Annotated in this window: 28 protein-coding genes; 18 read left to right on the top strand and 10 right to left on the bottom strand. The window is 57.8% G+C overall.

Annotation, left to right across the window (positions count from 1 at the left end; genetic code table 11):
- Nucleotides 1–262 precede the first annotated feature (262 nt).
- Nucleotides 263–1,234 carry a DNA-3-methyladenine glycosylase gene (locus VFQ24_13720; protein HET9179410.1) on the top strand — a complete coding sequence of 324 codons (972 nt, stop codon included), beginning with the start codon at nt 263–265 and terminating at the stop codon, nt 1,232–1,234.
- Entirely contained in the window at nt 1,231–1,758 is a 528-nt protein-coding gene (locus VFQ24_13715) for a DUF1572 family protein (protein ID HET9179409.1), read from the top strand. Before VFQ24_13720 ends, VFQ24_13715 begins: the two co-directional genes overlap by 4 nt.
- A 76-nt stretch (nt 1,759–1,834) precedes the next feature.
- Here the strand turns inward: VFQ24_13715 and VFQ24_13710 are convergent, their stop codons facing one another.
- Nucleotides 1,835–3,316, bottom strand: coding sequence for a DUF4382 domain-containing protein (locus tag VFQ24_13710; GenBank protein HET9179408.1), 1,482 nt, complete (start codon nt 3,314–3,316; stop codon nt 1,835–1,837).
- A gap of 1,698 nt (nt 3,317–5,014) precedes the next feature.
- Here VFQ24_13710 and VFQ24_13705 point away from each other — a divergent pair.
- The 7 genes from VFQ24_13705 to VFQ24_13675 all read left to right on the top strand — a co-directional run bounded on the left by VFQ24_13705 (nt 5,015) and on the right by VFQ24_13675 (nt 18,103).
- The gene (locus VFQ24_13705; protein ID HET9179407.1) at nt 5,015–6,283 is read left to right on the top strand and encodes a hypothetical protein; all 1,269 of its coding nucleotides are present in this window, start codon (nt 5,015–5,017) and stop codon (nt 6,281–6,283) included.
- A gap of 78 nt (nt 6,284–6,361) precedes the next feature.
- A complete protein-coding gene (locus tag VFQ24_13700) occupies nt 6,362–9,277 on the top strand; it encodes a carboxypeptidase regulatory-like domain-containing protein (protein HET9179406.1) in 2,916 nt (971 codons plus the stop codon).
- Nucleotides 9,278–9,575: 298 nt separating this feature from the next.
- Nucleotides 9,576–12,371: a hypothetical protein gene (locus VFQ24_13695; GenBank protein HET9179405.1), complete on the top strand. Its 2,796-nt coding sequence runs from the start codon at nt 9,576–9,578 to the stop codon at nt 12,369–12,371.
- Entirely contained in the window at nt 12,371–13,315 is a 945-nt protein-coding gene (locus VFQ24_13690; GenBank protein HET9179404.1) for a VWA domain-containing protein, read from the top strand. The genes VFQ24_13695 and VFQ24_13690 overlap by 1 nt, the downstream gene beginning before the upstream one ends.
- Before the next feature lie 10 nt (nt 13,316–13,325).
- Nucleotides 13,326–14,129, top strand: a complete 804-nt coding sequence (locus VFQ24_13685) for a hypothetical protein (protein ID HET9179403.1) — start codon at nt 13,326–13,328, stop codon at nt 14,127–14,129.
- Nucleotides 14,130–14,347: 218 nt separating this feature from the next.
- A complete protein-coding gene (gene uvrA / locus VFQ24_13680; protein ID HET9179402.1) occupies nt 14,348–17,188 on the top strand; it encodes an excinuclease ABC subunit UvrA in 2,841 nt (946 codons plus the stop codon).
- Between the two features lie 78 nt (nt 17,189–17,266).
- Complete coding sequence (locus VFQ24_13675; GenBank protein HET9179401.1) at nt 17,267–18,103, top strand: type II CAAX endopeptidase family protein; 837 nt, start codon at nt 17,267–17,269, stop codon at nt 18,101–18,103.
- A 67-nt stretch (nt 18,104–18,170) separates the two neighbouring features.
- Here the strand turns inward: VFQ24_13675 and VFQ24_13670 are convergent, their stop codons facing one another.
- From VFQ24_13670 to VFQ24_13655, 4 genes are all read right to left on the bottom strand, one after another.
- A complete protein-coding gene (locus VFQ24_13670; protein HET9179400.1) occupies nt 18,171–19,568 on the bottom strand; it encodes a sigma-54 dependent transcriptional regulator in 1,398 nt (465 codons plus the stop codon).
- Nucleotides 19,558–22,392: an ATP-binding protein gene (locus VFQ24_13665; protein ID HET9179399.1), complete on the bottom strand. Its 2,835-nt coding sequence runs from the start codon at nt 22,390–22,392 to the stop codon at nt 19,558–19,560. The genes VFQ24_13670 and VFQ24_13665 overlap by 11 nt, the downstream gene beginning before the upstream one ends.
- A 246-nt stretch (nt 22,393–22,638) precedes the next feature.
- Entirely contained in the window at nt 22,639–24,438 is a 1,800-nt protein-coding gene (locus VFQ24_13660; protein ID HET9179398.1) for a carboxypeptidase-like regulatory domain-containing protein, read from the bottom strand.
- A gap of 68 nt (nt 24,439–24,506) precedes the next feature.
- Nucleotides 24,507–26,228 (bottom strand): GWxTD domain-containing protein, encoded by a 1,722-nt coding sequence (locus VFQ24_13655; protein ID HET9179397.1) that lies wholly within the window; start codon nt 26,226–26,228, stop codon nt 24,507–24,509.
- A 487-nt stretch (nt 26,229–26,715) separates the two neighbouring features.
- On the opposite strand from VFQ24_13655, the gene VFQ24_13650 reads away from it, so the two are divergent.
- The 4 genes from VFQ24_13650 to VFQ24_13635 all read left to right on the top strand — a co-directional run bounded on the left by VFQ24_13650 (nt 26,716) and on the right by VFQ24_13635 (nt 31,675).
- Nucleotides 26,716–28,275: an efflux RND transporter periplasmic adaptor subunit gene (locus VFQ24_13650; GenBank protein ID HET9179396.1), complete on the top strand. Its 1,560-nt coding sequence runs from the start codon at nt 26,716–26,718 to the stop codon at nt 28,273–28,275.
- Between the two features lie 102 nt (nt 28,276–28,377).
- Nucleotides 28,378–29,085, top strand: coding sequence for an ABC transporter ATP-binding protein (locus VFQ24_13645; protein HET9179395.1), 708 nt, complete (start codon nt 28,378–28,380; stop codon nt 29,083–29,085).
- Nucleotides 29,086–29,144: 59 nt separating this feature from the next.
- A complete protein-coding gene (locus VFQ24_13640) occupies nt 29,145–30,428 on the top strand; it encodes an ABC transporter permease (GenBank protein ID HET9179394.1) in 1,284 nt (427 codons plus the stop codon).
- 2 nt (nt 30,429–30,430) lie between these two features.
- Entirely contained in the window at nt 30,431–31,675 is a 1,245-nt protein-coding gene (locus VFQ24_13635) for an ABC transporter permease (GenBank protein ID HET9179393.1), read from the top strand.
- Between the two features lie 113 nt (nt 31,676–31,788).
- Here VFQ24_13635 and mtnA read toward each other — a convergent pair whose 3' ends face one another.
- Nucleotides 31,789–32,871, bottom strand: a complete 1,083-nt coding sequence (gene mtnA / locus VFQ24_13630; protein HET9179392.1) for an S-methyl-5-thioribose-1-phosphate isomerase — start codon at nt 32,869–32,871, stop codon at nt 31,789–31,791.
- Nucleotides 32,872–32,990: 119 nt separating this feature from the next.
- Between mtnA and VFQ24_13625 the strand changes: the two genes are divergently transcribed.
- Both VFQ24_13625 and msrB read left to right on the top strand, forming a co-directional pair.
- Nucleotides 32,991–33,335 carry a hypothetical protein gene (locus VFQ24_13625; GenBank protein ID HET9179391.1) on the top strand — a complete coding sequence of 115 codons (345 nt, stop codon included), beginning with the start codon at nt 32,991–32,993 and terminating at the stop codon, nt 33,333–33,335.
- Nucleotides 33,336–33,371: 36 nt separating this feature from the next.
- Entirely contained in the window at nt 33,372–33,785 is a 414-nt protein-coding gene (msrB, locus tag VFQ24_13620) for a peptide-methionine (R)-S-oxide reductase MsrB (GenBank protein HET9179390.1), read from the top strand.
- 193 nt (nt 33,786–33,978) lie between these two features.
- On the opposite strand, the gene purE is transcribed toward msrB, so the two are convergent.
- Both purE and purD read right to left on the bottom strand, forming a co-directional pair.
- On the bottom strand, nt 33,979–34,494 hold the full coding sequence (purE, locus tag VFQ24_13615) for a 5-(carboxyamino)imidazole ribonucleotide mutase (GenBank protein ID HET9179389.1): 516 nt from the start codon (nt 34,492–34,494) through the stop codon (nt 33,979–33,981).
- Between the two features lie 64 nt (nt 34,495–34,558).
- Complete coding sequence (gene purD, locus VFQ24_13610; GenBank protein ID HET9179388.1) at nt 34,559–35,890, bottom strand: phosphoribosylamine--glycine ligase; 1,332 nt, start codon at nt 35,888–35,890, stop codon at nt 34,559–34,561.
- Between the two features lie 393 nt (nt 35,891–36,283).
- On the opposite strand from purD, the gene VFQ24_13605 reads away from it, so the two are divergent.
- The 3 genes from VFQ24_13605 to VFQ24_13595 all read left to right on the top strand — a co-directional run bounded on the left by VFQ24_13605 (nt 36,284) and on the right by VFQ24_13595 (nt 42,329).
- A complete protein-coding gene (locus tag VFQ24_13605; GenBank protein HET9179387.1) occupies nt 36,284–39,085 on the top strand; it encodes an ABC transporter permease in 2,802 nt (933 codons plus the stop codon).
- 72 nt (nt 39,086–39,157) lie between these two features.
- A complete protein-coding gene (locus VFQ24_13600) occupies nt 39,158–39,487 on the top strand; it encodes a PadR family transcriptional regulator (protein ID HET9179386.1) in 330 nt (109 codons plus the stop codon).
- Nucleotides 39,488–39,686: 199 nt separating this feature from the next.
- Nucleotides 39,687–42,329 carry an ABC transporter permease gene (locus VFQ24_13595; GenBank protein HET9179385.1) on the top strand — a complete coding sequence of 881 codons (2,643 nt, stop codon included), beginning with the start codon at nt 39,687–39,689 and terminating at the stop codon, nt 42,327–42,329.
- 268 nt (nt 42,330–42,597) lie between these two features.
- Here VFQ24_13595 and VFQ24_13590 read toward each other — a convergent pair whose 3' ends face one another.
- Together VFQ24_13590 and VFQ24_13585 are read right to left on the bottom strand one after the other, a co-directional pair.
- A complete protein-coding gene (locus VFQ24_13590; GenBank protein HET9179384.1) occupies nt 42,598–43,017 on the bottom strand; it encodes a type II toxin-antitoxin system VapC family toxin in 420 nt (139 codons plus the stop codon).
- Complete coding sequence (locus VFQ24_13585; protein HET9179383.1) at nt 43,014–43,244, bottom strand: AbrB/MazE/SpoVT family DNA-binding domain-containing protein; 231 nt, start codon at nt 43,242–43,244, stop codon at nt 43,014–43,016. The genes VFQ24_13590 and VFQ24_13585 overlap by 4 nt, the downstream gene beginning before the upstream one ends.
- Between the last annotated feature and the right edge of the window lie 348 nt (nt 43,245–43,592).

Genomic DNA, 43,592 nt, shown 5'->3' with positions numbered 1-43,592 from the left:
TACTCCCGTCTCGAGTGACGACTCATGGCAACCCTCCTCCATCTCCCTGGATTCGGGTTACACCTAAAACGGCGCGACGGGTTACATCCTTAAATGTCTCGACAGCCTCTCATCAGTTACATTTAACATGTCTCCATACGCCCAGTTGAGAATTCCGCCGCACTCGGCCAGAATAGCAGAGCGCTGTGAGCGGCGCGACCCACGACGCCGAAGCGGGGGAGGTCCGGAGCCAAAGGACCCATAAGGAGCAAGTCCAGCAACCATGTTGATTGAACCACAACAGCCGTTCAACTTCGTTCGCACACTGAAGTTCATCCTGAGCCCGCCTTCCACTCTGAACGGTCGGCCCCATGAACCGCTGATGGACCACTACGAGGACGGCGAATACCGGCGCGCCATCTGGATTGACGGGCGGCCCGTGCTTTATGGCGTGGCGGAGGAACTCCACGCCACCGCACGCAGCCTGCGGGTCAGAGTGCTGAGAGGCCCGAATGGAAGGACAGTGCGTGGTCAGGTTCAGCAGGTGGTCTCACGCCAGTTCGCCGCTGCGCTGGATCTGGCGCCGTTTCACAGCCTGGCGAGCAATGACAAAGTCCTGAGCAGGCTTGTTGACCATTTCCAGGGCATGCGCATTCCGCAAGCCCCCTCCGTGTATGAGTGCGTAGTCTGCGCCATCCTTGAGCAGCAGGTGAATCTGGCGTTTGCGCACCAGGTGAAAAGGGCGCTGGTTGAAGCCTACGGCGAAAGCGTAGAGTTTAACGGAACGAGCTACCACGTCTTCCCGGAGCCTCCCGCGCTGGCCTCTGCAACTCCGGCAGACTTTCGGAAGCTCCAGATCTCAGGGCCCAAGGCGCGTTACATCACGGGCATTTCTCGTGCCATTGCCGACGGCAAACTTAACCTCGAGCGGCTAAGGTCCGCGCCACCCGATGAGGCACGTGCGGCACTATTGGAGCACAAAGGAGTCGGCCCGTGGACAGCCGAGTATGTCTGCCTTCGGGCGCTGGGAATGCTTGACCACCTGCCGTCAGGCGACGTGGGGCTGCAAAAAGCCGTACAAATTTTCTACCGGCTTCGCAAGGCGCCTACCTCGGCCCGCGTTGAGCAGATCGGGAGAAAATGGGCGGGGTGGCGAAGTTATGCCACTTTCTATCTTTGGCTCACCTACTGGGAACGGCCGGAGTGGAAGGAAAGCCTGCTGGCAGAAATATATTCCGGGACGAGGCGGAGATGAAGGAACTTGACCCAGACCTGACGGGCGCTTTGTTGAAAGAGGCATGTCACGCGCTGATGGAAGTTTATCCTCCGCGCATTGCCCGATGCCTGGAGCTCCTTGCCGAGGACGAAATCTGGTGGCGGCCGAACCCCGCATCGAACAGCGTGGGCAATATGGTTTTACACCTTCAGGGAAACGTTCGCCAATGGATTATCGCCGGCCTGGGAAGGCAGGCCGACCTGCGCGACCGGGACCGTGAATTTGCGGAGACGGGCCCGATTCCCCGCTGCAGACTCATCGACGGGATGCGGAGCACTGTAAAGGAGGCCCAGGCGGTGCTGACAAACCTCCGCCAGCCTGATCTTCTGCAATCCTATTCCATCCAGGGTTTCCGGGTCACCGGGTACCAGGCTGTATGCCGCGTAGCGGAGCATTTCGCCTTTCACGCAGGCCAGATTATCTACGTCACCAAGCTTAAGCGAGGGAAAGACTTGAAGTTCACCCGACTGCCCGCCCAAAGAAGAAAATCAAAAAGAAAATGACTGCCGGCGGTAAGGGAATGAGCTGCCAAGCTGAACCTCCGGAGACTCAAATAACATGGACTGAGGATGCCTCCGGTTAGAACTGGCGAACCCGGTTGGCCACCAGGACCGCTGTTCCCGCTGGAATTGGAACTCCGTTGATGGTGCTGCCACCAGTGCTAAAAAACATCTGTCCACGCGCCAGCACGGGTGTGGTAGGCGAAAGCGTGCTCAATCCACTGGTGTTCTCGAAAAGGGTCTGACCGTCTGTCACCACCATAAAAGGGTTGCTGCCGAGAAGGCCATTACATGGCGCCATTTGAAACGCTCCGGTCTTGTTATCAGAACCGGGACTGCCCGCCAGCAAAGAAAACATGCCCTGGACGGCCTGGAAACGTGGGTAAACCGAGTTGGCAGTGACAGTGGTGATGCCGCCAGATGCTTTTGAGAAAGCTCCGTGCACCACCACTTCCTGCCCAGGAACAAGGGAGTTGACGGCAAAGGAAAGATTGCCATTGGATGCCAGGTTCATGATGTCAGGCGAAATCAACAGAGGATTAAAAGTGGCGGATTGAGGAACATACACAGTGACAGCGGTACTGTTGGGAATGTCTGTGGCGTCAGGCGGTTCGGTCTCGCGCACCAGCATGTCAAATTGAATCGCATTGCCGTTGGCGTCCTTCGTCACGTCGAGAACAGGGCCGACATAGGCCAGGAGATTATCGCTTAGCGACTCCCGATCTTCCACCTGGACTCTATTGGCAACCACGTTGCCCGTCTCGTTGACGTACGCGTCAACTTCGACGTAACTGCCGGTGGTCAGTTGGTCGATGTCCGAGACCGGCACGCCGCAGGCTCCGTTCATGCACAGGTCTGTGCTGTCCGTCAGGTCTACGTTGAGCGCAGGGCCGTTTCCCGTCAGCGTCGCTGTATGGGTTTGTAATTGAAAACTGCTGGTAAACCCGGCGCCGGGACTCGAACTGTTCACCGTGCGCACAAACCCGTAGATACTGTCCATTTCGCCGAAGCCTGTAGCGCCGGATGGCACCATCGGAAAGCCGGAAAACACCCATGTGACGCTCCCCGTCAACTGACCTTGCGAATCCACGTTGAGGGACTGTGGCAGATCGAGATCAATCATGAGTGCGCTGATCTTGCCAGACGTAATGGTGAGGGCTGGCTGCAGGTTAATGGTTACCGTGTCCGAGCTAAGGCTTGGAGAAAACCTTTTGAAGGGCGGGTTCTGTGTGGGATCATACGTGGCAGCAGAGTTTACGACCACCTTCAAAATTGCCTGATCGTAGGTACCCGGCGGGATGGACGTCAGGTTCGCTATGGACATGATGTCGCGCAGGGTACTCATTTCAACTACAGGCGATGTCGGCGCAACGGCCGTCGGCCATACCGCCACCTGGGAGGTCGAGGGCTTGCCGGCCCTATGCAGATTCATGCTCGTGAAGAAAGTACCAAATGACAGGACGTCGCAGGACGGGGTGTCGGCGACGAAGGTGTAGAGCGCTCCGTTGGAGTTCGGCTTTTGCTGCAGGTTGTTGGACGACGAACCCCCACAGGCTACCATCAGCAAAGTTGCTGCCAGTGCCAACCACAGCCCGGCACTAACTCTCCGACGCCGAATTCCATCACCAGGTGTACCTCTACCGGAGGTCGGGGTATCAGTTCCACGCCGGTGAAAGCAGTTTTTCAAGGCCATCAGCCAATATCCTGTTGATTTTACGAACGAATAATTCAGATGACAAAAATAACCCTTCGGGTTATCCACCACACCACCGAGAAAAGGGGATGGTCGGAGCACCCTCGACGAGGCCTGCACCTCACCCACTGCTCCGCGGTTCAATTTCACGCCGGGCCGCGCTACGACCGCGCCATCCCTCTGCGATTACAACCTCTACCTGGGCCGAACCAGCTTTCAGTCGGCGGCGCACATTGCGCCTTGATGAACTCGGCTTTGGGATTAGGACCCCTGAAATTTTCGAAGGCAAACCTGCCCGCAGGCATCCAGTCACGCTCTACACCAGCAGCGTTTTGGGAAACGCCCATCACTCGAGCTGCGGCGAGCCAGTGCTGCTCGCCTGATGAAAACCGGCAGGCGAGCAGCATCCAAGATCATAGCACAGTCGATTGGCGCTGGCACAGAAGGCAAGGGAAAGCTGTTTCAGGACCAGCAAGAGTCGCCGGGTAAGTCTGGATCAGGAGGCGGGAAGTCTGCATTAGCGTCAGGTAACGGCTCTCTTGGCCCGGACGGGGCCATAGTATCGTACAATCCAACTTCGTAAGGAAAACCCTGGGCACTAAGATATACCGAGTTCCTCAAATGCAGCCTCGGAGATTGCTGAGAACGCGTTCCCGAGAATACCGGAAGGCTGATTTCCTCCTCGCAGGCAGACACATAAACTCCCGCAATAACGCCGAACGTCAGCGTAACTTTGGGCAAAAACCGGGCAAAAGAGGCGGGCAGATAAACATGCTGGGGGTAGGCGTATTGGGCTCTGTACCCCAGTTCGCACTCGACGACCTTGCCCCAAAGGCTCACAGTGCCAAGCGCAAACTCCACAGCCATGCTCAGCAGCCTGTCACGCAGTTTTATCAGATAGACAAACGCCTCCAGGGGGTCCTTAAACGCATAAATTCCACAGGAGCAGTCCCGAGCTAGAAATCCCCGGCACTTTGCCCCCAGATCAAAGCTATGCTCGGCCGAAAACCTTTTTCGGGGCGTCCAAGGCGTATCCTGGATGACGCTGCACAAGGCCGGACAAGAATTTGAATCGCGCGACGATGGCGTCCATACTCTCCACGCGCGCCATGCCACCAGGGGTTCAACAAAGTCAGGAATACCCTCGACAGCCGACTCAGGATGACTTCCCGGGTGGCGCGTCGACGGGCCGTTCCTCCGGTTCTTGAGCCGGTTGAGAAGGTTTTTCAGGCCCATGCGGTAACTCCCTCGGCACTGGATCCTTCAGCGGCTCGACAATCACAATTCTTTCGGGCTCACCCACGTTCGTCATACCAGCCCTCCTGCCGGACGGCAGTCATGCTGACTGTCGAGTGTCGGGCTGTTTACACAGCCGCTATAATTATATTGAACCAATATACCGTCAGGAAGAAAGCGAAGAGTTAGATCCTTTCGCCCCGGACTTAAACTGCGCCTCGGAGAGCGGTTTCAGGCCCATAATGAAAAAAAATGCAAAATCCGCGACAAGGGCGAAACCCATCCTAGGCCGCGTTCGTCTACAAATGGTTACGCCCGGAGTCATAAAAGATGAATAGTTGGAAAGCTCGCCTTGTATGGGTCGTTCCTTGCCTGGCCTTATTTCAAGCACTTGCGATGGCCCAGCCTTCGGCCCAAAATGCCACAGCTGCCCAGAAAGTCCGGCCGATAGGCGTGGTGACGGCGATCCAGGCCGGTCAACTGACGCTCCACACGGACGCGGGACCAAACCTCACCGTCAGACTGCCAGAGGATGTTTCCGTCCTGAAAGTCCCTCCCGGCGCGAAGAGCCTGAAGGAGGCAGACAAAATCGCCGTGACCGACGTCCAGGTGGGCGACCGAGTGCTGATTATCGGTCCCCTGTCAGAGGACCAGAAATCCGTCAGTGCCAAGTCTGTCGTCGTTATGAGTAAGGCGGCGCTCGAAACCGCCCGTGAGGCTGAGCGACTTCAATGGTTAAAAAATGGCATTTCTGGCGTGGTTAAAACCGTCGATCCGGCAACCAAGGAAATCACCCTGGCAGTACCCAACACGTCCCCCAAGCCCGGCGACCTGACCCATCCCGTTACGGTTACGCTGGCATCCAACGCAACTTTGCTACGCTACGCCCCGGACTCAATCAAATTCAGCGACGCCAAACCGGCCCCCTTGGACCAGATTCGCGTCGGCGATCAGGTGCGAGCGCTCGGCTCGAAAAGTCCCGACGGGACCCACTTCACCGCCCAAAAAGTGGTTTCGGGAACCTTCCGGAATATCGGGGCGACCGTGATATCCGTCGATGCGCCGGACGGAACCATCACCGTGAAAGACCTCGCTACAGGCAATCCCGTTCTGGTGCGGACAAACACAGAATCAAAGCTGCACGAACTGACTCCGGAAGTAGCCAATACGATTGCCGCATTTAACGCCGGATCTGCTCAAAACGGGGCCGCGGGCCAGCAGGCAGGAAACGAAGCCGGTGAACGACCCCGCCGGGCAAATTATCAAGGCAACGGCAGGCCAGGCGGGCCCGGTGAAGGACGCGGCACGCCGGGAGGTCACCCAGGAAATTTCGAGCAAATGTTGCAACGAATGCCGGCCTTTTCACTCACCGACCTCAAGTCAGGCGAGCCGCTTATCGTTGTGAGCACCGAGGGAGCCAAACCGGACCAGGTTACGGCCATCGCTGTGCTCAGCGGCGTTGAGCCCATACTCCGTGCCCGACCCAAGGGCAGCAAAGAAGTTGTGCTGGGTCCGTGGAATATGAGCGTGGGCGGTGGCGGCGGCGAGGAGGCAGGCGGTGGAGGCGACCAGGGGGGAGGAGGCGCGGGCGGCCCATAATTCTAGCCTCTCAAACAGACGGCCCACCGGAATCATGGTTAAGTTCCATCAGAATGCGAAGTTTTGGAGGATTTTGAGATGAACGAATTGCTAGGAAGGTTTAGACGTCCCCTCTGGGCATTGCTGGCGTCAATTTGCTTTTCTGCTGCGGTGTTCGCACAGACAGGCAACGGCACAGTGAGTGGTCAGGTTACGGACCCATCGGGCGCCGTAATTCCCGCGGCGACGGTTACATTAACCGGTCCCAACCGTCAAACCAAGGCTGCCCAAACGGACGCGCAGGGGCGCTACACCTTCCATCATCTCGCGCCCGGCCAATATTCGGTTCAAATCACCACACAGGGCTTTTCAACGTTCACGAAAGCAGGAATCAACGTTGCAGCCGGCCACGCGCAGGTTGTGGACGCCCAGTTGGCACTGACCATGCAGACGCAGCAGGTTACCGTGGAGAGCGAAGGCCAGCAGCTCAGCGTCAGCCCTGAAGAGAATGTGGGCGCAGTGGTTCTAAAGGGAGAAGCTTTGAAGTCACTTTCCGATGATCCCGATGAGCTGCAGGAGGAACTTCAACAACTGGCTGGCCCGGCAGCCGGGCCCAATGGAGGCGAGATTTACATCGATGGTTTTTCGGGCGGCGAACTTCCGCCAAAGGAAGCGATTCTGGAAGTCCGCGTCAACCAAAATCCGTTTTCCGCCCAGTATGAGAGGCTGGGCTACGGACGAATCGACATCACCACCAAGCCAGGCTTCTCAAAATATCATGGCAGTGTCTTTTCCTACGGCAACGACTCGTCTTTTAATTCGCGCAACCCCTTCGTGGCGACGCAGCCGGGCTACCACTCCCAGATGTACGCGGGGAGTTTCGGAGGGCCGCTCGGAAAGAAACTTTCATTCTTCCTCGGTATGTTCCACCGCAGCAGCGACAGCACGTCTATCATCACGCCTGTCGTTCCAACCCCGGCCTTTAACCCGAACGGAATGCAGATCAGCCAGGCTATTCCCAGCCCCTCGTCGCGGACGAACATCAGCCCGCGTGTGGACTTCCAGTTGACCAACACCAACGTAATGTCCGTCCGTTATCAACGATGGTCGCGCAATGACACGAACGACGGCCTCTCGGAGTTCTCTCTTCCCTCTCAAGCGTATGACTCCACCGCTGTCTCTCAGCGGGTCCAGGTTAGCGACACCCAGGTGATCAGTACCCGGACCGTCATGCAGAACCGTTTTGAATATCGCCACAGCACGGACGATCAGAACCCCTTCAGCACGGACCCGGAAATCCGTGTGCTTGGAGCTTTCACCGGCGGCGGAAACAGCAGCGGAACTTCCCGAGACACTGAAAATCGATACGAGTTCCAGAGCCTTACATCAACCAACTTTGGCAAGCACAGCCTGACTTACGGGGGACGTGTGCGGTTCGACGATGAGGCTATCAACTCGACCAGCGGCTACAACGGCACCTTTACGTTCACGGGCATCCAGAGCTATTCGAGTTTTCAACAGGGTCTTGCCCAGGGACTCACACCTGAGGAAATTGTAGCGGCAGGCGGAGGCGCGAATCAATTCTCGATAACCACCGGAAATCCAGTTGCCAAGGTCAACCGATTCGATTACGCCCTCTACACCGAGGACAACTGGCGGACGCTCCCCAATCTCTCTCTGACGCTTGGTTTGCGCTTTGAAGGTCAGACCGACATTCAGGACCACTTTGACATCGCACCGCGCTTCGGTCTTGCGTGGGGAATCGATGGACACGGGAAGGCCCCCAAAACCGTTCTGAGGGCGGGCGCTGGCATCTTCTACGACCGCTTGGACACAGAAAATATTCTCCAGGCAGAACAGTTGAACGGCATTAATCAGCAACGGTTCGTTGTGAATTCTCCAGACTTCCTGCCACCGGGCCTTCCGCCTGCCAGCTCGATAGCAGCTTCTGCCGCTTTCCCGACCATCTACCAGATCAGCCGGCAATTCCAGTCGCCTTACGTCATCGAGGGCGCCATTGGTCTGGAGAGGCAAATTAACAAGAACATCAAGACTTCAGTCACTTACATCACCACGCACGGAATCCATCAGCTTCTCACCCGCAATATCAACGCTCCACTGCCGGGGACTTTTGACCCCGCCGATCCAACGAGTGGCATCCGCCCCTTTGGCAACGTGGGGAACATTTACCAGTATGAAGATGCGGGGCTTTACAACGAGAACCAGTTGATCGCGAATTTTAACATACGCATGGGTGCTGCAGTTTCGCTTTTTGGCTACTACACGTTGAGCTATGCCAATGCCAACGCTGTTCAAGGCGAAAACGGAGCCAGCTCCTTTCCGATGAACCAGTATGATCTCTCTCAAAGTTACGGAAGCGCCCCTTGGGTAACACGCAACCGGTTTTTCGTGGGCGGCTCCACTAGCCTGCCTTACGGCTTAACGTTCAGCCCGTTCCTGGTCTTCACTTCCGGGCATCCCTATAGCGTCACCCTTGGGCAGGACTTAAACGGAGATTCGATTTTCAACGACAGGCCTGCCTTCGCTTCAGATGCCTGCATCACCTGTAGCCAGCCGGTCAAGTCCGACTTCATCAACCCCACGCTGGGCGGTCCCCTCATCCCTGTCAACTACTACTTTGGCCCCAGCCAATTCTCAATGAACGCTCGCCTTTCAAAGACCTTCGGATTCGGCAGAGAAGTTGAAGGCGGCGGGGGCCGCGGTGAGGGCGGAGGTGGCGGCGGGTATCATCGCGACCATGGAGGGCTTGGCGGCCGCGGGCTCAGCGGCGGCGGAGGCGGTCCCCGCTTCGGTGGTTCCAGCGACCGGCGGTTTACGCTTGAGGTGGGCGTTATGGCCCATAATGTCTTCAACAAGGTGAACCTTGGCACTCCGGTTGGCAGTTTGACGTCTCCTGACTATCTGTTTGGCCGCTCGAACTCACTGGCCGGTGGTTTTTTTAACAACCCCTCCGCGAACCGCAGGCTTGACCTGTTCGCGCGCTTTAACTTCTAGAAGGCTGTGGAAAAACTCCCTCTGCGGCGTCGTCCGGAGCTGGTTCACCCTCAAATTTGCGAACGGTTCTGATCGCCGCAATCGGGGAGCAGAGGCTCAGGGTAAATTTTGCCGATCTGACCAGATCCAGGTTGGCCAAACTTTCAATTGACCTTCATTTTCTGCACCCAATCGCATCGAACCACGGCGAACCTCACCGTAGGTCCGTTCGGCGCCCAAAAGCCCCTAAGTGAATGAATCCGAAGGGTTGTCATGGAAGCGCACGGGGTATATAATCTAAGCCTTGTACGAGCCCGAAATGAAGATTTTCGTCTACGCCCTCCTGGGGCTCATCATGAGCGTTCCGATTGCCTTTTCTGCCTCAGCCACTCGAAGAAACTCTGAATCTGCTGATAGTAAAGCAGTTCCTCTCACCCAAGCGACAGAAGAATTCAAGGTCCTGACGGGCAAATGGGGCATGCGGCCAGGAAGTCCGCCGTCGGCCCAAAGAAACTTTGGCCCCAAGATGCTCTGGCACGGTCGCGTATATGAGTATTTCCGTAATGATTCTCTCGATGCTATCCCGCACGAGGTCAATCAAAACGGCGGCACTAAATCCCCGCTTCACCGAAACCAGTTCGGATTCAACGTATCGGGCCCGGTTCTGATTCCGCATCTGGTGAACAACCCCCAGAGCACATTCTTCGCTTTGTCCTACGAAGGCGTGCGCGAAACCATCTCCCGGGCTTCACTTCATACCATTCCCACAGCAGCCCAACGCAACGGAGACTTTTCAAAGACGGTCGACCAGGCTGGTAACCCCCTCATCATCTATGACTTGGCAACAACCGCTTCCAATCCGGCCTTTGACCCTTCTCTGCCGGTTTCGACCACCAACTTGCAATATCTCCGATCGCCTTTCCCAGGAAACATTATCGCCCCTGACAAACTTTCGCCGGGGATCCAGCAAGCTCTATCGTTTTATCCCCTGCCTAACGCGAGCGTGGGGCCGTTCTTCGAAAATAACTATTTCGTCAATGCGCCACAGTATGACACTGCGGACGGAATCATCGCCAGAGTTGATCAGTCGGTGGGCACCCGCCACCGGCTGAGTTTCCAAACGGCCATCTCGAACGGCTTCGTCAGCGCTCCGAAATACTTTCCAAACTTCGCCAGTCCTACAGCCCCTGACCAGCACTACTCGCGGTGGCGCGCTGAAATCAGCTACAATTTTACCGCCACTTCAAGGACGGTCAATTCAGTCCATTTAACGGCGGAATCAGATGTGACAAAAGCCGGGAGCGGCGAACAGGCTCCTTTCCCCGTTTATGAGCTTGCCGACAGTTATCTGTCAATGGGCACCGGTTACCCGAATTCACAAAACGCCCGCAACGCCGTTGAAATCCGAGACTCGATATCCACACAGCAAGGCAAACACTCCCTTCAGTTGACCTTCCAGGCCGACCAGTACCAGATGAATTCCTACACGCCGCAATACCCAACTGGTTATTTCCAGTTTTCCACAGGCCTGACGGGCTTGCCAGGCATCGTCAACACAGGCGATCCGTTCGCCAGCTTTCTCCTAGGCCTGCCGCAGTATGCAGAACGTACCGTCATCACTTCACCATCGTATTTTCGTAATTCCTATCAGTCAATCTCGGGTGGCGACAGATACCAGTTGTCAAAAACAGTTGCAATTAGTCTCGACTTCAATTTCAAGCGGTATACACCACGGGTGGAAAAGTATGACCGTCAAAGCACCATCGATCCGATGGTGCTTGATCCTGCAACCCGCCGGCTTGGAGCTCTGGTTTTTGCCGGCCGCAACAGGATTTCGCGCGGTCTGCGGCCCTCCAGCGTTAATCTTGACTACACACTGGGACTGGCATGGAACCCTGGCGGTGATTCCAAGACTGGCGTGCGTGCCTCTTTCCACCACTGGCACGGGCACATGCCGATGTATAACGGACAGTGGGGCACACAAGGATTCAATGCCCGCCAGACGTTTACCTCCGCGAACAATCAGCTTAGCCCTGCGCTGGAACTGGCAAGCGGCATTCCACCGCTGTCTACGCCTTTGCCGGACCTGAGCCCCTCGGCGGCTGACAACACCGTCGCGGATTTTGTCGATATGACCAGCCGGGTGCCCGCTTATCGGGAGGCATCGTTGACAGTCGAGCGCCAGATACCTTTTTCAATGGTGCTGACGGTGGGAACAGACTACAGCGCCGGCAGAGATCTCCTGGTCGGCGATGGGGCCACCACCCCCAACGCGATCGATCCTGCTTACCTGCGCTACCGTGACAGGCTCAATGACGAGGCGTTTCGTCTCACGCTTCAGCCCTACCCCCAGTTCAAGGCATTCGAGCTCTATGGTCTTTATCCTGCGGGCCGCTACCAGCACAAGTCCGCATACGTCCAGGTGGAAAAGCGCGAGTCCTACGGCCTCTCGTTCTCCGCCACCTACGAGTTCTCAAGCGCGTTCGACAATTATTCGGGGCCTTACGGGAACCAGGACCTTATCAACCTCAGCAATGATTGGGCGCCAACTTCAGACAACACGCCGCAATACATCCAGTTCAGCTATATGTATAATCTGCCGTTCGGAGGCGGGAAACCGCTGCTCGACTTCGTCGGCTGGGGACAGCCGATTGTGAGCGGCTGGTCGATCAGCGGCATGGCCTACTGGAATGACGGACGGCCACTCGCGTTGCGACCGCAGTTCAACAACACCGGCGATGTGCTCTCCACCCTGTTTGTGGACGTTGTGCCGGGCGTAGATCCCCGCGTTGCGGAACCCGGTCCCTCAAAGTGGTTCAATCCCTCCGCCTTTGCCCAGCCCGCAGACTTCACCCTTGGAGATGGGCCAAGGACCCTTTCAGACCTGTTGGGCCCGGGCAGAAACAGGTTCGACATTAGTCTGGACAAGCGCATGCCGGTTGGTGGCACCTCTCTGGATTTCAACTTCACAGCCTTTAATATTCTTAACCATGCCAACTGGAACTACCCCGATACGACGATCGGTCCGGCAAGCGCCCCGAACATTGATGCTGGCAGGATAATCGGCTCGGAGGGAGGGCGGGTTATCCAGTTAGGGCTGATTTTGAGCTTCTGATGCTAAGAGGTGTTCCTGTCCTCTCAACCGTATTTTTTGTGCTGATCGGGACTGCTCTTGCCCGTGCGCAGGTAAAGGCTCCGGGGTTCTCCATTCCCGCCTGGATCGATCAGGAAAAGTGTGCGGAGACACCTACATTCGGCCCCACACTGAACGGTCACCCCGTAACAGTGGAAAAAGCGTTGGCTCCGACCAGCGATCAGGTCGTCCTGGTCGTGCTGGATCTCACCGGCGACCTTTCGCGGATCGACGACGCGAAGCAGGCCATGGCGACCAACATCTCCAAACTCCCCCAGAATTCGTGGGTTGGATTGCTCCGTGCGCAGGACGGACTACACGTCCTGGCTGACCCCACCGCTGACCGCCGGAAGGTGATTGGCACGATCCAGTCCCTCACAAGCAGCGGAACGCCGGGTTTGCTTGAAACTCTTCGCGCGACGTTGTCGCTGGCAGATGCCATGATTCGTAAGTCGCCGGTCCGCGTCTCTGTGCTTTACATTACAGACGGAAGCATCTATAACTACCGTGAAGATTATACGGATCCCGTCATCAATCCGAGTGATACGCACGATCTTAGCCGGCGCTTCCGGGACGTTCTGATTAATGAGAAGATATCCAAACTGGAGCGGCGTATCAGCTCCCTGGAAGCGCCATTGTTTGTGGTCCACCTTCATTACCGGCAAAATTCGCTCGATCTAGCGTACCAAAATGGCCTCGACGCCCTGGCAAAAGACACCGGCGGAGAAACAGTCATTTGTCGCTCCACCGCGGAAATTCCGCAGGCGATTTCCCACATATTCACACGCATATCGGATGTCTGGGGACTGACTCTATCGGTTCCACGCAAAAGTCACAGAGAATTGCAAGTCGGCCTGAAAGCCTCTTGCAACGGTCAGGAGGTCCAAATCTCATGGCGTCCATATTTTCGGCCCAGAGAGGAGTGAATTGTTGCGTATGAGAGGAGTGCAAATCGCCGTTGTATCGGGCTTGGCAGTCGCCCTGGTGGCTGCGGGTGGCTTCATTCTCCGCCAGTCCAACCAACTTGCGGAAGCACAGCGGCAACGAGACGCCGCGCTCCAATCTCTACGCGAAGGCCAGGAAGCTCTTCGCCAGAGCGAACTTCGCCTCGGCGCGTCCAGGCCAGGGAAACCGGCTCCGGAAAGAAATATCCAGGCGGTGATTGCGGAGCGCGACGCCACCATCAAGCAGCTTACGGACCAGTTGAATGCGGCAAATGCCAGCGTCACACATCTCCAGGACACTCTTTCCGCTTCCAAAACCGAGAACGCGAAGGCGCTTGATGCCTCCAATCAGCATTTTCAGGATATGCAGAATGAACTGCAGGGCCGATTGGACAAGATGCAGCAACAGCTTGAATCGGCGCAAACCGAGGCTGAAAATTCTCGCCGGCATGTTGCTGATTTGCAGAAAGCTAACGAGCAACTAAGTGCCTCGAACAACGAAGGCTACGCCCGTGTGGCTGAACGCGAGCACATCCTGCTAAGCCTGCAGGACCTCGACCGTCGCCGGGAAACCTATCTCACATCCATCGCGGCCCGTTATCGAAATCTCACCAACCAGTTCCGAACCATGAGTGGTATGCTGACATCCAACCGCGGGCAGGATTCCAACTCATTTGGAGGCCCAGCCCTGGACATGATCCAGAACGCCATTTCCCTCACCGACAATGACCTCCAACACCTCAGTGAGCTCAATTCCAAGGCCTATCGGCTTGAAAAGCAGCTATCGCAAAAGTGACCGGCTTGAGCCTTTTCGACCACTCCAGTGCCAGCCTCGAACCTGAATCGTTTTTGCAATCGCCGCTTTCCGCTAAATGGTTTCAACTGAAACGTTTACATTGTCAAAAGCAGACCGGCCCTGCATAACGCCCCGGCTTCCTTGACGGACAGTGAGCGAGGTTTTAAGATGGTAGATTGCCCTCAACTCGCGTTACGCGCCAGAGGGGCAGTGTCTGCATGCTCAAACAAATTACAGTCCGGGGAGCCCGCCAGCACAACCTTAGGAATATCGACGTCTCGATCCCGCGCAACAGGTTTACTGTGGTGACCGGGTTAAGCGGGTCAGGCAAATCGAGCCTGGCATTTGACATCATTTACGCCGAAGGGCAGCGCCGATATGCGCAGACTCTCTCCGCATATGCGCGGCAGTTCCTGGACCAGTTACAGCGCCCGGACGTTGACGCGGTTGAAGGGCTGAGCCCTGCAATTTCCATCGAGCAGAAAACCACCAGCCGCAGCCCTCGCTCGACAGTTGGCACCATCACAGAAATCTACGATTATCTCCGCCTCCTTTACGCCACGATTGGAGTACCCCACTGCCCAAAATGCGGGAGGCCCATCTCACGCCAGACGACGGAACAAATCGTGGGATCCATCATGGCGCTCCAGACTGGCAGGGCCGGAGACGATGGGAACCCGCGCATCATGATTCTCGCGCCCGTTGTGCGCGGGAGAAAAGGCGAGTTCCGCAACCTGTTTGATCAACTGGGGCGCGAGGGATTCGTCCGGGTACGTGTCGATGGGCAGTTGCTCCAACTCGACGAAGAGATTCGGCTGGACCGCAGGCGAAACCACACCATTGAAGTGCTGGTAGACCGGTTGCTGGTTAAGCCCGGAGTCGAAAGCCGGCTCTCGGCCTCAATCGAAACGGCCATGAAGCTGGCGAAGGGGATCGTCCAGGTCACGGTGGTGAACGGTGACGAGCACCTTTATTCCCAGGAGTGGGCCTGCGTCCATTGCGGCAGCAACATTCCAGCGCTTGAACCGCGGTCATTTTCATTCAACAGTCCCTATGGCGCCTGTGAAGCGTGCCGGGGACTGGGCAGCCGTTTTACCTTCGATCCTGCCAAAGTTGTCGTGGACTGGACGCGGCCACTGTTTGCCGGCGGTTTGGGTCCGGGGTCGGGCTCGCGCCATCTTCAGCGGAGCTTGGCTCGTCTGGCGGAACAGGTTGGCTTTGACCTTCGCACGCCCTTCGAGCAATTTCCCGCCAGGATTCAAAACCTGATCCTCTACGGGAATCGCCAACGGGGTTCGCAACGCCGTGCCGGATTCGCAGGAATCATTCCGCTCCTCGAGCGATGGTATACGGAGACGAATTCCGAGAGCTACCACGAATGGTTTGAGCGCTACACCTCCGCAATGCCTTGTCCGCAGTGCAGTGGCAAACGATTGAGGCAGGAAAGCCTGGCTGTCAAAGTTGCGGGCCTTTCGATTGCGGATTTCACTGCTCTGCCGGTGGGCGAAGCTCAGAAGGCCGTCGGTCGCATCAAGCTGGACGCGCGAGGGGAGCTGCTGGCGCGGCGCATCCTGAACGAGATTGCTGCCCGGCTGGAGTTTCTGAATACCGTTGGGCTGGGCTACCTCAGTCTGGACAGATCGGCCGCGACACTTTCAAACGGCGAAAGCCAGCGGGTCCGCCTGGCGACACAAATCGGCTCCAAGCTGCGCGACGTTCTTTACGTGCTGGATGAGCCGAGCATCGGCTTGCATCCTCGCGATAACCGGCGGCTGCTGGGGACCATCGAGCGGCTGCGAGACATGGGCAACACGATTCTGGTGGTCGAACACGACGAGGAAACCATTCGCCGCGCCGATTACGTCATTGATCTGGGCCCCGGCGCCGGCAAGCACGGCGGCGCGCTTGTCGCCTGTGGACCGCCGCAACAGGTGGCCGTCTGCGAAACTTCCTTGACGGGCCAATATCTTTCCGGCACCCGTCGCATTCCCGTCCCGGAAAAGAGGCGCTCGCCGAATGGGAAGTCTCTCGCCGTGCTGGGGGCTCGCGCGAATAACCTGAAGAACATTGATGTCAGGTTTCCGCTGGGTCTCCTTGTGGTGGTGACAGGGGTCTCCGGGTCGGGCAAATCAACACTGGTGAACGACATCCTTTACAGGGCGCTGGCCAGTAAGCTTTACCGGGCCATCGATGAGCCCGGCCAGCATCGCAAAATAGCCGGTGTTGAGCAAATTGACAAAGTGATCGTGATTGACCAGGCTCCGATCGGGCGCACGCCACGATCAAATCCCGCAACGTATTCCGGCGTCTTCACACCGATTCGGGAACTCTTCGCCATGCTGCCGGAATCCCGCGAGCGCGGATATCGAGCCGGCCGTTTCAGCTTCAACGTCAAGGGCGGGCGGTGCGAAGCCTGCCAGGGTGACGGCATGCGGCGCATCGTGATGAATTTCCTGCCCGACGTGTTTGTGACTTGCGAAGTCTGTAACGGGCGCCGCTACAATACGGAAACCCTTGCCGTCAAGTACAAAGGCTATTCGATCGCGGACCTGCTGGATACAACAGTCACTGACGCGCTGCCCGTTGTCGAAAACATACCGCAAATCCGGCAGAAGTTGCAGACCCTCGAGGATGTCGGGCTGGGTTACATTCATCTGGGTCAGGCCGCCACGACTCTCTCCGGCGGTGAAGCTCAGCGAATCAAACTCGCTCGCGAACTTAGCCGACGCCAGACCGGCCGCACGCTATACCTTCTGGACGAACCCACAACCGGCCTGCACTTTGACGACGTCAAGCAGTTGCTCGAAGTCCTTAACCGCTTGACAGATTTGGGCAACACCGTCATCATCATCGAGCACCACCTCGATGTCATCAAACAGGCTGACTGGATTGTCGATCTGGGTCCTGAGGGCGGCGAGGCAGGCGGTCGCATCGTAGCCCAGGGAACACCTGAAGAGGTGGCGTGTGTGGAAAAGTCGTTCACAGGTCAGGCTCTGGCCGCGCTCCTGGACCAGCAACCCGGACCGTCCGGCAGGGATGCTTCGGTGCCGGTGCTCTAGAGCGGCCCGGCCCGAAGCCAAAGTCTGGGAAGTGAAATGCATACCTGATGTGCTTCCGGGCCACCGCCGCAAAATCCTATGACCTTCCATTTCGAAACTGAACGCAGCAATGAATCGAGCAATCTGGCAGAAAAATCGACGGTCGAATTGGATGCCAGGCCGCTGCCGGAAACCTGGAGGATTCGTGATCTCCTGATTTTTATTGCGGTTGGTTTTTTCACCCTGGTGGCCGCAAATTTCCTGGTATTCATCGGATATGCTTTCCTCAGGCCCCTCTTGCATTGGAAGCTCCCCCTACAAGGTTTGCAGACCAATGTAATCTTCCTCCTGACGATCCAACTGGTCTGGTATCTGCTTCTGCTGGCGTACGTCTATTTTTTCATTACATGGTATTACAAGACTTCTTTCCTGGGTGCTCTGAAGTGGAAGGGGCTTTCAGCCCATCACACGATACGTTACCTGCTGGGAGGCGCCGCTCTCTCGCTGGTTGTGATGATCGTTCCTCCTTTACTGCCGGAACGGAAGGGTTTCCCGCTCGAAAAATTGTTCAATTCTCCCACGTCGGCATATGCAATAGCAGCCTTCGCCGTCATCGTAGCTCCGTTCATGGAGGAACTTCTGTTTCGTGGGCTGCTGTTTGCTTTCTTTGAGAAACACGGCGGCCTTACATTCGCCATTGTGGCCACAGCCATCCTGTTTGCGGGATTGCACATCCCGGAATACTGGGGGGCGTGGAACAATGTCGTCATGATTCTGATTGTGGGATTTACATTCTCGATCGTTCGAGGTCTGACAGGCTCTCTCACTCCCAGCTTTGTCCTCCACCTTGCCTACAACGGGACCCTGATGCTCCTGCTGTTTCTCCAGACACAGCATTTCCATCGAATGCCGTCTGGCTTCTTCATTTTCCGGTAGGAGCCTGAACATACTGCTTTTGTGGCGGGCAGGAGGCGCAGCCAACAAATCCCGGACGTGCGCTGGCCTAGGTTTTCCTTTGTTGCTTTACGTCAATTCTGAGACGCTTGATTTTCTGATTCAAAGTGGACAAGGGAATCTTGAAACGGTCGGCGGCATCGGTCTGGCTCCAGTTTGTCCGGGAGAGCATATCGAGAATAACTCTTTTTTCAAAGCCCTCCACAACTTCAAACAGCGAACGCCCGTCAACCTGCTCTTCTGCCAATGTCCGCAGCCCCTCCCGGCGCGGCTCGAACAACTGTTCGGGCAGCGCCTCCGGCCCAATCAGGGGACCAGAAACCAGAACCACGGCGCGCTCGACTGCATTTTCCAGTTCCCGCACGTTGCCCGGCCAGTCGTGGTCCATCAGGACCTTCATGGCCTCGGGAGAAAACTTCAGACCCTCGCGGCCGTTTTCATTGCAATGCTTCACCAGAAAATGGTCTACGAGGAGGGGAATGTCCTCTTTGCGCTCGCGCAGCGGCGGCAGATGGACGCTGATAACGTTCAGCCGGTAGTAAAGATCTTCGCGGAACCTGTTCGCCTGGACCATCTGCTTGAGGTCCGAGTTGGTGGCCGCCAAAATCCTCACATCCACCTTGATGCTTTCTGTGCCGCCAAGCCGCATGAACTCGCGTTCCTGAATCACGCGCAGCAGCTTCGCCTGCGTATCCACCCCGATGGTCCCGATCTCGTCAAAGAAAATGGTGCCCTGATCCGCAACCTCAAACAAGCCCCGCTTAGTGGCAATGGCCGAAGTAAAAGCTCCCTTAACGTGCCCAAACAGCGTGCTTTCAAGCAAGTCCACGGGCATCGAACCGGTATTGACTGGAACAAAAGGCTTGTCTGCCCGAGGGCTCGTGGCGTGGATCGTTTTGGCCACCAATTCCTTGCCGGTCCCGCTTTCCCCGGTAATCAGCACCGTCGCGCGGCTGGCCGCGACCTGGGTGATGAGGTCGTAAACTTTCTGCATGCGCTCGCTTTTTCCGACCACGTTGGGCAGGCCGAAACGCTTGAGGGCGCGCCGCAGCAAAACGTTTTCCACCTGCAACCGCGACCGGTCCAGCAGATTTCGAATCTCGAGCAGCAATTTGTCATTGTCCCAGGGTTTGGTGACGTAACTTTCGGCGCCCTCGCGAGAGGCCTGAAAGGCAACCTGACTGGAATCGTAAGCGGTGATCATGATCACCGGAAGCTCCGGCGAGTCCCGCTTGATGGTCCTCAGCACGTCAATTCCATTGGAATCCGGAAGACTGATGTCAAGCAAGACCAGGTCGTACGGAGCTTTCTCCAGTTGCTCCAGCCCTGTTGCCGCAGTGGAGGCCGTTGCAGTCTGGTAGCCCTCAGTCCGCATCAATTCATCGAGACTGGCGAGCACGTCCGCTTCGTCGTCAATGATAAGAATGGCGCCTGCTTTAGAGGACATTGACCGGTTTCCTGGAGGCGGGGAATTCCAGCCGGAACGATGCTCCGCGGCCGACTGTACTGTCGACATAGATCTTCCCGGAGTGTTCACGCATAATGCCGTAACTCACCGCCAAACCAAGTCCCGTACCGCGATTGGTTGCTTTCGTTGTAAAGAAGGGGTCGAAGATCTTGCGGAGATTTTCCGGGGCAATGCCTACACCGTTATCGACGATTTCGACTGAGACGGTGGAATCAACGGCGCTGGTCGTCACGGTCAGGTCTCCCCCATAAGGCATGGCGTCGCGGGCATTCATAATCAGGTTCATAAAAACCTGCTGCAGCTTGCCGGCATTTCCCTGAATGGTAGGAAGGTCCGAGTCCAGCCGCGACTCCAGGCTGATCTTGGCGGCCCGAAGCATGGGAGCCGCCAGGCTGAGCGTTTCCTGGATGGACTTGTTCAGTTCCAATTCGACGCGCTCGCTTCCGCTGACCCGCGAGAATTTCAGCAGATTGTTGATGATCTCTGAAGCCCGGAAACCCTGCTTGACGACCCTGTCCAGAACGGGCGAGTGGGGGTCATCCGAAGGGAGCTGTCGCATCATCATCTGCAGTTGGGAGGTAATCACTGCCAGCGGAGTATTCACCTCATGTGCAACTCCGGCCGCCAGCATGCCGATTGACGAAAGCTTTTCCGCCTGCACCAACTGGTCTTCCAGCTCAACCCGCGCGGTGAGGTCATTCATGATCAGCAGGCGGCCAATCACGTGGTCGTCTTTGCCCAGAAGCGGCACGGTCGAGAGGTTTACGATCAACGAACGTCCCACAGCATTCTTCAGGTGGAACTTGTAGAGATTCAACGAGCGATAGGGCTCAGAATGCCGGGGCAACTGGGAAATCAGGTCCGGCGGAAAAATGTCGGATAACCGCTTCCCTTCAGCCTCGGCGCTCGGGATTCCGTACAGCGTCTCCATGGAAGAATTCCAGGACTCGATAAACTGTTCGGGATTCCACGCCACGATTCCCGCATCGATCGATTCGATGATGTTCTCGCTGAAATCCTTGAGGGCCTGATTTTCCAGGGCCTTCCGCTCGAGAGATTCATAAAGCCTGGCACTCTCGACGGCGATGGCAATGTAGCCGGACACGGTCTGCAGCAGGTCAACATCTTCGCTGGAGAGAAAATCGTCGTCCTCAGTCTTGCCCAACGCCAGATAACCCAGAGTCTTCCCCTTCACCCTCAAAGGCAGATAATAGTGCAGACCCAGCCTTTCAATCGTCAAGCGGGTGGAAGGCGGCGTGTCAGATGGATGCTTCACGCTCTCAAAAAACAGGTAACCCTTCCCTTCCTGAATCCCAGGCATGTCGAGAAAGCTCAGGTCGAGGTCGCCCCCGAAGGTGAGGCCGCGGGACTTGGCCAGACGGAACTCCCCCGCTTCGGGCCTCAGGAAGGCGGCCACGCGATCAACCCCCAGCGTTTCCGCCAGGCGCTCTACCGTCTGATCCAGCAGCGAGTCGACGTGGACCTCGGACCCGATGTCGCGCGCAAAATCCAGAAGCGTCCTGCGGTAGTCATAGCGTTCCCGGTTGAAGAACCGGTCAAGCTTCGCCTGGATCCGCGTAACCACAGGCTGGAACAACAGAGCTGTAATCACAATGGCCAGCAGCCATCCGCCCTGGCTTGTAATCAGGGCATTGTTGCGGAAAAAATCCGCAAACAGGAACACCAGCCCAAAGTAGAAGCCGATAATCGCAGCGGTTGCCAGAGCATAAGCAATGCCGCGGCGGAAAATCATGTCAACGTCCATCAGGCGGTATCGAACAATGGCGTAGCCAAACGTCAAGGGAAGCAGCACGAGAGAGAAAACCGAAAGCTTCAACCATTCCGCCGGAATGAATCCCATACCCAGGAAATATGGAACGGCGTACAAAGCCGCGAAGGGAATCACGGCAACAGCGGCCCCACGTGTTACCCACTTAAGTTGCTGCCTGGCCAGTGGAGAGCTTGCGCGGCCATACGAGCGGAAGAGTAAGAAGACGCCAGCGGCCGAAAAAACCGCCAGGTAGCCCATCTCCAGACTGTCGATCAACCAGCGAACAGAAAGCATCGGCAGCGGCAAAGTCACAAATCCAGCCATCACCAGCGCGTGAAAGGCCAACAGAAGCGCGCCGGGAGCGTAAAGAGCCGGCAGTAAATAGGTGCGCCCCTCAACAAACCGGGGTTTTTCAGGAAACGTGAGACAAAAATGCAGAAACAGCGCTGGCTGCAGCAGGAGGGCCGTGACATTGAGCCAGTAAACCGAAGAATCAAAAAGGTTCAGTTTGCCTGTGTACGAGAAGCAGTAAAGGACAAAAGACACTAGGCAGAAGAGGTAGAAGTGCAGCGATTTTGCCGCCGACCAGCGGCGCAGAAATACAAACGCCCCAATCATCAGATAGATGATTCCGACAATTTCAAGGTAACCGTGGATACCCCTGGCATTGTTTTCAGGCGCGAGCACGACGCTGGCCTCATACGACTCGCCGCCGCGAACCAGGCCGTAGGTGGCGCGGGACCACACGCCACTATCGAAAATCGCGCGGCTTGCGTCAACTGTTGTCTTAACCGGGTGGCCGTCAATGGACGTAAGGAAGTCGCCGGCAACAATTCCCGCCTGCTTCCCGGGCGAGTTTGCACTGACGCTCCATGCCTTTAAACCCTGAGGCGTCGCTACCCAGGAAACGCCGTCTGTAGGAAGTTGATAGACCCTTCTTTGTTGAAAGTTGATGAAAGCAAAAATAACGAGCGCCACGCTCACGATCGCGAGCAGGAGGGTCAGGAAGCGGTATGGGGCCCGAACGCTCATAGAACCTGTACTATCCCGGAACAAAGCAAGAACTTGCTGCACCTTCCAGGCAAATGGGGTTCCTTCCCATCGTCACGGCCTTTCTCTTATTTCCAGCACAACTTGCATCACTCACCCAAGCGTTTCGGCCTGGCAGGACAGCGAGCATATGATGTTTGGAACTCCGTATGAAAGCGCGCAGCGCCCTCGTGCATAACTGCAATGTCCTGCATGGTCGATCTCCAAACGCCCGCCGTGGGACGGACCTCAAAACTGGACCGCAAATCCTCCCTGGATGCTGCGATAAGCGGGCGTCAGCAAAACAGATGTGCCGTCGGCCTGCCTGACCGACACGGAACCCTGGCCTAACAAATTCCTGAAATCAGCAATTGCAACGATCCGCAGCGGCAGCATGTCGATTTTTGGGAGCGGCTGGCGGATTTGCATGCCGAGGAAGGGCTGGAACTCCATCCTGCTTTGTCCGTACGGGTCAACGACTGTTACGCGCCCGGCAGGAAGCCAGCTATAAGTGCTGATGATCTGGGTATTCAGACCCGGAATACAGGTTGATAACCTGCCCGAAACCGTTTGCGTCAGTTGTGAGCGGACATAGGCGGGCAGATCCGCCGATTCCACAGGAACTCCGCGGCCGAATTGGATCGACGGGTCCACCGCCAGAGCGCCACCAAAGGCGTACATGACGCCAATTTCCCCGCGCTGGCCCAGTTTGCGGTCGTAGGCAACCTCCGCGCCGGAAGAACCATACTTTCCCGCATTGAGCACTGCCCTGCCGGTGGGGGTGATAAGAACGTTGCCTCCAGCAGGCGAATCCACCAGGTCCTGAGCTCCACCCAGGCCCCAGACGGCCACATCCTGGAAACCATCGTGGTAGGCTGCGAACTCCACTCGAGACCCGCCACGCAGTTTCCGCCGGATGCGAAACTCGGCGTGTCTGGCGGTCTCAAGACGCGGACGAAAATTTTGAAGGGTAATTTGGGGAAACGCGTTGAGATCGCCAACCCGCTTCAGCAAGGTGTCCGGCTGTTGCGGGCTGTCCGAGCCGTAACTCAAACTCAGGACCGTGGAAGAGTCAAGTGTGTACGCCAGGTCTATTTCCGGCTGGGTGGTGCCAGCGTCCCCCGCGGAATTCAGATACTTCATCTCAAATCCCGCCGTCAGGGTCAAATCTTTGGAGATCTGGCGGGTCTGTACATAGCGCAAGACCATGCCGCGCGACATGGGGACGCCCTCGTCCGTCGGTGAAATCGGGCCATTGATTCCCCCAAGGTCCAGCCGATGGACTGCCAGGCTGATCTCCTCGTGATTTTGATTGAGAAGGCCCCTGCGGTATTCAGTGATGATCGAAGAACCGTTGGCATCGCTTCGGTCGACCGAACCCGCCACCAGGACGTCCGAGTTTGCGTCCAGGGGACGAAGGTAGGCAACCACAGTCCCTGACCCTGTATCTCTTGAAAGACCGTTGCCGCCCCCAGCATTTGGGACCATGGCAATCACACGCTGAGCAGGAAGGGGGGTATGTTCAGCCGCCTTCTGGTGGTCGCGGTCATTCTTTCGATACCGCAGAATGGGGCGGGTTGAACCTGAGGTCCGCAGGATCCATTTCCATCCCTGTTCCCAGCCATGAGAATCATTTTCTGAGCGAGGCCAATGAAATCCGGAAAGGATGTCGCCCAGCGCAAAAGCTTCACGGGTCGTCACACCAGGCCGCACCTGGACCCTGTCGCGAAATCCCGGCAGCTTTGCCGGCGAGATTACCTGCAGGGAATACCAGCCAGGAGCCACACGGCGGATGGTGAAATTGCCTTGAGCGTCCGTAAAGACCCTGTCCAGCGAGCCTTCCAACAACCCGTTGGGCGCGCCGATGCCGGGTCCGCTTAATAAAACCGTCGCCCCCAAAATGGGGTTGCCGGCGCCGTCCGTCACCTTCCCCGAAACCCTGCCATAGTCCGCGCTGAAGCCCTGGCATGCCGCCAGCAGGACACACAGTATTACGCCACCCGCGGAGAGCAGCTCCGCTTTCCCCCTCGGTTTATTCACGCGTTGCATGGTGCCTTGACCTGACCTTTTTAAGGTTGTTTGTCCCGGCTATCGATTCGTCAGGTACCCCCAAACTTCTACTCGACCTGGAAGTTCGTCGTCTGGGTATCCGACTCGGCCTTAACCTTATCCGTGATCTTGATCTGCAAAGTGTACTTGCCAGGCTGGAGTAGTTTGGCCGGCATCGTCTTCTCCAAGGTTACCTGTTCCGATGCATCCTGAAGGGCGGCTGCTTGCTCTGTCTGGTTCAAGATTGTCTTTCCGTCTTTAGAAATCTCATATTCAATATTCGCAGATGGGAGGTGCGTTTTGGGATCAAGACCCAGGTTGTAGACCTGCATATAAATGCCGAAGTTCTGACTCTGGGTAAAAACCTGATTGACGCTCGGGCGCACTTTTGTTCCGCCGATAACGAAGCGGTTCGAGCCCACCTCGCTTGTAGGGAGCGGCTGGATCTGGTCTGCCAGAATCAGCGAACTGGTGGACAGCTTGTCGTCACTGAACTGTGGCACCACGATGCCCAGGTTCTCGGTCCCCATGTGCCCGCTTTTGTTGTCCTTGATCACCAGGCTCAGCTTATAGCGTCCGGGACGGAGATACACCGTCTTCTGGTACACCGACTTTTGGTTCACATAGGACTGGAAATCATGTTCCGGAACAGACACCGAAACACTGTCCTGGATCGTGTTCGCCACTCTTCCGCCAATCGTTGTGAGCTGCCCGTAAATGTCGATCACGGCGGTCATCACGCCCTCTTTGTTTTCAAACTGCATGTCCCGGTTCGGGATCTGAACGGTAATGGGAGTGAGGACCGTGTCCTCAGTGACCTTGATAAAATCGGTCCGGACGCTGAACGGCAGAAGCTGCGACGACACCGTGGAGGTCACCATGCTCTGCAGGTCCCTGAATTTGACCGACGGCGCCTGAAAGATTTTGGCATAGAGGTCCAGGCGGTTGAACTCATCATATTCGTGGCCCATGATGTTGGATGTCACCATGGCCCCAGACCCATTGCTCCCTCCGCTTAACTGGCTGGGGCTGATCACCAGATTGGGGTTCCAGATCGAACCGATGGATACGCCGCCCTGGCATCCCGTCATATCGCCCGGCACGTTTGCCATGGCGTCCTTCTCGCAAGGATTCATCGTCAGATGATATTCCCCGGTCAGAGTGGGATCAACAAACTCAAGCTCAACGTTTTCGCCGATCCCCGGGATGTAACGGTAAGTCCAATCCTCAAACGGATAGGTGGTCATGGTGTTGGAAGCGTCCGGTCCGGAATACGGGAGCTGGGTCGGGTTTGCTACGTAGGTCCCGCCGCTTGGATGAGTTTCAATGTCGTCCGCCGGGCCGTACATGATGTAGATGTGTCCGCGGTCCGTCTTCCAGCCAGGGATGCCGGAGGAAAAATGTTCATTGGTATAGGCGATACGGCGATAAACTTCCTCTTTAAAAGAGTTTTCGGGTGAACCTGGTTCAGGGTTGCGCCGCCGCCAGAATTCCTCGATAAACTGATCGCGTTCGTCGTCTGTGGTGAGCTTTTTGAATGCAGCCCGCTCTTCGGGAGTGATAAGATATCCGACTGGCCCGTTGATCCACTGCTTGTATGGGCTCTCCATTTCCTTCTGGATCGCCTTCTGCCGCTGGCGTTCCTGTTTGGTGAGCTTTTGTTCTTCCTGGCCTTTCCCGCTGCCTGCAAAAGCCGGTAACGCAACCATTCCCAGGGCGACTGTGGCAATTAGAACCACCACAATCCGCCGGGATCGAACTTCGATTTCCGGAGGTCTAAAGACTCCCATCGCAGCCACGCTCCTCGCTTCTCCACCACGGAGAGCCAACAGCCATAATTGTATTTTTCGAGAACCAGAAAGTCAACCAGTTCCACTGCTGCCGGAGACGCCCAAAACGGGCCGTTTCCCTGCTGGAATCAGTGATAATTTTCCGGCCAAATGGTAATCTGAGCGAGAATCCGGCGTCCTGACCCAGAATCCCTGCTTTTGAGACTGTCAGAGTCCTAGCGACCGGGGGTTCCGCTCCAGGCAAGTTCAGGCGGCTGTGATATAATTTGCAGAGATTTTCGCCCAGAAGAAGCAAGAGGTGTTTTTCAAAGGTATCTGGGTTTGCCGCCATGACAGCAGTGGAACCTTTCCCGCCTCCAAAACGTATAGAGTTTGTAAGGATGAATCATTTCGCCGTATCGCCCGGCCGTCACCAGGGATGGGCTTGCCTCTGCCATCGGACTGGGACCGGTTTCCTGCGCGGAAGACATTAACTGAGAAGGTTACGATGGGACAAACTACAGAACTCAAACTAGGCCAGATCACCGACACTCGCGGAGAAGATGCCGGACTGCCGCGTGGTCCGCAGGGCGGGCGCCCGAAGAAGGGCCTTTCCAAGACCAAAAAGCTCGCGTTGCTCATCCTGGCTTTCGTGGTCCTGGTGGGGCTTGTGCTCGGCGGAATCGCATGGAGCCATCGCGGCCTGATCACCGTCCAGACCGGCAAGGTCGTTCGCCAGGATTTGTCTTCGATCGTAACCGCCTCGGGTGAAATCAAGCCTCCGCCGGACAAGTTTGCTACGGTCAACGCCAATTCGTTTGGCAAGGTGACAGAGATCCTGGTGAAGGAGGGTGACCGTGTCAAGAAGGGCCAGCTCCTGCTTCGCACAGAAGACGTCCAGCAGCAGGCCGGCGTGCAGGCTCAGCAGGCGGCGCTGAGGTCAGCCCAGGCCAATTCGAGGGTGCAGCAGGCAACCGTCCAGTCCGCAACGGCCAATCTTCACACGGCGCAGGCAAACCTTGCCCAGGCGCAGGCAAAGCTCCAGCAGGCCAAGGACGACTACACGCGCTCCCAGCAGATGCTCAATCAACAACTGATTTCGCGACAGGCGTTCGACCAGGCCCTGAGCACCTATCAGGTCGCCGAGGCCACGGTGCAATCGTCCCAGGCCCAGGTTGCACAAGCCAGAGCCCAGCTCAACCAGGCCAATTACAATCGCGATATGTCCAACGCCAGTGTGCTTCAATCGCAGGCGCAGCTTGTCGGCATCGAGAATCAGCGCGACCAGACGATTTACAGGGCGCCCTTCGACGGGATCATTACCTATCTGCCCGTTCACGTCGGTGAAAACGTCGTGCCGGGCATTCAAAACCAGCCGGGAAGCGCGCTCTTCCAGGTTTCCAACCTGTCGGTGATCAACGCCGTGGTGAATGTGGATGAGACCGATATTCTGGGCATCGAGATGGACCAGCCTGCGGAAGTCACCATTGACGCACTTCCCGACAAGAAGTTCAAAGGCCGTGTCACCGAAATCGGGATGAGCGCTCTGAGTTCTACTTCGGGCCAGACTACCACCAACAGCAACCAGAGCACGGCAACAAATCAAGGGGAGGCCAAGGACTTTACGGTCTCCGTCACCCTGGATGATCCGCCTGCCGGTCTGCGGCCCGGCCTTTCGGCCACGGCCAAGGTCACGACCGCCACTCGGAAGGACGCGGTCACCATCCCCATTCAGGCCCTTACGGTGCGGAACCAAGGCGAGCTTGAGCGCGAGCAAAATGCCAAAACCAAGGTCAAGGCACTCGCTGCGGAACCTGCTCCAGCCGGCCAGAATGCCGCCAGCAAGAAGGAAATCCAGGGGGTCTTCACCGTCCAGGACGGGAAGGCCGCCTTCATTCCTGTCACAACCGGAATCATGGGCACAATGAATGTCGAAGTGCTCACTGGTCTGAAACCCGGGGAGGAAATCGTCACCGGAAGTTACCAGGTGCTCCGGACATTGAAGAACCATGCGAAGGTTAAGATTGACAACAGCATTAAGGCCGTGAATCAGGCCCCTTCATCGTAGCCGCGGGCGGCGCTGTGCCTGCATAAAAAACCTCGGGAGATACCAGACCAAGCTATGGAACCTTTTTCAACAACCGAATCTCAAGCCAGTGCGGCGGACGAGATGGCCAGGGCGCCTTCGCCCGAGAACATCGTGATCCTGGCGCAGGGCTTGTGGAAGACCTATGACATGGAAGCGATTCGGGTCAACGCGTTGTGCGGCGTTTCCTTTTCAATCGTGCGGGGGGAATACGTCGCCATTATGGGCCCATCCGGGTCCGGCAAATCGACCCTGATGAACCTCGTCGGCTGCCTTGACACACCCACCAGCGGGCAGTACTGGCTGAACGGCCGGCTGGTCAGCGAGCTGACGGACGATGAGCTTGCCTACATCCGCAACAAGGAAATCGGGTTTGTCTTCCAGACCTTCAACCTGCTGGCGCGCGCCTCGGCGCTCCACAACGTCGAGCTGCCGCTCATCTACAACGGGACTCCGCCCGAAGAAAGGCTGCGGCGCGCCCACGAGGTACTGCGCATGGTGGAACTGGGCGACCGCGCGGACCATCGCCCCAACGAGCTTTCCGGCGGCCAGCGGCAACGTGTCGCGATCGCCCGCGCCCTGATCAATAATCCCTCGATTATCCTCGCCGATGAGCCGACCGGGAACCTCGATTCCGCCACCGGCGAAGAAATCATGAATTTGTTTGGCCGCCTTCATGAGTCCGGCAACACCATCGTTCTGGTCACACATGAGCACGACATCGCCGCCCGCGCCCATCGCATCATTCACATTCGCGATGGAAGGATCGACAGGGACGAAAAGGTGGTTTAGGACGGCCGCGCAGACCTCCCGGCAGCGGGGTTGGAGCAGGGCTTTCCGTGAAAACTGCAATGACTGGACAACCGCCGACGAAGGACAGTGGCCGCAAATACGGAGAGCTGTATAGCTCCTGGGTAACGGCCCGCGAGGCTTTCTGGATTGCCCTCGAAGCCTTGAATTCGCACAAGCTTCGTTCCTTCCTCACTTTGCTTGGCGTGGTGATTGCCACCACCACCCTGATTGTGGTGATGTCCGTCATTAACGGTATGAACCTCTACATCGCCGAGCACGTCGCCAACCTGGGCGTCAACACGTTTATCCTGAGCCAGTACAAGTGGGCCCAGGGCTATGAATCCTGGCTGGAGGCGCGGCGCCGCAACCGCCCCATTCGCATGGATGATTACAGGTTCCTTGAGGAAAACGTTCAGGGTTATAAGACCATCGGCGCGACGGCCGAGTACTGGGGCCGCACGGCGCATTATGGGAACCAGGTGGTCTACGATGTGGACCTTAATGGGGTAACGCCCAGCATGATCGATATCGGCCAGCAGAAGGTTGATTATGGCCGCTATATTTCTGATTCCGATTATTCCCATGCCGCGCCGGTCTGCTTTATCGGAACGGACCTGGTGGACAAGTTCTTCCCTAACGTTGACCCGATTGGCAAAGAAATCCGTATCGATGAACACACATTCCGCGTGATCGGGGTGGCGGAGAAAATCGGAACAACCTTCGGACAAAGCCAGGACAACTTCGCCATCGTTCCCCTCACGGCGTTCCAGAAAGCCTACTTCTCCAGGGCAGAACTGAATGTCAGCATCCAGGCGTGGTCATCGGCCCAGATGATCCCGCTCGAGGACGAGGTCCGCATGCTGATGCGGGTCCGGCGCCATCTGCAATACAACGACAACGACAATTTCGGCATCAACGCCTCGCAAACCATCATGGACCTGTGGCAGAGACTGACGGGCACCATCTTTGCCGTCACCATTGGCGTCGTGGCCGTCTTCATGGTGGTCGGCGGCATCGTGATCATGAACATCATGCTGGCCAGCGTTACGGACCGCACGCATGAGATTGGCATCCGCAAATCCCTCGGCGCGCGCCGGCGGGACATTCTGACGCAATTCATCATCGAATCCGCCGTCATGGCCGGCACGGGCGGAGTGGTCGGCATCCTGCTCGCGCTGCTGGTCAACGTGCTGGTCCAGAGGTTCGTAACGTCCTCGGTGCCGCTCAGCGCCATCCTTGTCGGAGTGGGATTGTCAGTGATGGTCGGCCTTTTCTTCGGCATTTATCCCGCCAGCAAGGCCGCACGGCTCGACCCCATCGAGGCCCTGAGGGCGGAAACATAGGCATGCCAGAGCAACTGCGAAATATCCGGGAAAACCTGCTGCTGGCGCTCGATACGCTTCGGACTCACAAGTTCCGCTCAGCCCTCACAGTGCTGGGAGTCCTGATCGGGACCACCACCGTGATTGGCGTTGCCTCCATCATCACCGGACTCAACAACAAGCTCGTCGATACCATGGAGCAATACGGATCACGCTCGATTTTCATTTACAAATTTGAGCCGGGCATCCGATTCAACCTGACGCGCGAAGAGCGCATGCGCAAGCCTCTGCAGTATGAAGACGCCATGGCCATTCGAGACAATTGTCCTGACGTCCAGGATGTCGCCGTTGAGATTTTCAATCGCGGGCCTGCCGTGGGGGCGAAGTACAAGGGACAGGATATGCTGGACGCCGGCCTTCAAGGCGCTACCTCGGAAGATTTCTTTATCAATAACTCCCAATTCGTCGATGGCCGGCCTTACACCTCCATCGAGGACAACCATCGCCTGAATGTCGCCGTCCTTGGCGCGGATGTGGCCACCAGGTTTTTTCAGAATGAGGACCCCATCGGCAAAAACATCGTCGTGGGCGGCAATACATTCCAGATTGTGGGGACCCTCGCCAAGAGATTGTCGTTCCTGGGCGACAATGGCTCTGACCGGACAGTCTTCATCCCCTACTGGACTTTCAAGAAGATCTATCCGCAGGCAAAAGAAAACTTTATTCTGGCCATGGCCTATCCCGACCGCATGAACGCGGCCCTGGACGAAATCACGGCCGTGCTGCGGCGCGTGCGCAAGGTCAGGCCTGACCAGGAAAACAACTTCGGCATGGCCACCGCGGCGTCCGTGATCAGGCAATTCAACCAGATCACCGGGACCGTGGCCCTCGTTATGGTGGTGCTCTCCTCGATCGGTCTGCTCGTGGGCGGGATTGGCGTGATGAACATCATGCTGGTTTCCGTCACCGAGCGGACCCGCGAAATCGGCGTGCGCAAAGCCATCGGTGCGCGCCGGCAGGACATCACCTGGCAATTTCTGCTGGAAGCCATGACGCTGACGGGCGCGGGTGGCGTGATGGGCATCATCCTGGGCTATATGCTGAACTTCGCCATACGAACCTTCTTCCCCAGCGTCCCCTCCTCCGTGCCGCTTTGGTCCGTCCTGCTCGGATTCCTGGTTTCGATCAGCATCGGGCTGTTTTTCGGAATGTGGCCGGCCATGAAAGCCTCACGCCTTGACCCCATCGTGGCCCTCCACCACGAGTAAGGCCCGCGCTCCAGGTTGGACCTGTAGCGGCGAGTTCATCTCGCCACAGGGCCAATCGCAGCCCGCGAATTCGGCCCGCCGAGTGGCTGCGGCTCGACTATCAGGAAACGATCCTAGCGCGAAGCCTGCTCGGCTGCCTGCATATCAAAAAGGGCCTTCAGGCTGTCCACATAGGGATTGCGGGCGATGCCGCGCTCGGTGATGATGGCGGTCACGTAGCGGTGGGGAGTCACGTCGAAGGCCGGGTGCCGCGCGCTGACATTTTCCGGGGCGGTCTGGATCCCCCTCCAATGCGTCACCTCGTCCGGCGAGCGCTCCTCGATGGGAATTTCGTCCCCCGAGGCCAGTTCCAGGTCAATGGTTGAAAGCGGCGCCGCCACGTAAAACGGGATCTGGTTCTCACGCGCCAGCACGGCCACCGTGTAAGTACCGATCTTGTTGGCCACGTCTCCATTGGCGGCAATGCGGTCTGCGCCCACAATCACCGCCTGTATTTTCGACTGCTTCATGAAGTAACCCGCCATGTTGTCGGTAATCAACGTCACCGGAATGCCGTCCTTGGCCAGTTCCCAGGCGGTGAGCCGCGCGCCCTGGAGGAAGGGCCGCGTTTCATCCGCAAACACGCTGAGCTTCTTCCCTTCCTCGACGGCCGCGCGAATCACACCCAGCGCCGTCCCGTAGCCGCCGGTGGCAAGCGCTCCGGCGTTGCAATGCGTCAGGATGGTTGAAGAATCCTTCAGCAGACTCGCGCCGTGCCTGCCCATCGCCTCATTCACGGCGATGTCTTCCGCCAGCACGCGCTGCGCTTCTTCTTCCAGCGATGTTTTGGCCCGGCCGATCCTTTCAGATTCCGAACCGGTCCCCGCCAGCGCGTCTTCAAACTTTGTGCGCATGCGCTTTACTGCCCAGAACAGGTTGACGGCGGTCGGCCGCGTTTTGGAAATCGCATCGGCGATGGTTTCGAACTCGCTGCGGAGTTCCGCAAGGCCCTTCGCGCGCGAGTTCTTCACTCCCAGCGCCACGCCCATCGCCGCCGCCACTCCAATGGCCGGCGCCCCGCGGATCACCATCGATCGGATCGCCTCTGCGACCTCCGGGTACGTCCGGTAAATCCGGTAAACCTCTTCGCTGGGCAGCAGTGTCTGGTCGATCATCCGGACGCCGTCGCTGGTCCACTCAATCGTCTTAAACATCACGTCCCACCCAGTTGGATTTTGGTCTTACGTCCGCAAAAATCAAGATTATAGCAGGTGCCCGCCCGCGGAGCATGAATCAGGGGAACGCGCGCCCATCGTGGTATACTGAGGCCATGGACATGGAAAAGGCAATGCAATTCATGCTGGACATGCAGGCCAAGCATGAGGGCTGGCTTCAGAGGCACGAAGAAGCAATGAAGAGGCACGAGGAGGCGATCAACCGAATCGATGCCGCCCTCGAAGCGGGCGCCGCGCGTGCGGCCCAATTAGATTCTTCTGTCGCCACCGTCACCGATCTCGTCGGCCGCCTGGCTCAAACCGAGATCCGCCTTGCTGAGCGCATGGAATCCGGCTTTCGAGACCTCAGAGACGCTCAGGCCGCTAGCGAATACAAGCTGAACGCGTTGATTGAGACCGTCGATAAACTGGTCCGCAGGAACGGCCACGGGGAGTCCACACGCTGAGAGGCGATAGCCTAACAGCATCTGAAAATCATCAGTATGAATTCTGACAGGTTGACCAGCAAAATCAACAAAACTGACGACGAGTGGCGAAAAGAACTGACGCCGCAGCAGTATTACGTCACCCGGCAGAAAGGCACAGAGCCGCCGTTCACGGGCGAATACACCGATCTGCACGTCAAAGGGGCCTATCGCTGCGTCTGCTGTGGCGCGGAACTGTTCGGTTCCGAGGCCAAGTTTGATTCACACTGCGGCTGGCCGAGCTACACCGCCCCCCTGGATGAGCAGAATGTCCGGGAAGAATCTGACCTGAGCCATGGGATGCGTCGCGTGGAAGTTCTCTGCAGCAAGTGCGACGCCCACCTGGGCCACGTGTTTCCGGACGGCGCCGGCCCCACCGGCTTGCGTTATTGCATCAATTCCGTCGCCCTCAAGTTTGATAAGAAGCCGTAGCAGATCGACTGTCATCATGGGCCTGTTCGCCCTCAATTTGCGAACGGCCCTGATCCCGCAAAGCGGGAGAAGGGTCTCAGGGTCAACTCCGCGAAGGATCTCCTTTTTATTTTCACTAAGAAACAGCAGATGCCTCTCCCGCTTCGCGGGATCAGCATGACAGATGGGCCGCGTCCAGTATTCAGCAACACCCCTAAAGCTGAAACTCCCGCTTCAGTTTCGCCGATTTCTCCTGCACTCCCCTGGCGAGGTCTTTCTTGTAATCTGCCAGCTTCTGCCCGAGCGCGGCGTCCGCCGTGGCTATGATCTGCACCGCCAGAATGGCTGCGTTCACCGCGCCGGACTTGCCGATGGCAACCGTGGCAACCGGGATGCCGCCGGGCATCTGCACCGTTGAAAGCAGCGAATCCATGCCCTGCAGCGAAGTCGTAGGCATGGGCACGCCGATCACCGGCAATGTTGTCTCTGCTGCCACCAGGCCGGCCAGGTGCGCCGCGCCTCCCGCCCCCACGATGATTGCCTTCAGTCCACGCTCCTTCGCCGTGCGGGCGTATTCGGATGTCCGGGCCGGAGACCGGTGCGCGGAGGTGATGTCGATCTCGAACGGCACTCCAAATTTGTCCAGTGTTACCGCCGCTTCTTTCATTACCGGAAGATCGGTGTCACTCCCCATGATAATGCCGACTAGTGGTTTTGCCTTTTCAGCCATTCATTTCTCCTTGATGGATGGTTTCAGCCGGCGGACTGTTCGCGGCAGACTATCCCTCCCCGTTCTAAGCCGGCGGCGGATTGCCCGCCTGATTGCTGGGGTGTCGGATTTCTCCCGTCACTTTAAGCCGCCGCAAACCTTTTGCTCCAATGTCGTGACGGTAATGCATTCCGTCAAACTGGACCTTACTGACGGCGGCGTAGGCCTGTTCGATGGTCGTCGGAAGGTCTTCAGCAGTCGCCGCCACGCCCAGGACGCGCCCCCCGGCAGTCAGCAGTTGATGGTCGTGGAACACAGTCCCCGCGTGAAACACCTTGACCCCGCCCAGCGATTCCGCCGATTCGATTCCCGTGATTTCCCTGCCGGTTTCGCTTTTGCCGGGGTAGCCTCTCGATGCCAGCACCACGCACACCGAAGGGCTGGGACTCCAGCGCGCGCCAACCGCCGTCAACTGCCCTTCGAGCGAGGCCATCAGCATTTCGCACAGGTCGGACCGCAGCCGCATCATAATGGGCTGCGTTTCAGGGTCCCCCAGGCGAACGTTGTATTCCAGCACCTTGGGACCTTCCGCAGTGATCATCAACCCGCAGTATAGAAACCCGTAATAGGGCATCCCGTCAGCCGCCATGCCGGCCAGCGTGGGCTCGATCACCTCGCGGCTGATATCCTGCCCCAGCCGTTCTGGAAGTATCGAATCTTCGCTGTACGCCCCCATGCCTCCCGTGTTGGGGCCAAGATCGTTGTCGAACACCGCCTTGTGGTCCTGGGTCGGGACCAGAGGCAGCCAGCCCCGTTTGCCGGCCAGGATGATGAACGACAGCTCTTCACCCAGCAGGCATTCCTCAACCACCACCCGCTCGCCGGCGCCGCCCAGCGATTTCCTGACCATGAAATCGCCCAGCGCCTTTTCAGCTTCGTCATGCGTGCGTGCCACCACCACGCCCTTGCCCGCCGCAAGCCCATCGGCCTTGATCACCACCGGCAGACCGAATTCGGCAACGGCCTTTTCGCCGCTTGAATAATCTTCCACCACCGCGAACTTCGCCGTCGGAATTGCGTGGCGCTGCATGAACTCCTTGGCGAAGACCTTGCTTCCCTCGAGCTGCGCGGCCAGTTTTGTGGGGCCCACTATCCTTCGCCCTGCCGCTTCAAATGCGTCCACCACGCCCGCCACCAGCGGCGCTTCCGGCCCGGCAACCGTCAGGTCAGCCTTCAGTTCTCCGGCCAACTGCAGGATGGCCGCGGAGGCGGCGAGATCAACGGGGAAGCATTCGGCGGTCTGGGCAATGCCGGCGTTTCCCGGCGCGCAGAAGATCTCATCCGTCAACTGGCTTTCACGCAGTTTCCAGACCAGAGCGTGTTCGCGCCCACCCGAACCCAGGACGAGTATGTTCATAAGAGCAAGTTACACTATCGGCAGACGGTAGTGTTTGTCAATGCCGGCGTCCAGCAGGATTTTCCCTCGCGTTCTGACTCAAAAATTTCCTACGGCCCCTCCGTGGATATCAGAGTGAATCCTTCCTCTTGACATTCTAGGGGAAAGGCATTATGGTTCTTTTGTTGAATGTCTAGGAAAGCATGGGGCAGTCGGCAGGCAGAGCGCCGGGGTTGCGGCCTGCGGTGTTTGCTGACGAATCGAACCAGACCGCGGTGGCACAAATCAAACGCCAGTTCGCGGGTAGCGGCGGGTTTGGCGCACCACCCCGAATCTGGCGGCAAGTAGCGGCGGGTTTATCCCGCCATTCGGCAATTGGCGGCGTAAAGCCGCCTCTACGGTGCGGAGAGGATAATGTTCAACCTTCGTGCACTATTCCACAAAAATCGGGCCGAGCAGGAAATGGAAGATGAGCTGCGCTTTCATCTTGAAAGGCAGATCGAGCAGAACATCGCCCGGGGCATGTGCGCGCAAGAGGCCCGCTACGCGGCGCTGCGCACATTCGGAAATGTGGGACAGGTGAAGGAGGAATGCCGCGACACCTGGGGCGCGCGCATGATCAGCGAGTTCGCCCAGGACCTCCGCTACGGCTTCCGCCAGTTGCGCCGCAATCCGGGGTTCACGGCAGTTGCGGTTCTCACTCTCGCCCTCGGCATTGGCGCCAATACAGCAATCTTCAGTCTGATTGACGCGGTGATGTTCAAGCTGCTTCCCGTGCGACAGCCCGAGCAGCTCTTTGTGCTCCATTGGGCCTCGCAGGGCTGGCCGTACTTCATTCACGGATTGGATGGCTCCTCAGACAAAGACAAGAACGGCCGCCATACCAGCACTGCATTTTCCTATCCTGTATTTGAGGCCATCCATTCAAGAAATCGAGCGTTTTCCGGCATCTTCGGGCTTTCGGACATCGATGCCAGCTTCAACATGAACGTCAGTGGACAATCTGCACTGGCATCAGGCGAATTCGTTTCCGGCGACTACTTCTCGACGTTGGGCGTACGCGCGATTATCGGTCGTACAATTACGCCCGCCGATGACGCGGACGCTGCGGCCCCGGTTACGGTGATCAGTTACGGCTACTGGGCCGGTCGATTCGGCCGCGATCCCTCCGTGGTGGGCAAGACCATTACCGTGAATGGTGTACCTTTCACCCTGGCAGGCGTTTCCGCTCCGGAGTTTTTTGGACTTCAGCCCGGCCGCCGCATAGACGCGTGGGTACCTCTTCATACCCATCCGCAGGTCCTTCCTGGCTGGGACCGGTGGCTGCCCAAAGGGGAAACGTTATTCACGGCGGGGCAGGAGTGGTGGGTAATCGTAATGGGCCGCCTTAGGCCCGGCGTTGCCGAGCAGCAGGCGCGCGCCGAACTGACGGGAACCCTCCAGCAGACCACCGCCGGCATAGAAACGCCGCCTGCGCACAAGAGTCCCGACATCTCACTGAGCCCTCCCCAAATTGAACTGGCCTCTGCCGCGAATGGACTTGCGGCTCTCCGGCGCGAGTTCTCTCAGCCGCTCCTCATACTGATGGCGGTGGTGGCCCTCGTTCTGCTGATAGCCTGCGCAAACGTGGCCAATCTGCTATTGGCGCGCGCGACCTCGCGCCAGAAGGAAGTTGCCGTAAGGCTGGCGCTGGGAGCGGGGCGCCGCCGGCTGGTTCGCCAGTTACTCACCGAGGGCCTTATGCTCGCGGCTGCCGGAGGCGCGGTTGGGATTCTGCTCGCATATTGGGCAAGCGGCGTTCTGGTGGCGTTCATGTCAAGCGGCAAGGAGCATATCTATCTGCACGTCTCACCCGATCTGCGCGTCCTGGGATTCACGGCATTCATTTCGGCGCTTACGGGAGTTCTCTTCGGGTTGGCTCCCGCATTGGGCGGCACCCGGATGGCCCTAAATACAGCGCTGAAGGAAGGCGCCGGGAGTTTGGCAGGAAAAGGGGGCCGCGTGCGGGATCTCCGGTCGTTGCTCGGCGACGGCCTGGTAGCCTCTCAAATTGCAATGTCGATGCTGTTGCTGGTTGGCGCCGCTCTGTTCGTGCGGACCTTGACGAACCTGGCCAACCAGGACCTCGGCTTCACGCAACGCAATCTGTTGCTGTTCGGAGTCGATCCCACCCAGGGCGGGTATCGCGGCGAGAAATTAGTAAGCTTCTATCAGGAATTGCGGCACCGCCTTGAATCGCTTCCGGGCGTGCGCTCGGCGACGTTCTCCCAGCACATGTTAGTAGACAGTGGTGTACACACCGCTGGGATCTCCATTCAGGGGTACACCCCAGGACCCGAAGAGACGAGCGGCGGGACAATTGTGACTCGTGTTAATTCGGTCGGAGCGAGGTTCTTTGAGACCTTCGGAATCCCGCTGTTACTCGGAAGGACCGTTGGCGAAGGCGACATAGAAGGATCTCCCAAGGTTGGGGTCATCAACCAGGCCTTCGCCCGCAAATACTTCAAGGATGAGGATGCGATTGGCCGGCGATTCGGTTTCGGCGGTGAAAAGTACAGCTCAGACATCGCGATTGTAGGCGTGGTGGGCGATTCAATCTATGGGAGCCTGCGGGAAACTCCGTTGCCAACTATATACGTTCCCTATGCGCAGAATGTCGCACACTTCAGCTACGCGGGAAAAGTGTTCTTCGAGGTCCGTACAGCAGGCAATCCGAAAGGCTGGATTACCCTGGTTCGACGGACGGTTCAGGACCTTGACAAAAACTTGCCGCTGTTCGGTGTCAAAACGCAATCCGAACAGATTGCAGAGGCCACCTTCCAGGAACGCCTGTTTGCCAGCCTGACGAGTGTGTTCGGATTACTAGCCTTGCTATTGACGTGCATCGGTCTGTACGGAGTGATGGCTTACTCGGTTGTGCAAAGGACCAGGGAAATCGGCATTCGCATGGCGCTGGGGGCGGAGAAAAATGATGTTCTGAGGATGGTGATTGGGCAAGGGATCAAGCTGGCTTTGATTGGAGTGGCCATTGGCGTTGCCGGCGCGCTCGCGCTGACACGATTTCTGTCGAGCCTGCTCTTTGGCGTCAAGCCCACCGACCCGCTCACGTTTATCACAGTTTCAGTGGTCCTGATCGCCGTGGCGCTCGCGGCCTGTTACATTCCGGCCCGCCGCGCGGCTAAGGCCGATCCCATGGTGGCCTTGCGGTATGAGTAAGGCAGGGGTTAGGGATTGGTGATTGATGGTTAGCGATAAATTATGAGGCTGTCATAAAAGGAGAAGGCAAAAATGGGCAAGTCGATTGATCTGCTGCAGGGCACGCTTGACCTGTTGATTCTCAAAACGCTGGCGCTTGAACCCATGCACGGCTGGGGCATCGCCCAGCGCATCCAGCAAATCTCGAAGGACGTGCTGCAGGTGCAGCAGGGCTCGCTCTATCCGGCGCTCTATCGCATGGAGCAGCAGGGCTGGATTCGAGCGGAGTGGGGAGCCTCAGAAAACAACCGCCGGGCCAAATACTATCGCCTCACCGCGAGCGGCCGCAGGCAGCTTGAGCGCGAGACCTCAAACTGGACGCGCCTCTCCGCCGCCATCGCCCAGATTATCGAGACCGCCTGATGGCAGCCTTGCAGCCCGGTAGCGCAGACCGCCGGGTTTGCGGTCTGCGGGTTTTGATTTTGTAGGGGAGGGATCCGCCCTCCTGCTGATCTTACAGCGGCAGCACCCCCAATCGCGGGTAGCGAATTAACTCACCAGCCCTCGCCCTCTGGGAGAGGGTGGCCGCGCCAGCGGCCGGGTGAGGCCTTTGGAGGTCACGATGTTCAATCTGCGTGCATTGTTTCGCAAGAATCGGGCCGAGCAGGAAATGGATGATGAACTCCGTTTCCACCTGGAAAAGCAGACCGAGCAGAACGTCGCCCGTGGCATGAGCGCGCAAGAAGCGCGTTACGCAGCGCTGCGCCAGTTCGGCAACCTCGGCCAGGTGAAGGAGGAATGCCGTGACACCTGGGGCGCGCGCATGATCAGCGAGTTCGGCCAGGACCTCCGCTACGGCCTCCGCCAGCTTCGCCGGAATCCCGGATTCACGACAGTTGCGGTCCTAACGCTCGCCCTCGGCATTGGGGCGAACACAGCGATTTTTTCCGTCGTAGATGCCGTATTGCTGAGGTCACTTCCTTACAAGGACTCGGCGCATCTCGTCTGGACCGCCTTGCAAAACCCGAAATCGGATTTGCACTGGTCCGCTGTGCCCCATCCGACGTATTTCGCCTGGCGCGACAAGAATGATGTGTTTTCCGGAATTGCTGCTACGCATTTTACTGGGGAGTTCACGCTCACGGGAGCGGGCATTCCGGAAAGGATTCCGGGCAAGAGCGTGTCCGCGAATTTTTTCTCCGTGCTTGGCGTCGAACTGCTGCGCGGCCGAAGCTTTACCCCAGAAGAGGATCGTCGAGGAGGTTCGCGCGCGGCCATATTGAGCTACGGGCTTTGGCAGTCGCGCTATGCGGGCGATCCGGGAGTCCTCGGACGGCCGATTATGCTCGACGACAGGGACTATTCCGTAGTCGGAGTGCTTCCCGCGAGTTTCAAATTCCCAACCTCGGGCAGGCAGCCGCAGGTGTTCGTACCCCTCGCCGCGCCGAGTGATGCGAGTTCGGCCATTTGGTTTCTTGATGTCATCGCGAGACTGAAGCCAGGCGTGACGCTCGCTCAGGCAGAAGCCGACCTTTCAGTGATTGACAGCCGTACATTGCCGCTGCTTCCAAAATTTCTTGGCAGCTACACGCAAGAGGTCCATCTCCGCGTCGTTTCCCTGCATGATCAATTGACAGGCAGCGTCCGTGCCCCTCTCTGGACGCTGATGGCCGCAGTTGCATTCATTTTGCTGATTGCTTGCGCAAACATCGCGAACCTTCAACTCTCGCGGGGATCTGTCCGCGCTCGCGAATCTGTCCTGCGCTCCGCTCTCGGCGCCACACACTCTCGCCTCGCACGGCAACTTCTGACGGAAAGCATGCTTCTATCAGCCATGGGCGGATTCGTCGGGCTGCTCGGCGGATTTTGGGGCGTCGGGCTACTTCGTTCTTTCGTGCCCAGCGGCTTGCTAAACGTCCAAGACGTGCACGTCGACGCCGCCGCACTAGCTCTTACGATCGCTGTCTCTGCTTTGGCCGGCGTCATCTCCTATTTCGCCCCGATGTTGACTCTTTTCAGTCCAAACCTCAGCCTCACCATCCAAGCGGGCCGCGGGCAAGGCCCACGCTCACGGAAGAACGCATTCCGGCAAAATCTGCTCCCCCTCGTGGAAGTTGCGAGTGCCGTGGTTTTGCTGGTTGCTGCGGGTTTGCTGCTCAGGAGCTTTCTTCGCTTGACGGGCGTGAGCTACGGATTCGATTCCCACAATGTCCTGACCGCTCGAATTTTTCTTCCACTCGACAGGTACTCCACCGAACCACAGCAAGCGGCGTTTTCCTCGCAGCTTCTCGACCGCATCAGCGTTCTTCCCGGAGTTCGCGCCGCGAGCCTTGCCACCAGCCTTCCAAACACGCTGTCCATGAAAGTGCGCGTTGGAATCGAGGGCCGCCCGGCCCCCGCGTTGAACGATCCGGCGGCGTCCGTTCCGCTCGACTCGGTGGGCGGCGGGTATTTCCGCGCCCTCGGAATTCCAATCCTTTCGGGCCGTGGATTTGAAAACCGGGACGGGCCGAACACGGCAAAAGTCGCGGTTGTGAACCAGGAGTTCGTTCGACGCTTTTTCCCGCATAGCGAAAATCCTATCGGCCAGCGCATTCTTATCGCGGTTGGCACTTCCGACCAGACGGTGGTCTCGATCATCGGTGTGTCTGCCGCCATTCGGCGTGTTGGGCCCGGCGGCAACCCGCTGCCGCAAGTTTTCCTGCCCCTTACCCAATCGCCGAGCGACGAGATAACAGCCTTGCTCCATACCGCGTCCGATCCGCGTGCCGTTGTGCCTGCACTCCGCTCGCAGGTGTTGGTCATCGATAAGCAATTGCCGCTTGCCAACATTGCCACGATGGACGATTTGCTCGCCGGTGAAACTGCTGACCAGCATTTCGAGACGATGGCCGTCGGCTTGTTCGCAGCCCTGGCGTTGCTGCTCGCTGGCCTCGGAATCTACGGCGTGATCTCCTACATGGTCAGTCAGCGCACCAGTGAAATCGGCGTCCGCATGGCCCTCGGTGCACAGAGTGGAGACATTCTTTGGTTGATTTTGGGCCATGGAACAAAACTCGCTTTGATTGGCATGGCCATCGGCGTTGCCGGCGCGCTGACGCTGACGCGATTCCTCGCGAGCCAGCTCTACGGCATTACCCCCACCGACCCGCTCACGTTTATCACGGTTTCAGTGATTCTGATCGCCGTGGCGCTCGCGGCCTGCTACATCCCTGCCCGGCGCGCGGCCAAGGTCGATCCCATGGTGGCGCTGAGATATGAGTGAGGCAAGGGTTGGTGATTAGTGACAAGTGACGAGTCAGGGGCAATTACAAATTACGAGTTACGAATGGCTTTGCGGTCCTGGGTTCAGGATTCTGAGTTATGTAGCGTAAGGTCTGAAATTTGGAATCTGAACTTTGAGATTTCCAGCCTCTGGCGCAGGCCCTTGCGGCCTGTGGTTCTTGCTTAAGAGTGTGGTCAGTGATGAGTGGTTAGTGGACCGCAGCAACATAGTCGTGGAAAGAAGAAACGCTGGGCAAATCGAAGCGGGATCACCGCCGCGCTCGAGCGCTGGGGTCGAGCACACGCAGCTTTTTGAAGTAGGCGTGGTAAAAACCCCGGTCGCGGGTCAACAATCGGTCGGCCTGGCGAAGCGCGTGCGCGCCGATCAGGAAGTCTGCCGTGACACGCGATCTTGAGCCACCCCGCCGGCGGTACGCTGCCCATTGGTCGCCGGCCTCAAACGCAGAATCCTCGCCTAGTGCGCTGAACTCAATTTCCAGCTCACCCAGCGTGGTCCGGCAATCCGAAACCGAGGGAAAGCATGCAGCGATCTCCGCCCATACAACGTCGCATGCCACCACACGGCCTTCTGCAGCACAAGAACGGAGCGCGTTCCGTGAAGGTATTCCGAACTCGGGATCGTAGTTCAGGAAGTCCAACAAGACATTACTGTCAACGGCCGTGATCACTTCAGCGGACCCTCCCCTCGGAGCTCGTTGATAATGTCGTCAGTGCGCCGGCCGAGCTTGAGAATGCCAAAGTACTCGTCATAAGCGTCACGGGAAGGCTTTTTCGTCATGATGAGATGACCGCGCCGCTCGCTTACTTCGAGCACCTGCCCTTTCCTCAAGCCGAGTCGTTCCCGCAGCCGCTTGGGAATGGTTATCTGGCCTTTTTCGGACACAATGGTTTTCATACTCCTATTGTATGAATTCCTACCAATCAAGTCAACCGGGCTACCCCGTTCGCCGCGCCGCCAAGGGTGGTCCCATAGCAGCCTTCCGCTGCGAGTAGCGGCGCGTTTACCGCGCCATTTTTGATTTGCAACTGAAAACGCCGCCGGTAGTAGCAGTAATTGCAGCTTTGCGGCTACATCCGGCAATCGATGGCCCAAGCCCTGGCCGGTGACGTAAATTTGAGTGTGTAAAAGGGAGGAGGGTGTAAGTTGGTATCGCGGCAAGCGAGACCGAATCCTTAAAGAAGGAGACTTACACCCTGATGAGAAGAATAATCGAGTGGACGGAGCAGTTTCAACATTATGCGG

The sequence above is a fragment of the Terriglobia bacterium genome, from assembly GCA_035712365.1.
Taxonomy (GTDB): Bacteria; Acidobacteriota; Terriglobia; order UBA7540; family UBA7540; genus SCRD01.
Note: the sequence above shows the minus strand (reverse complement) of the source record. Positions and strands in the feature narration are given on the sequence as shown.

Bases quoted from the DNA above. Each gene is read 5' to 3' on its own strand.
- VFQ24_13720 (HET9179410.1), top strand. From the start codon at position 263: ATGTTGATTGAACCACAACAGCCGTTCAACTTCGTTCGCACACTGAAG.
- VFQ24_13715 (HET9179409.1), top strand. From the start codon at position 1,231: ATGAAGGAACTTGACCCAGACCTGACGGGCGCTTTGTTGAAAGAGGCA.
- VFQ24_13710 (HET9179408.1), bottom strand. From the start codon at position 3,316: ATGGTAGCCTGTGGGGGTTCGTCGTCCAACAACCTGCAGCAAAAGCCG.
- VFQ24_13705 (HET9179407.1), top strand. From the start codon at position 5,015: ATGAATAGTTGGAAAGCTCGCCTTGTATGGGTCGTTCCTTGCCTGGCC.
- VFQ24_13700 (HET9179406.1), top strand. From the start codon at position 6,362: ATGAACGAATTGCTAGGAAGGTTTAGACGTCCCCTCTGGGCATTGCTG.
- VFQ24_13695 (HET9179405.1), top strand. From the start codon at position 9,576: ATGAAGATTTTCGTCTACGCCCTCCTGGGGCTCATCATGAGCGTTCCG.
- VFQ24_13690 (HET9179404.1), top strand. From the start codon at position 12,371: ATGCTAAGAGGTGTTCCTGTCCTCTCAACCGTATTTTTTGTGCTGATC.
- VFQ24_13685 (HET9179403.1), top strand. From the start codon at position 13,326: ATGAGAGGAGTGCAAATCGCCGTTGTATCGGGCTTGGCAGTCGCCCTG.
- uvrA (HET9179402.1), top strand. From the start codon at position 14,348: ATGCTCAAACAAATTACAGTCCGGGGAGCCCGCCAGCACAACCTTAGG.
- VFQ24_13675 (HET9179401.1), top strand. From the start codon at position 17,267: ATGACCTTCCATTTCGAAACTGAACGCAGCAATGAATCGAGCAATCTG.
- VFQ24_13670 (HET9179400.1), bottom strand. From the start codon at position 19,568: ATGTCCTCTAAAGCAGGCGCCATTCTTATCATTGACGACGAAGCGGAC.
- VFQ24_13665 (HET9179399.1), bottom strand. From the start codon at position 22,392: ATGAGCGTTCGGGCCCCATACCGCTTCCTGACCCTCCTGCTCGCGATC.
- VFQ24_13660 (HET9179398.1), bottom strand. From the start codon at position 24,438: ATGCAACGCGTGAATAAACCGAGGGGGAAAGCGGAGCTGCTCTCCGCG.
- VFQ24_13655 (HET9179397.1), bottom strand. From the start codon at position 26,228: ATGGGAGTCTTTAGACCTCCGGAAATCGAAGTTCGATCCCGGCGGATT.
- VFQ24_13650 (HET9179396.1), top strand. From the start codon at position 26,716: ATGGGACAAACTACAGAACTCAAACTAGGCCAGATCACCGACACTCGC.
- VFQ24_13645 (HET9179395.1), top strand. From the start codon at position 28,378: ATGGCCAGGGCGCCTTCGCCCGAGAACATCGTGATCCTGGCGCAGGGC.
- VFQ24_13640 (HET9179394.1), top strand. From the start codon at position 29,145: ATGACTGGACAACCGCCGACGAAGGACAGTGGCCGCAAATACGGAGAG.
- VFQ24_13635 (HET9179393.1), top strand. From the start codon at position 30,431: ATGCCAGAGCAACTGCGAAATATCCGGGAAAACCTGCTGCTGGCGCTC.
- VFQ24_13625 (HET9179391.1), top strand. From the start codon at position 32,991: ATGGAAAAGGCAATGCAATTCATGCTGGACATGCAGGCCAAGCATGAG.
- msrB (HET9179390.1), top strand. From the start codon at position 33,372: ATGAATTCTGACAGGTTGACCAGCAAAATCAACAAAACTGACGACGAG.
- purE (HET9179389.1), bottom strand. From the start codon at position 34,494: ATGGCTGAAAAGGCAAAACCACTAGTCGGCATTATCATGGGGAGTGAC.
- purD (HET9179388.1), bottom strand. From the start codon at position 35,890: ATGAACATACTCGTCCTGGGTTCGGGTGGGCGCGAACACGCTCTGGTC.
- VFQ24_13605 (HET9179387.1), top strand. From the start codon at position 36,284: ATGTTCAACCTTCGTGCACTATTCCACAAAAATCGGGCCGAGCAGGAA.
- VFQ24_13600 (HET9179386.1), top strand. From the start codon at position 39,158: ATGGGCAAGTCGATTGATCTGCTGCAGGGCACGCTTGACCTGTTGATT.
- VFQ24_13595 (HET9179385.1), top strand. From the start codon at position 39,687: ATGTTCAATCTGCGTGCATTGTTTCGCAAGAATCGGGCCGAGCAGGAA.
- VFQ24_13585 (HET9179383.1), bottom strand. From the start codon at position 43,244: ATGAAAACCATTGTGTCCGAAAAAGGCCAGATAACCATTCCCAAGCGG.